The sequence below is a fragment of the Haloferax mediterranei ATCC 33500 genome (assembly GCF_000306765.2).
In the GTDB taxonomy this organism is placed as follows: Archaea; Halobacteriota; Halobacteria; order Halobacteriales; family Haloferacaceae; genus Haloferax; species Haloferax mediterranei.
The window spans coordinates 1335846-1391357 of record NC_017941.2; the positions used below are offsets into that span (position 1 = coordinate 1335846).

Annotated in this window: 60 protein-coding genes (2 of these 60 running past the window's edge); 21 read left to right on the forward strand and 39 right to left on the reverse strand. The window is 61.8% G+C overall.

The window, feature by feature from the left end:
- The 3 genes from HFX_RS06935 to HFX_RS06945 all read left to right on the forward strand — a co-directional run.
- Positions 1-118, forward strand: partial view of a 2,5-diamino-6-(ribosylamino)-4(3H)-pyrimidinone 5'-phosphate reductase gene (locus HFX_RS06935; protein WP_004057049.1) — the end only. The gene continues 542 nt to the left of window position 1, outside the view; only the last 118 of its 660 coding nucleotides appear in the window; the start codon falls outside the window, past its left edge; the stop codon is at positions 116-118.
- A 99-nt stretch (positions 119-217) separates the two neighbouring features.
- Positions 218-553 (forward strand): thioredoxin, encoded by a 336-nt coding sequence (gene trxA / locus HFX_RS06940; RefSeq protein WP_004057047.1) that lies wholly within the window; start codon positions 218-220, stop codon positions 551-553.
- 126 nt (positions 554-679) lie between these two features.
- Positions 680-1069 (forward strand): cupin domain-containing protein, encoded by a 390-nt coding sequence (locus tag HFX_RS06945; protein ID WP_004057045.1) that lies wholly within the window; start codon positions 680-682, stop codon positions 1067-1069.
- Between the two features lie 49 nt (positions 1070-1118).
- Here the strand turns inward: HFX_RS06945 and HFX_RS06950 are convergent, their stop codons facing one another.
- Positions 1119-1436 carry a NifU family protein gene (locus HFX_RS06950; RefSeq protein WP_169330951.1) on the reverse strand — a complete coding sequence of 106 codons (318 nt, stop codon included), beginning with the start codon at positions 1434-1436 and terminating at the stop codon, positions 1119-1121.
- A gap of 126 nt (positions 1437-1562) precedes the next feature.
- On the opposite strand from HFX_RS06950, the gene HFX_RS06955 reads away from it, so the two are divergent.
- Positions 1563-2279: a ribosome assembly factor SBDS gene (locus HFX_RS06955; protein WP_004057041.1), complete on the forward strand. Its 717-nt coding sequence runs from the start codon at positions 1563-1565 to the stop codon at positions 2277-2279.
- Positions 2280-2313: 34 nt separating this feature from the next.
- Here HFX_RS06955 and HFX_RS06960 read toward each other — a convergent pair whose 3' ends face one another.
- Both HFX_RS06960 and HFX_RS06965 read right to left on the reverse strand, forming a co-directional pair.
- Positions 2314-2703 carry a hypothetical protein gene (locus tag HFX_RS06960; RefSeq protein WP_137685667.1) on the reverse strand — a complete coding sequence of 130 codons (390 nt, stop codon included), beginning with the start codon at positions 2701-2703 and terminating at the stop codon, positions 2314-2316.
- Between the two features lie 216 nt (positions 2704-2919).
- Positions 2920-3249, reverse strand: a complete 330-nt coding sequence (locus HFX_RS06965) for an FUN14 domain-containing protein (protein ID WP_004057036.1) — start codon at positions 3247-3249, stop codon at positions 2920-2922.
- A 324-nt stretch (positions 3250-3573) separates the two neighbouring features.
- Between HFX_RS06965 and hflX the strand changes: the two genes are divergently transcribed.
- The gene (gene hflX / locus HFX_RS06970) at positions 3574-4869 is read left to right on the forward strand and encodes a GTPase HflX (protein WP_004057034.1); all 1296 of its coding nucleotides are present in this window, start codon (positions 3574-3576) and stop codon (positions 4867-4869) included.
- A 69-nt stretch (positions 4870-4938) separates the two neighbouring features.
- Here the strand turns inward: hflX and HFX_RS06975 are convergent, their stop codons facing one another.
- The 3 genes from HFX_RS06975 to HFX_RS06985 all read right to left on the reverse strand — a co-directional run bounded on the left by HFX_RS06975 (position 4939) and on the right by HFX_RS06985 (position 10162).
- The gene (locus HFX_RS06975) at positions 4939-7929 is read right to left on the reverse strand and encodes a PGF-pre-PGF domain-containing protein (protein ID WP_238547488.1); all 2991 of its coding nucleotides are present in this window, start codon (positions 7927-7929) and stop codon (positions 4939-4941) included.
- Between the two features lie 287 nt (positions 7930-8216).
- Entirely contained in the window at positions 8217-8747 is a 531-nt protein-coding gene (gene moaC, locus HFX_RS06980) for a cyclic pyranopterin monophosphate synthase MoaC (protein WP_004057030.1), read from the reverse strand.
- The gene (locus HFX_RS06985) at positions 8744-10162 is read right to left on the reverse strand and encodes a bifunctional ADP-dependent NAD(P)H-hydrate dehydratase/NAD(P)H-hydrate epimerase (RefSeq protein WP_004057028.1); all 1419 of its coding nucleotides are present in this window, start codon (positions 10160-10162) and stop codon (positions 8744-8746) included. Before HFX_RS06985 ends, moaC begins: the two co-directional genes overlap by 4 nt.
- A gap of 170 nt (positions 10163-10332) precedes the next feature.
- Between HFX_RS06985 and HFX_RS06990 the strand changes: the two genes are divergently transcribed.
- The 3 genes from HFX_RS06990 to HFX_RS07000 all read left to right on the forward strand — a co-directional run bounded on the left by HFX_RS06990 (position 10333) and on the right by HFX_RS07000 (position 14451).
- Positions 10333-11523, forward strand: a complete 1191-nt coding sequence (locus HFX_RS06990) for an MFS transporter (RefSeq protein ID WP_179955333.1) — start codon at positions 10333-10335, stop codon at positions 11521-11523.
- Positions 11524-11581: 58 nt separating this feature from the next.
- A complete protein-coding gene (locus HFX_RS06995) occupies positions 11582-11971 on the forward strand; it encodes an ArsR/SmtB family transcription factor (protein WP_004057025.1) in 390 nt (129 codons plus the stop codon).
- Between the two features lie 125 nt (positions 11972-12096).
- Positions 12097-14451, forward strand: coding sequence for an ATP-dependent DNA helicase (locus HFX_RS07000; protein WP_004057024.1), 2355 nt, complete (start codon positions 12097-12099; stop codon positions 14449-14451).
- 46 nt (positions 14452-14497) lie between these two features.
- Here the strand turns inward: HFX_RS07000 and HFX_RS07005 are convergent, their stop codons facing one another.
- A complete protein-coding gene (locus HFX_RS07005) occupies positions 14498-14686 on the reverse strand; it encodes a DUF7576 family protein (RefSeq protein WP_004057023.1) in 189 nt (62 codons plus the stop codon).
- Between the two features lie 218 nt (positions 14687-14904).
- On the opposite strand from HFX_RS07005, the gene HFX_RS19105 reads away from it, so the two are divergent.
- Positions 14905-15126 (forward strand): DUF7511 domain-containing protein, encoded by a 222-nt coding sequence (locus HFX_RS19105; RefSeq protein ID WP_014732295.1) that lies wholly within the window; start codon positions 14905-14907, stop codon positions 15124-15126.
- Positions 15127-15179: 53 nt separating this feature from the next.
- Here HFX_RS19105 and HFX_RS07010 read toward each other — a convergent pair whose 3' ends face one another.
- Both HFX_RS07010 and HFX_RS07015 read right to left on the reverse strand, forming a co-directional pair.
- Positions 15180-16922 carry a P-loop NTPase family protein gene (locus tag HFX_RS07010; RefSeq protein WP_004057022.1) on the reverse strand — a complete coding sequence of 581 codons (1743 nt, stop codon included), beginning with the start codon at positions 16920-16922 and terminating at the stop codon, positions 15180-15182.
- Between the two features lie 141 nt (positions 16923-17063).
- Entirely contained in the window at positions 17064-17363 is a 300-nt protein-coding gene (locus HFX_RS07015) for a UPF0058 family protein (RefSeq protein ID WP_004057021.1), read from the reverse strand.
- A 407-nt stretch (positions 17364-17770) separates the two neighbouring features.
- Here HFX_RS07015 and HFX_RS07020 point away from each other — a divergent pair, with 407 nt between their 5' ends.
- Positions 17771-19783: a sensor histidine kinase gene (locus HFX_RS07020; protein WP_004057020.1), complete on the forward strand. Its 2013-nt coding sequence runs from the start codon at positions 17771-17773 to the stop codon at positions 19781-19783.
- A gap of 104 nt (positions 19784-19887) precedes the next feature.
- The gene (locus HFX_RS07025; protein WP_004057019.1) at positions 19888-21636 is read left to right on the forward strand and encodes a bacterio-opsin activator domain-containing protein; all 1749 of its coding nucleotides are present in this window, start codon (positions 19888-19890) and stop codon (positions 21634-21636) included.
- On the opposite strand, the gene HFX_RS07030 is transcribed toward HFX_RS07025, so the two are convergent.
- The 8 genes from HFX_RS07030 to HFX_RS07060 all read right to left on the reverse strand — a co-directional run bounded on the left by HFX_RS07030 (position 21633) and on the right by HFX_RS07060 (position 26849).
- Positions 21633-22025 carry a response regulator transcription factor gene (locus HFX_RS07030; RefSeq protein ID WP_004057018.1) on the reverse strand — a complete coding sequence of 131 codons (393 nt, stop codon included), beginning with the start codon at positions 22023-22025 and terminating at the stop codon, positions 21633-21635. The genes HFX_RS07025 and HFX_RS07030 overlap by 4 nt on opposite strands.
- Positions 22026-22110: 85 nt before the next feature.
- Positions 22111-22317 (reverse strand): DUF7835 family putative zinc beta-ribbon protein, encoded by a 207-nt coding sequence (locus HFX_RS20285; RefSeq protein ID WP_004057017.1) that lies wholly within the window; start codon positions 22315-22317, stop codon positions 22111-22113.
- A 101-nt stretch (positions 22318-22418) separates the two neighbouring features.
- Positions 22419-22799: a helix-turn-helix domain-containing protein gene (locus HFX_RS07040; protein ID WP_014732297.1), complete on the reverse strand. Its 381-nt coding sequence runs from the start codon at positions 22797-22799 to the stop codon at positions 22419-22421.
- A 178-nt stretch (positions 22800-22977) separates the two neighbouring features.
- Complete coding sequence (locus HFX_RS07045) at positions 22978-24024, reverse strand: sulfite exporter TauE/SafE family protein (RefSeq protein ID WP_179955374.1); 1047 nt, start codon at positions 24022-24024, stop codon at positions 22978-22980.
- Entirely contained in the window at positions 24021-24170 is a 150-nt protein-coding gene (locus HFX_RS20005) for a DUF7512 family protein (RefSeq protein ID WP_004057014.1), read from the reverse strand. Before HFX_RS20005 ends, HFX_RS07045 begins: the two co-directional genes overlap by 4 nt.
- A gap of 538 nt (positions 24171-24708) precedes the next feature.
- Positions 24709-25173 carry a DUF6691 family protein gene (locus HFX_RS07050; RefSeq protein ID WP_004057013.1) on the reverse strand — a complete coding sequence of 155 codons (465 nt, stop codon included), beginning with the start codon at positions 25171-25173 and terminating at the stop codon, positions 24709-24711.
- Positions 25170-25661, reverse strand: coding sequence for a YeeE/YedE family protein (locus tag HFX_RS07055; protein ID WP_004057012.1), 492 nt, complete (start codon positions 25659-25661; stop codon positions 25170-25172). The genes HFX_RS07050 and HFX_RS07055 overlap by 4 nt, the downstream gene beginning before the upstream one ends.
- A complete protein-coding gene (locus tag HFX_RS07060; protein WP_004057011.1) occupies positions 25662-26849 on the reverse strand; it encodes an MBL fold metallo-hydrolase in 1188 nt (395 codons plus the stop codon).
- Between the two features lie 269 nt (positions 26850-27118).
- Here HFX_RS07060 and HFX_RS07065 point away from each other — a divergent pair, with 269 nt between their 5' ends.
- Together HFX_RS07065 and HFX_RS07070 are read left to right on the forward strand one after the other, a co-directional pair.
- Entirely contained in the window at positions 27119-27370 is a 252-nt protein-coding gene (locus HFX_RS07065; protein WP_004057010.1) for a sulfurtransferase TusA family protein, read from the forward strand.
- Positions 27367-27948, forward strand: a complete 582-nt coding sequence (locus HFX_RS07070; protein ID WP_004057009.1) for a DsrE/DsrF/DrsH-like family protein — start codon at positions 27367-27369, stop codon at positions 27946-27948. The genes HFX_RS07065 and HFX_RS07070 overlap by 4 nt, the downstream gene beginning before the upstream one ends.
- A gap of 149 nt (positions 27949-28097) precedes the next feature.
- Here HFX_RS07070 and HFX_RS07075 read toward each other — a convergent pair whose 3' ends face one another.
- The 6 genes from HFX_RS07075 to mce form a co-directional block, all read right to left on the reverse strand.
- Positions 28098-28760, reverse strand: coding sequence for an AIM24 family protein (locus tag HFX_RS07075; protein WP_004057008.1), 663 nt, complete (start codon positions 28758-28760; stop codon positions 28098-28100).
- Positions 28761-28973: 213 nt separating this feature from the next.
- Positions 28974-29465: a universal stress protein gene (locus tag HFX_RS07080; RefSeq protein WP_004057007.1), complete on the reverse strand. Its 492-nt coding sequence runs from the start codon at positions 29463-29465 to the stop codon at positions 28974-28976.
- A 77-nt stretch (positions 29466-29542) separates the two neighbouring features.
- A complete protein-coding gene (locus HFX_RS07085; protein WP_004057006.1) occupies positions 29543-30694 on the reverse strand; it encodes an acyl-CoA dehydrogenase family protein in 1152 nt (383 codons plus the stop codon).
- A gap of 90 nt (positions 30695-30784) precedes the next feature.
- The gene (locus tag HFX_RS07090; protein ID WP_004057005.1) at positions 30785-32443 is read right to left on the reverse strand and encodes a long-chain fatty acid--CoA ligase; all 1659 of its coding nucleotides are present in this window, start codon (positions 32441-32443) and stop codon (positions 30785-30787) included.
- Between the two features lie 87 nt (positions 32444-32530).
- Positions 32531-34561, reverse strand: coding sequence for an o-succinylbenzoate--CoA ligase (gene menE, locus HFX_RS07095; RefSeq protein WP_004057004.1), 2031 nt, complete (start codon positions 34559-34561; stop codon positions 32531-32533).
- A 76-nt stretch (positions 34562-34637) separates the two neighbouring features.
- Entirely contained in the window at positions 34638-35021 is a 384-nt protein-coding gene (gene mce / locus HFX_RS07100; RefSeq protein WP_004057003.1) for a methylmalonyl-CoA epimerase, read from the reverse strand.
- A gap of 54 nt (positions 35022-35075) precedes the next feature.
- Here mce and HFX_RS07105 point away from each other — a divergent pair, with 54 nt between their 5' ends.
- Entirely contained in the window at positions 35076-35402 is a 327-nt protein-coding gene (locus HFX_RS07105; RefSeq protein ID WP_004057002.1) for a YbjQ family protein, read from the forward strand.
- 114 nt (positions 35403-35516) lie between these two features.
- Here the strand turns inward: HFX_RS07105 and HFX_RS07110 are convergent, their stop codons facing one another.
- The 3 genes from HFX_RS07110 to HFX_RS07120 all read right to left on the reverse strand — a co-directional run bounded on the left by HFX_RS07110 (position 35517) and on the right by HFX_RS07120 (position 38942).
- Positions 35517-36479 carry a phosphotransferase family protein gene (locus HFX_RS07110; RefSeq protein WP_004057001.1) on the reverse strand — a complete coding sequence of 321 codons (963 nt, stop codon included), beginning with the start codon at positions 36477-36479 and terminating at the stop codon, positions 35517-35519.
- A gap of 222 nt (positions 36480-36701) precedes the next feature.
- Positions 36702-36905, reverse strand: coding sequence for a hypothetical protein (locus HFX_RS07115; protein ID WP_137685668.1), 204 nt, complete (start codon positions 36903-36905; stop codon positions 36702-36704).
- A 360-nt stretch (positions 36906-37265) separates the two neighbouring features.
- Entirely contained in the window at positions 37266-38942 is a 1677-nt protein-coding gene (locus HFX_RS07120) for an acyl-CoA mutase large subunit family protein (protein WP_004056999.1), read from the reverse strand.
- 141 nt (positions 38943-39083) lie between these two features.
- On the opposite strand from HFX_RS07120, the gene HFX_RS07125 reads away from it, so the two are divergent.
- From HFX_RS07125 to HFX_RS07135, 3 genes are all read left to right on the forward strand, one after another.
- Positions 39084-39752 carry an O-methyltransferase gene (locus HFX_RS07125; protein WP_004056998.1) on the forward strand — a complete coding sequence of 223 codons (669 nt, stop codon included), beginning with the start codon at positions 39084-39086 and terminating at the stop codon, positions 39750-39752.
- Between the two features lie 74 nt (positions 39753-39826).
- Positions 39827-40195 (forward strand): nascent polypeptide-associated complex protein, encoded by a 369-nt coding sequence (locus HFX_RS07130; protein WP_081603708.1) that lies wholly within the window; start codon positions 39827-39829, stop codon positions 40193-40195.
- Positions 40192-40917, forward strand: a complete 726-nt coding sequence (locus HFX_RS07135) for a tRNA (adenine-N1)-methyltransferase (RefSeq protein WP_004056996.1) — start codon at positions 40192-40194, stop codon at positions 40915-40917. The genes HFX_RS07130 and HFX_RS07135 overlap by 4 nt, the downstream gene beginning before the upstream one ends.
- Before the next feature lie 26 nt (positions 40918-40943).
- On the opposite strand, the gene HFX_RS07140 is transcribed toward HFX_RS07135, so the two are convergent.
- From HFX_RS07140 to HFX_RS07155, 4 genes are all read right to left on the reverse strand, one after another.
- On the reverse strand, positions 40944-41519 hold the full coding sequence (locus tag HFX_RS07140) for a DUF6517 family protein (protein ID WP_004056995.1): 576 nt from the start codon (positions 41517-41519) through the stop codon (positions 40944-40946).
- 40 nt (positions 41520-41559) lie between these two features.
- Complete coding sequence (locus HFX_RS07145) at positions 41560-41880, reverse strand: transcription factor S (RefSeq protein ID WP_014732302.1); 321 nt, start codon at positions 41878-41880, stop codon at positions 41560-41562.
- Between the two features lie 102 nt (positions 41881-41982).
- On the reverse strand, positions 41983-42240 hold the full coding sequence (locus HFX_RS07150; RefSeq protein WP_004056993.1) for a DUF5789 family protein: 258 nt from the start codon (positions 42238-42240) through the stop codon (positions 41983-41985).
- Between the two features lie 146 nt (positions 42241-42386).
- Positions 42387-43160, reverse strand: a complete 774-nt coding sequence (locus tag HFX_RS07155; RefSeq protein WP_004056992.1) for an enoyl-CoA hydratase/isomerase family protein — start codon at positions 43158-43160, stop codon at positions 42387-42389.
- A 100-nt stretch (positions 43161-43260) separates the two neighbouring features.
- On the opposite strand from HFX_RS07155, the gene HFX_RS07160 reads away from it, so the two are divergent.
- Positions 43261-43761, forward strand: coding sequence for a DUF5797 family protein (locus HFX_RS07160; RefSeq protein WP_004056991.1), 501 nt, complete (start codon positions 43261-43263; stop codon positions 43759-43761).
- A 52-nt stretch (positions 43762-43813) separates the two neighbouring features.
- Here the strand turns inward: HFX_RS07160 and HFX_RS07165 are convergent, their stop codons facing one another.
- From HFX_RS07165 to HFX_RS07175, 3 genes are all read right to left on the reverse strand, one after another.
- On the reverse strand, positions 43814-44407 hold the full coding sequence (locus HFX_RS07165) for a class I SAM-dependent methyltransferase (protein WP_004056990.1): 594 nt from the start codon (positions 44405-44407) through the stop codon (positions 43814-43816).
- A 57-nt stretch (positions 44408-44464) separates the two neighbouring features.
- Positions 44465-45448 (reverse strand): DUF5787 family protein, encoded by a 984-nt coding sequence (locus HFX_RS07170; protein ID WP_004056989.1) that lies wholly within the window; start codon positions 45446-45448, stop codon positions 44465-44467.
- 141 nt (positions 45449-45589) lie between these two features.
- Positions 45590-46045, reverse strand: a complete 456-nt coding sequence (locus HFX_RS07175) for a bis(5'-nucleosyl)-tetraphosphatase (RefSeq protein ID WP_004056988.1) — start codon at positions 46043-46045, stop codon at positions 45590-45592.
- Positions 46046-46224: 179 nt separating this feature from the next.
- Between HFX_RS07175 and HFX_RS07180 the strand changes: the two genes are divergently transcribed.
- Positions 46225-46554, forward strand: a complete 330-nt coding sequence (locus tag HFX_RS07180; protein WP_004056987.1) for an uS10/mL48 family ribosomal protein — start codon at positions 46225-46227, stop codon at positions 46552-46554.
- A 66-nt stretch (positions 46555-46620) separates the two neighbouring features.
- On the opposite strand, the gene HFX_RS07185 is transcribed toward HFX_RS07180, so the two are convergent.
- Together HFX_RS07185 and HFX_RS07190 are read right to left on the reverse strand one after the other, a co-directional pair.
- A complete protein-coding gene (locus HFX_RS07185) occupies positions 46621-46884 on the reverse strand; it encodes a DUF7513 family protein (RefSeq protein WP_004056986.1) in 264 nt (87 codons plus the stop codon).
- Positions 46881-48431: a Na+/H+ antiporter NhaC family protein gene (locus HFX_RS07190; RefSeq protein WP_004056985.1), complete on the reverse strand. Its 1551-nt coding sequence runs from the start codon at positions 48429-48431 to the stop codon at positions 46881-46883. The genes HFX_RS07185 and HFX_RS07190 overlap by 4 nt, the downstream gene beginning before the upstream one ends.
- Positions 48432-48600: 169 nt before the next feature.
- On the opposite strand from HFX_RS07190, the gene HFX_RS07195 reads away from it, so the two are divergent.
- Both HFX_RS07195 and HFX_RS07200 read left to right on the forward strand, forming a co-directional pair.
- Positions 48601-49884 (forward strand): amidohydrolase, encoded by a 1284-nt coding sequence (locus HFX_RS07195; RefSeq protein ID WP_004056984.1) that lies wholly within the window; start codon positions 48601-48603, stop codon positions 49882-49884.
- A gap of 98 nt (positions 49885-49982) precedes the next feature.
- Complete coding sequence (locus tag HFX_RS07200; RefSeq protein ID WP_004056983.1) at positions 49983-51041, forward strand: sensor histidine kinase; 1059 nt, start codon at positions 49983-49985, stop codon at positions 51039-51041.
- Here the strand turns inward: HFX_RS07200 and HFX_RS07205 are convergent.
- The 4 genes from HFX_RS07205 to HFX_RS07220 all read right to left on the reverse strand — a co-directional run.
- Positions 51016-52386 (reverse strand): geranylgeranyl reductase family protein, encoded by a 1371-nt coding sequence (locus HFX_RS07205; RefSeq protein WP_004056982.1) that lies wholly within the window; start codon positions 52384-52386, stop codon positions 51016-51018. The two genes, HFX_RS07200 and HFX_RS07205, sit on opposite strands and share 26 nt — an antisense overlap.
- A gap of 121 nt (positions 52387-52507) precedes the next feature.
- Positions 52508-53632: an ABC transporter permease gene (locus tag HFX_RS07210; RefSeq protein WP_004056981.1), complete on the reverse strand. Its 1125-nt coding sequence runs from the start codon at positions 53630-53632 to the stop codon at positions 52508-52510.
- Positions 53629-54894 (reverse strand): ABC transporter permease, encoded by a 1266-nt coding sequence (locus tag HFX_RS07215; RefSeq protein WP_004056980.1) that lies wholly within the window; start codon positions 54892-54894, stop codon positions 53629-53631. The genes HFX_RS07210 and HFX_RS07215 overlap by 4 nt, the downstream gene beginning before the upstream one ends.
- A protein-coding gene (locus HFX_RS07220) for an ABC transporter ATP-binding protein (protein ID WP_004056979.1) crosses the window boundary here: on the reverse strand, positions 54891-55512 show its final stretch. The gene runs 938 nt beyond the window's last position; 622 of the gene's 1560 nt are visible here — the last part of the coding sequence; the start codon falls outside the window, past its right edge; the stop codon is at positions 54891-54893. Before HFX_RS07220 ends, HFX_RS07215 begins: the two co-directional genes overlap by 4 nt.

The following is a 55512-nucleotide window of genomic DNA, read 5'->3' on the forward strand; positions in this document are numbered from 1 at the left end:
CGGCCGCGACGCCCCCACGCTTGCAGACGGAGAGGGCTTCGTCGCTGACTTCCCACGACTTTCGCTGCGCGATGTCGAACGAATCGACGACGGCGTGCTCCTGACCTACGACTGCTAAAACCGCGGTCCTGTAGCTATCGAGGATCGCGCTTCGCGGTCGTGCACCACCGTGCAAACAGGCGCAATGAGTAAGAGTATCGCGGGAATATGTGAGGGCATGAGTTCACCAGAAGCGACCAGTGCACCTATCCACGTCGAGAGTTCGGATCACCTCGACGAACTTATCACCGACCACGAGGTCGTCCTCGTCGACTACCACGCCGAATGGTGTGGGCCGTGTAAGATGCTCGAACCCACCGTCGAGGAAATCGCCGAAGAGACCGACGCCGTCGTGGCGAAAGTAGATATCGACGAACTTCAGGAACTCGCTCGCAGCCAGCAGATTCGGAGCGTTCCGACACTCCAGTTCTACGCCCACGGCGAGCAACTAAAGGAGGTTATCGGCGTCCAGAGCAAAGAAGACCTCGTGGACATCATCGACGCCGCCGCGTAAGGACGACTGGTCCGGTCTCCGCTTCGTCGCCCTCGAAACGCTATTTTGGCAGTGTTTAAGCGATACTGGCGCGTACAAATTTGTGGTGGTTGATAGCATATATCAGATCAATCACTGACACAACTCATGGAGCCAGATTCACCGCGAGTGGTCACACAGCAGGATCTCGAAGCGGCCGAAGGCACCCCCGGTATCACCCGGAAGGTGGCCTTCCAAACGGACAATAACACGCTCGTCCAGGCGCACGTGGACGGCGGGGTCTCGTCAGGATGGCACCATCACGGTGACCGGCACGTCTATGCCCATCTCGTCGAGGGTGAGGCAGTTATCGAATACGGCCCCGGGGGGAACGAACGACTCGAAGTCGAGGCTGGAGGGTTCTTCCACCTCCCGCCGAGGGTCGTACACCGCGACGTCAACCCCATCGACGAGCCGCAGCGGTGGATAATCAGCTTCGTCGGCACCGGGGTGCTCGTCGAGAACGTCGACGGTCCGAGCCCCGAGACTTCCGCGTGACGTTCTCCCGGAACGGTAGAGTCGGAGGGCGCTCAGAACGGGAGGGCGCTCAGAACGGCGCGTCGGACACGTCGGGTTCGAATCCAGAGCCCGGTTCGTCGTCGTCGTAAGAGCCGCCGGTCGAAGCGTGCACCGCGTCGATTTCGTCGAACTCGGCGACCAGCCGTGATTTGAGTGCTTGAATCGTCATCGGCGAGATACCGCAGCCGGAACACGCGCCGGTAAGCGAAATCCACACTTCTCCAGTTTCCTCGTCGAGCGCGTCGATACCCGCACTGCCGCCGTGCATCTGAATCTGCGGGAAGTTTCGGCGCATGAACAACTCGATGCGCTCTTCGAGGGACTTCTCCGGCGCTTGTGAAGTCATACCGAAAGGTGTGGGGTGGGCGAGCATAACGGTTTCTTCGCGGGGGAAGCTGGCTGGTTTCGTGGGACCCCGGTGCTGTCGGCGAGTCGGCGAGGGCTTTTTAGCACGGAGAGAGTATCGGAACCTATGATTTCACTCGACGAGGCAGTCACGGCCCGCCTGGAATCTCACGGCGCGCGCTTCGAGGTGCTCATCGACCCCGACGCGGCACTGGCACTGAAACGCGACGAGTTCGACGGCGACCTTGAAGATGTCATCGCCGCCGAGGACGTATTCGAGGATGCATCCCGCGGCGACCGCCCCGCCGAGAACGACCTCGAAAAGGTGTTCGGAACGACCGACCCGCTGGAGATTATCCCCCAAGTCGTAAAGAAAGGAGAAATCCAGATTACAGCGGAACAGCGCCGCGAGATGCAAGAACAAAAGCGTAAGTCGCTCATCAACCGTATCGCTCGCAACGCGGTGAACCCGCAGATGAACGACTCGCCGCACCCGCCGGAGCGAATCGAGCGAGCGCTCGAAGAAGCCGGATTCAAAATCGACCCGATGGAGCCAGTCGAATCGCAGGTCGACGACGCACTCGACGCGCTCCGACCCGTCTTGCCCATCAAGTTCGCCGAAGTCACTGTCGCCGTTCAACTCCCCGCCGAGTACGCCGGGAGCGGACAGGCGCAGATTCGAAGTTACGGCGAACTCGAACGTGAAGAGTGGCAAAGCGACGGCTCGTGGGTCGGTGTCATCACGTTCCCCGCGGGGATGCAGAACGACTTCTACGACAAAGTGAACAACATCACGAGCGGGACAGCCGAGACCCGCATCGTGAAAGACGAAGACGACCTGTAACGACCGATAGACGACTCGGTTTGTCTTTTTCCACCTAGTCGTTAGCTAGGCCCCGTATGATGGCGTAACTAACGAAGAACGGTGCGAGGGTCGGCACCGCCGTGGACGAGACCTCGATAGCGAGTGCCACCGAAACCGATAGTTCACTCGCATGCTGTACGGCAAGGAACGACGAGGTGAGAGCCAGAACTTGGATGAACGCGGCACCGATTAAGAACACTACACCAGTGTGGACAGTGGCCCGAACGGTACCCATCGATTCCGGCGTCGAAACGCGCGACGGCGGGACAATCGAGTCTACCGCGATTAGCAACCCACCAGCCAGCACGAGCAGAATACTGTGATACTCGTACGAATACGGGGACGGCAGGCCGTCGAGGACTTTTGTGACGCTTCCGACTGCCGCAAACAGGAAATAAGACATCGAAAACGCACGGATTCCAGTGGAGATGCCACGAGAGTACCCGAGAATAAACTCACTTCGTCTTCGACCGTTCAGATGAGCGTATATTTTCGGCGAGAAGCGGTCCGCAATGGCGTCTCTGTACTGGATGGTTCGATACCACATCGCCACGAGAAGAACGAAAATTAGGAGTCCAACAGCGGTTCTGTGAGACATTCGCGCAACACCAACCGGCGGTTATCCCTTTTTGAAGCCGGCGAGGAAGCCGCCAGAGAAGCCGGCGGAGACAGAAAGCGTCGAGAGGATAGTCGAAATCCAGTTCGGCGGCGCGCCCGTAGCCGCGCCCTGCGTCGCCTGCACGAGACCGCCGGTGAGGCGTTCCCAGTCAACGGAAAGAATGCCGCGCGATTCGAGGAATTTGAACACGGCGAGTTGAAGCCCGACGATGACGGCAATGAGCTTTGCCACTTTCTTGGCGGCAAAGCCGATAACACCGCCGACGACGGCCCCGCTGCCGAACTCTAACCCGAGTTGCTGCGGATCGAGGCTTAGTTGTAAGGGATCCATACGGGCAACATCCTGCGTATTCCTATAAGTGACTTGTGGGAAACTGTCGCGACTGCTGGTAAGTTCGCCCAGTTGGAGGAAGCGGCACCAAGAGGTCGTCGCCGAAGATATTCGAACGCAGGTAAGTACGTTCGAACGCAGGTGAGGCTACATTCGAACGCGGGTAATCTACAAGACTCCGGGCAACCAAGCGCGGGTATGGAACGGGAGGTGACGAGCCGCCATCTCGACGTGTAAGCCCGGCCGAACGGGGCTTAAGTGCCTCCGGCGGCTAGTACTAACTGACACAGTGCAGGAAACGTACCCCACATCCGAGGTGCGACGATGACGCGCGTCGTCGTCGCAAAGCGTGTCGACCGCGGAGACGCCGACCTCACCGAAATCTCCGACCTCGCCCGCGCGGCGGGCTACGACGTGGTCGCGACCCTCTCGCAGACCCGCGAAGAGGACGCCGCGTTCCACTTCGGCGAGGGGAAAGTCGGTGAATTAGCGTCGCTCGTCGCTCGCGAGGACGCCTCGGCCGTCATCTTCGATAACCGACTGGGCCCGTACCAGACGTACAATATCGCCCAGAAACTCCCCGACGACGTCGAGGTTATCGACCGCTTTACGCTCATCCTCGAAATATTCGGTCAGCGGGCGAACACCCGCAAGGCGCAGTTACAGGTCGAACTCGCCGAGTTACGCTACGAACTCCCGCGCGCCGAGGCGAAGGCGTCGCTGGCAAAGCGCGACGAGCGCCCCGGGTTCATGGGGCTTGGCGAGTACGACGAGAGTCGCGAGCGCGACATCAAAGCGCAGATTTCGCGCATCAAAAACGAACTCGACGCCATCGCGGAGAAAGAAGAAACGCGGCGCGAACAGCGCCGCGAGTCGGGCTTCGACCTCGTTGCCCTCGCGGGCTATACGAACGCCGGCAAGTCGACGCTGATGCAACGGCTCGCGGCGGACTTGGAGGTCGGACAGAACGAAGACCTCCATCCGGACCTCGACCCGACCGCTGAGTCCGAAGACAAACTGTTTACGACGCTCGGAACGACGACGCGGCGGGCTGAAACGGGCAAACGAGACGTTCTACTCACTGACACCGTTGGATTCGTCTCCGACCTCCCGCACTGGCTCGTCGAGTCGTTCAAATCCACGCTCGATTCCGTCTATCGCGCAGACCTCGTGTTGCTCGTGGTGGACGCGTCGGAACCGCTCGAAGAGATGCGTGAAAAGCTCATCACCAGCCACGACACGCTCTACGAGCGCAACGAGGCACCCATCGTCACCGTGTTCAACAAGATTGACAAGGTCGACGACGAGGAACTCGAAGAAAAGCGCGCGGCGCTCTCGGCGCTCGCACCGAACCCCGTCGCAGTGTCGGGACTCACCGGCGAGAACGTCGAGGCGTTGGCAGAGCGCGTCGAGCGCGAACTTCCCGCGTGGGAACACGAGCGACTGCTCCTCCCGATGGCTGACGAGGCGATGAGCCTTGTCTCGTGGCTCTACGACCACGCGCACGTCGAACGCGAGGACTACGAAGGCGAACAGGTCCACGTCGAGTTCGAAGCGCGCCCCGCAATCGTCGAAAAGGCGCGGGCGAAGGCGGCGTCGCTATCAGCTGCGCCAAAGTAGCGCTCTCGTCACACCGGACGGAGCGCTCTCGATTCGTTTTTCAAAAAAAGTTCCCGCACAAACGGTGACTTAGTCGCGCCAAACCCGCGCAGCGACCAGTGCGAGTGCGGTGAGGGCGACCGTGACACCGAATCCAGGGGCGTCGCTCTGGGTGGTCTGGGCCGCCGTCGTGGTCGTCTCGGAAGCGGTAGTCTCGCTCGCCGGTTCAGTCTGTGTAGCGTCCTCGGTCGTCGTCTCGTTGCCAGTATCTGCGTGCTGGGACGAAATTGCGAACACGGAGAACCCTGGCGTCACGGCGGCGTAGCGGTCACCACCGAGGTGGGTCGTCTCCAGCGTCTGCCACTCGCCGTCGTGATAGCGAGACAGCGTGACATTCGCCGGGTCCGTGCCGGTCTGTTCGAGTCGGTCAGACGGGACGGTGAACGTGATTGTCGCGTCCTCGATGTCCTCGTCGGTCGTCCCGGAGAGGTCAATTTGTAGGTAGTCAATCACGGCCACATCCGTCGAATCGTCCGAATCCGCGCCCGTGTATTCGGGCGTTCCGTCGGGTACCTCGTCTGCCGAACTGACCGAGACGCCGAGTTCGGGCGCCGTCGACGAGAGGTTGAGGTCGAGTTTCGAGACCGATGGCTGCGTGTCGTTCGACGCGGCTTCCGCTTGCGTCGCGTTCGCCGCAGTCTCGTTCGTTTCGGTCGTGTTCGTGGTGGTGTTCGATGCGGTACTCAGCTGTTCGAGGTCGATGCTCACCGTCTCCTCTGACGAGGCGTTCGTGACCGTCACCGTGGTCTCCTCGCCGTTCGACGTGACACTGGCGGCGTCCGCACCAGCGACCGAGACCGTCACGTCGGTACTGTCGTTCGAACTCGTGGTGGTCGTACTGTCGTCGTCTGTATCCACCGGTTCGGCATCGTCGTCATCGTCATCGCTCGTCGACGACGAGGGTTCAGACTCAGACGAAGTCGTCGAGTCGGACGAGGAGGACGAATCGCTCGACTCAGAGTCGGTTTCTTCCGCAGGTGCCAGATTGATCTGCCCGGCGGAGTAGTGGATGTCAAAGCCAATATCGATACTGCTGTCCGAGTTAGACTGGGCGTTGACCGTCTTGTTCTCGCCCTCGTAATCCGCGGACAGGTCAGATGGGGACGACACCCCCCACTGGTTCAACAGGGCCGACGGGAGTGTCGCCTCGAACCGCCCCGTGTTGTTGTCGCCATCGACGGTCCTGTGCGGGCCAGCGACTTCGACTTCGAGCTGCCCAGCAGTCTCGTTGTATCGCGGTGGCGTGAACGCCTGCGCGTCCGTACCGATGACGAGCCCCGACATGTTCGGGTTATACTGCTGGACGCTATCGTTCGAGACGAACGCGAGCGAGAACATCGGCTTGAACGCGGCGTTCGCCTGGTCCTCACTCTCGGAAAGCGTCTCCCAGTCACTCACTCCCGACGCGTTGCTGGTGTACTGCGACTCGATTGGGTTCCCCGTGACGTTCACCTCGTAATAGGTGGACTTGTTGGTCACGTTCATCGAGACGTTCTGTGCCGTCGCGATGAGGACGCCCGGTTCGTACGAGTGGTTGACGTGGAGCGTCACCCGAATCTCTGAGTCGTTCGCCAGACCGGTTCCAGAGAGGTTCTGCGGCCACGTCTTCTGGTAGTCGTTGAGGTCGAACTGAAGCAGTCCACCCTGTCCCGACGGTGGAGCGACAGACGACTCGACGACCGTCGTGTTCGTGGGGCCGGAGACGACGCTCCAGTCGGTGACAGTCGCGAGGTCGTCGACGGCGACCGAGACGGGCGTCTCGTTACCGACGGCGAGTTGGTAGGTCCCCGAAGTGTACGAACTCCCGTAGGACACGAGGACGCTCACGTTTCGTTCGCTGTTCGGTTGCACCTCGAAGGTACTGCTGTTGAGCGCCTCGTACGAGCCTGTCTTCGGGTAGACGTGGACCGTGTAGTTCTGTGCGGTGCTGCCAGTGTTGTTCAGCGTGACGTTCACTGGGTACGACTGGCCCTTGAACAGCGGGTCGTCTTCGACGACGTACGAATCGAGCGTGACGTTGTTCGTGACGTTCACGGAGAATACGTCCTCGGCGACGGGGTTGAGCGACGCCCACTGCATCGAGTCGTCGATGACCGCCGCACGAACGCGGTACTCGCCTGCTGCGGCCTTCGCGGGCAGCGTGAACGTCACGGACCCGTCGAGCGTGGACAGCGAGTCGTTGTAGTCGATGACCCCGTTGGGGCCGCGGAGCGTGAGGTTCGCGTCCGTGAGGGACACGGAGTTCGTCACGTTGTACTGCACGGTCACGTCGACTGTCGACCCGGTCGTCGTCGACTGGTCGGAGACAGTTACGTTCGACGCGGAGGAACTCGAACCGCCCCCATCGTTGGTATCGTTAATCTGCACGCTCGTCGCCGTCTCGTTGTTGACCGTGAGGTCCTGTGTCGTCCCTTCGACCGACGAACCGTAGGCGACAGAGAGGTTGACCGTGGTCGTCGCGCCGCCCGCGAGCGTCTGTGTCGTGTTGTTCATCGGCGTCGAGTTCCACGACTGCCCGTAGACGCGGGCCTCGAACGTCTCAGAGACGCCTCCGGTATTGTTCAGGGTTGCGTTAACCCAGAACGTCTCACCCGGGTCGACTGCTGTCTCAGAGACGGTGTAAGAATCGATGGTGACGTTCCCGCCGGAGTCGACGACGAACATCTGCGAGACGATTCCCTGTCCCGAGGAACTGTTGTACGTCGACGCGGCGAGTCGCTTCGCACCCGTGTCCAGAGCGCCGTCCGGGATGCTCATCGTCGTCGAATCGGCCAACGGTGGACTGCTCGAATTCGAGACCAGCGTCCCCTGTCCCGCCGGGTCGACGACGCTCACGGTGAGGTCCGACTGGTCGACTGCGCCCGTCACGTTGTATGCAACCCCGATATCTGTCGTCTGCCCCGGTGTAATCGTGGTCTGTGCCTGTGCCTGTACCTCGGGTGAAGAAGATGGAACTGTCAACCCGGCGGCGGCCGTCACCATCGCTCCGAGCGGAACGACCGAGGTGACGACGACGAACACCACCAGAAGTGTCAGAAATCTTTCTCTATGCCGTTTCATACGCGAAAATAGATAGAAGGGGTTCATAAACCTGCGCTGCACGTAGTCAGAATTGATATCTAGGTACGCCCGATAAGACGCCCATAGCAGTAGCTGGCCACACGGTTTCTTTATCACTATAGGAGAGGAGATATCAGGCGATCCCGTGAATGAAGAAGTCGTATTACTAACAATTGAGGGCTCAATTAAGAGACTAGAAATTCAGTCGAGATAATCTAGTCGAGGATTGTGACTCCATACGTAATTGATTAATTACCTTTCTCTTTCCGAACCACCTCGACATCCGTGATTTTCGTCCCCGGATATTGACCGTCGTCGTCCTTTTCGGCGGCCTTCACCATGTCCCAGATGACGTTGAGTCCCGTCGTCACGCCCTCCAGAGCCTCCATCTCACAGCCCGTTTTGCCGGTCGTACCGACGGTGACCGAAAGCGTGACCGACTCGTCGGCTACCTCGAACTCGGTGTCGACGTTCGTGATGGGAATCTGGTGGCACATCGGAATCGTCTCCCACGTGTGTTTGACCGCCTGAATCGCGCCGATTCGGGCGGTTGCGAGCACGTCGCCTTTCCCGATTTGATTGTCGCGGATGGCGCGAATCGTGGACGCGCTGAGATGGATGGTGCCGCGGGCGACGGCCCGGCGGCGTGTGTCGGGCTTTGCGCCCACGTCCACCATCTGGACGTTTCCGTCTTCGTCGACGTGGGTCAGTTCTCGGTCGTCGCTGCTGTTCGCCGCAGTGTCAGGGTCGGTGTCGGTGTTGGGTTTCGTATCGCTCATTCGTCCGCTCCTCGGAGGGCCGCAGGCAGTCGTTCGAGTAGGTCCGTTGCAACCAGTCCGCCGTCGAACTCGTCGGCCGCGAGGTCACCCGCGCGACCGTTCGCGTAGGCCGCGGCGGCGGCCGCGTCGAGTGGCGGAAGCACGGCCGCGAGCGCACCGGTCGTTCCCGCGAGCACGTCGCCGGTTCCGCCGACGGTCATGCCGGGGTTGCCGGTTCGGTTGACGCGAACTTCGTCGCCGTCGGCAACCACGTCGTACGCGCCCTTGACGAGGAGCACGTGTCCGAGGTCGGTCGCAAAGTCGGCGACGAGTTCGCGCCGCGTCTCCCAGTCCGCGTCCGTTTCGCCGCCCATCTGTTGTAACTCGCCTTGGTGCGGCGTGCAGATAAGGGTCGCCTCGGTGTCCACGTCGGGAACTATCTGGAGCGCGTCGGCGTCGACGACGGCGGTTCCGTCGTATGAGGTGAGGAACTCACGGACTGCATCGAGTGACTCGGCAGCATCGCCGAGACCCGGGCCGAAGACGACCACATCGCGGTCGGCGGCGAAGTCGAGCAGGTCGGAAACGTGGTCGGGCGTGAGGCGGTCGCCCGCAAAACCGCGGACGATGAGATTCTCGGAGAAGCCCTGTACCTCGCGTGCGACGTGCTCGGGGCACGCAACGCGCGCGAGGTCAGCACCGGCCCGGAGCGCGGCCTGTGCGGCCAACGCGGGTGCGCCGGTATACGGTCCGCCGCCGATGACGAGCACGTCGCCGTGGTCGCCTTTGTGGCTCTGCGAATCGCGGTGGAGTGCGAGTAGGTCGCCGGGACCAGTGAATAGCTCTGCCGCTTCCGGGATTCCGATGTCGGCGACGGTCACGTCGCAGTCGAGTGTACCGAGACCGGGTTTGTCGTCGTGGAACGTGACGACGTGGTCGGCCGCGACTGCTTCGCCCGCGGCGTCGCCGGTGTCGGCGTCGACGCCGGATGGCACGTCAACTGCGAGTACGGTGGCACCGGAGTCGTTGATGACTCGCGCGGCGGTCGCCTCTGGTTCGCGGAGCGCGCCGGTGACGCCGGTTCCGAGCATCGCGTCCACGACGAGGTCCGGGTCGCCGATGTCGAAGGTCACGGAGTCGGTGACGGTTCGAAGGTCGGCCTCGCTGGCGACGAGCGCGTCCCAGTTCTCGCGGGCGATGTCGGTCGAAATCGTCTCCGGACGACCGAGGAGGTGGACGGTCACGTCGTACTCCTTCAGGAACCGTGCGGCGACGAGGGCGTCGCCGCCGTTGTTGCCGCGCCCAGCGACGATAGCGACCGTCGAACCGGGGTCGGCGAGGTCGCGACAGACCCGAGCGACGGCGTTTCCGCTCGACTCCATGAGTTGCTTCCGCGGGACGCCGAGCGATTCGGCGTTGTGGTCGACCGCGGCCATGCGTCGACTCGTAATCATGGCTTGTCGTTCGCCCGGCCTCGCGTTAACATATGTGGTCGAAAGCGGATTCCGAGGTAACCTGTGTGGTCGGAATCGAGTCCCACGTTACCACGTGTTGTCGCTGTCCGCTTCCGCAACGTTTGACTCGGGGGCCGGTGAAAGCCGTCTCAGTGACCCGTCGTCTCTTCGGCACACTCTGCGGACTCGTCTTCCTCGTGAACTTCGGTCGCGTCGCGTTTCCGCCGCTCGTGGAGACGCTCCAGAGCGACTTCACCGTCGGTTCCGGAGCTATCGGTATCGTGATGACGCTCGTTTGGCTTGGAACCGCGATTCCGCGTATTCCGGTCGGCTACCTGCTGACACGGGTGTCGAGACGACGCGTCGTCCTCGGCGCGGGGTCACTCCTCGTCGTCGCCTCGGCGTTCACCGCGAGCGCGACGTCGCTTCTGACGCTCCAAATCGGCGCGTTCGGTATCGGTCTCGCGTCGGGCGCGTACTTCGTCTCCGCCGTTCCGCTCGTCGGCGAGTTGTTCCCCGAACGCGTCGGCCGGATGGTCGGTATCCACGGCTCTGCGAGCCAGATTGCCGCCGTCGTCGCCGCGCCAGCCATCGTCTTCATCCTCAGTTTGGAGGGGACAACGTGGCGCGAGACGTTCCAAGCACTCGCCGTCGCCGCGGCGGTCGTGACGCTCTTACTCTACGTCGTCTCCCGCGACGGCAGTGCCAGCGCCGGAACCGGCACCGACCGGAACTTTTCGGCCGCGCTCGGCCACTGGAAAATCATCCTCACGGGCGTTCTGTTCATCGCGCCCGCGGGCTTCGTCTGGCAAGGGCTGTTCAACTTCCTCGTCGTCTACATGGACCTCGGAAAGGGATTCACCGCAACCGAAGCAGGGACGATGCTGACTATCGTCTTCGCCGCGGGCGTCCCGGCGTTCTCGTTGTCGGGGCAACTCGCCGATAAACTCCCGCACGTGCCCTACATTCTCGGCCTGCTCCTCGCCTTTATCGGGTCGCTCGTCGCGCTCACGTTCGCACAGGGATTCGTCGCCGTTGCCGTCGTCGTCGCCGTGCTCGGCTACGTCGTCCACAGCCTGTTTCCCGCGCTGGACACGTTCATGCTCTCGTCGCTTCCGAACGACGCCCGCGGCAGTGCGTACGCCGTCTTCAGCGGGACCGCACTCCTCTTGGAGGCGAACGGAAGCGGCGCTGTGGGCCTTCTTAAGGAGGCTGGCTACGAGTTCGAGATGGTGTATCAAACGCTCGCTGGCGGATTGCTCGTCGTCGTCGTCGTACTCGCCGCCCTCTACGCGATGAACCTTCTTCCCGGAGTTCGACGGGGAGAAGAGACGACAGTATAGTGGTATCCTATCGGTACTGTCCGAAACGGTTTACTTTCTCCCCCTGATTGTCGATATCATGTCAGGGTTGCTACCGTCCGACGGGAACGTCGACACAGGTGGTGAGAGTGCTCCCCGTGTCCACTGGCTCGACGACGACGAGACGGAGCAACTCATTGGGAGCCTCTCGTGTGACACCGCCCGCGAGATACTGTCGTGTCTCCAGGAGTCGCCAGCGACGGCGACAGAACTCGCGGAGATGGTCGACACGTCCATTCAGAACGCCCGACACCACCTTGGCAACCTCCTCGATGCCGACTTAGTCCGCGTCGCCGGAACCCGCTATTCCGAGAAGGGCCGTGAGATGAAAGTGTACGCCTCTGTGAGCGCACCGCTCGTGGTCTGTGTCGGCGGCGACGAAGACAACCGGGAGGATTTCGCGGATGCCATCTCTTCGTTCCTCGAATAACCGTCGCACAGCATCGCTACCAACCTACGCGACGCCGTCGCGTTCGACCCACCACACGCGAACGCACCAACTTGTACTCACGCGAATCTTCAAATACGAAACCGCGACCAGTCACCGACATCCCTATGGCCGTCGCAACTGGACCTGAGAGCGTGACCTGGCAGGAGGTGTTCGGCCACCCGGAGGCGTACCCGGAGCAAGCCGACGGAATCGAGACTGCGATAGCGACCGCTCGCGACGACGGATTCGCCGTCGTCGAAGGCGCGTGCGGGACTGGCAAGACGATGCTGGCGCTCACCGCCGGTATCGAACTCGTCCGCGACCCCGACTCCGACTACGAACGCGTGTTCGTCCTCACGAGCGTCAAACAGCAACTCCGGCAGTTCGAAGCCGACCTCCGCACCATCAACGAGAACCTCCCCGACGAGTGGAACCCCGTCTCCGGACTCACTCTCGTCGGGAAGGCCGACGTGTGTCCCTACAGCAGACAGCGCTGCGGCGGCATCGACGAATCAACCGTCTACGACCGCTGTGAAGGTCTTCGCGACCGAACGCGCGGCCTCGTCGGCGACGGCGGCCGAACCAGCGCCGAAGCGCTCGCCAAGGACGCGAGAGAACAGCAGACCGGCCTACTCGACACCGGTTCGACCACGGCCGGACCCTCCTACCTCGAAACCGCGGGCGAACCGACGCCGTATCCGAAGTCGATGCCCGAGTACGAGGACGTGGAGTACTGCCCGTTTTACGCGAACTTCCTCGCCGACCTTCCAGACGACGGCGACCCGGTCGAAGCCGTCCCCTTCGGATTCGACGACAAAGGCCTGATTACGACCGACGACCTCGTCTCGCTCGCCGCCGGGGCGGGGTCGTGTCCACACTCCGTGATGGGTGCGCTGTTACCCCACGTCGAGGTCGTCGTCGGCAACTACTACCACGCGTTCGACCCGACGACGGTCGGAACGTTCACCGGCGCGCTCGTGGACGACTCGACGTTCGTCATCTGCGACGAGGCGCACATGCTCGAACCGCGAGTCCGCGACCTCGTCTCCGTCGGCGTCGGCGACCGAACCCTCCGCGACGCAGAAAGTGAGTTCACGCGCGTCATCCAACCCGTCGAATTCGACGACGCGGGCAAATCGACCGCCGATGCCGACCTCGTCCGCGGCGAGTTGCAGGAAGCGGACGTGACGCTCCGCGAACTAAAGGAGACGCGCGACTTCATCCGCGACCTTCGGGAGGAACTCGACCGGCGCGTGACGGCACACCTCGACAGCGAATACGTCGGTTGGCGCGCTGACTTGACCGAACTCACGGACGAGGAGATGCCGCTCCGCAACCCCGAAGAACCCGGCGTCGACGCGCTCACCGAGTGGGCCGAGGAGAACGGGTACGACGAAGGAACGTGGGTCCGCGCCGAGGCGACGGGGTCGGCAGTCGCCCACATCCTCGACTCGGTCGAAGAGGACGACAAGCGACGGGCCGCCCCTGCTGCGGGTCGCGCGCTCGCGACATGGGCCTACGCCGACCACGAAAAGCACTTCCGCGAAATCGACCTCGAACGGACGTGGGACGAGATGGAACCACCCGAATCGTGGCGACGGGCCTACAACGCCCGCCTCTCGGTTCATAACTGCGTGCCCGGCGAGGCCATCGCCGAGCGACTGGATGATTTCGGCGGTGGCATCCTGATGAGCGCGACGCTCGAACCGATAGACGTGTTCCAGCGAGTGACGGGACTCGACGCCCTCGCCGACGACGGACGGCCGATAGCCGAGCGAACCTTCGGTCTCGGCTTCCCCGAGTCGAATCGCGCGAGTTTCGCCGTCGACGTACCGAAGTTCACTCACAGCAACCGCGGTCCGCCGGGCGAGGAGAACGAAACGCGACTCGCCTACACCGATGCCGCCGCCGAAGTCTGTCAGCGGTCGCCCGGAAACGTCCTCGTCGGCATGCCGAACTACGCCGAAGCGGAGTGGATGGCGACCGTCCTCGAAGACCGCGTCGACAAGCCAGTCTTACTCGACGAAGCGTCCGACGACGGTGCGACGGAGGAACTCAAACGCGATTTCTTCGGCGGCAACGGGAAAGTGCTCGTCACGAGCCTTCGTGGCACGCTGACCGAAGGTGTCGATTACAGCGGCGACAAACTCTCCGCGGCCGTCGTCTGCGGCGTCCCGCTCATCAACACGTCGTCGCCGCGGACGCGTGCGGTGAAAACGGCGTACGACAAGGAGTTCGGCTCAGGGTTCGAGACTGCACTGACCGTCCCCGCCGTCAGAAAAGCGCGACAGGCAATCGGACGCGTCATCCGCGGTACCGACGAGGTCGGCGTCCGCGTCTTCGTGGATGCGCGCTACGCGCGCGACTCGTGGAATGGCGTCCGCGACTATCTCCCCGAACAGGAGCGAGACGAGTTCCGACCGGTCAGCCCCGACATGCTCGGGTTCGGACTCGACCAGTTCTGGTCGGCCATCGAATAGCGACTCGCTCAGGCGGGGCGAGACGGCCAGCGCAGAAAACAGCAGGCTATCGTTCGTCGTCCCACGCGTCCCGACACTCGTCATCACAGAAGTGCCGGTGTTGAACTGTTCCGTCGTCGACCCACGTGACGACGCGGTGCGTCGATTGGTTGACGATTGGCTCGCCGCACGTCGCACAGGTCGGGGCGTCTTCGGGGTCTACGTTCTCTTCTAAGTCGGACGTGGGATCAACCATCGACACGCAGATGGCGCGGCCGGGCACTTCAAGCCGTCTCCGCCGGCAGAAGTCGCCCGTCAGATTCCCGTTTCGAGCGCACACGGCGCTCGCCCCGACTATGTATTTCACCCAAGTACCTCTACGGGGAACGTGTTGTTACCTGTAGATATTGTCAATGCTTACCACACTTAGTGAAGGTTATGTAATCACGGTCGCATCTGTATATGTGACGGCGAATGTCCGAAGTACCCGGCCCTCAAGATTCGGTTGCAAGGACTGCTGACCGCTCCGGTGCGGATACCGCCGGTGACTGTCTCCTCCATAGCGTCGTCGTAACCTACCGAGGAGGTCCAGATCAGGTCACCCTCTATCCCCGGCGCGACAGTTGTTGCGACCAAATGGAGGCGTGGTTGACTGCCGACATCGGCGCGTTCGTCTCGCTCGACGAAATGTGCTGACGTCCACGTGGCAGTCGCCGTAGCGTCTCCCGAAACCTCCCGTCTCAGATAGCTCACCCGGCGAACTCAGCGTCGGACAGTGTCTTTTGTACCGCTTCTTCACCCACCGCCGCCGCCAACGCCTCGAATCCGGCACGTTCCGCTCGGTCACCGGCATTCGCCACTAACCGCGAAACGATGAACTCCGGCGTGGATTTGCCGACGGTGCCGAACCGCGGTTGGTAGTCGACGCGAAGGTCCAACTCGTCGGTCAGTCCCTCCGCGAAGATGCCGTCGATTCGAGCTTCGGGTGGGAGCGGGCTCAGTTCGTCTGCGAGGTGCGTCACGTAGACGCCGAAGGCGTCGCGCTCGACTGTGAGATTCACCAATCCGTTGAGAAGGTCCGCCGCACGGCCGGGTTCGGTGATGGCCTCGAACTCGTCGACGAGCATCAATGTTCGTCCCGCTCCGGACAGCGGCGGCACGATGGATTTCAGGGTCGATTCGAGGACGCCCGCGTTGAAACTCGCGTGGCGTCGGTGGAACACGAGCGAGTCGAACTGGCCCACGAGCGCCGAGTCGGCGGGGACGGGAAGCCCCATCGACGCGAGAATCGCCACCTGCGAGAGCGTCTCCAGAAGCGTCGTTTTCCCACCGCTGTTCGCCCCGGTGAGGACCGAGACTCGGTCGCCAGTCGGCGGAACCGGCCCGGACGAACACGAGAGGTCGTGGTCGCCGACGGCGTACGAGACGGGCTGTGGTTCGTCGATAAAGAGATTCCGCGCGCCACAAACCGCCAGTCCCGTCTCGGCAATCGTGGGTCGCGTGAGGTCGTATTCGAGGGCGAACCGCGCAAGTGACAGCGAGAGCGCGACTTCGTCCACCGCTTCGACGGCGAGGTCGACGTCGTCGCGGGCGGCCCAGATACGGTCGCGGAGTTCCTCGGCGACGGTCGCTTCGCGCTCGTCAACGTCGGCTTCGAGTTCGTCCACGAGAGCGTGAAGCGACGTGCTCACGAAGTCGGTCGCATCGCGGGCGTCCTCCGCCGCGGTCGACTCGACCTCGCCACGAGAGAGGTCGGTCTCCTGTGCGATGTACTCCACGAACGCGGACCGGAAATCGTCGAGCGACCGGACACCGCGCGACTGGATAGTTTCGAGCACGTCGAACGAGCCAGATTCGAGGTCTTTCGCCGTTTCGAGGCGGTCGCGCATGCGGTCGAGGCGGTCGTCCGCACCGGGGGCGACCGACCCGTCGTTGTCGACGTAGCCGAGCGCACCGAGCGCATCGCGGAGGGCGTCGGGGTCGGCCTCGTCGAGCGCGTCGAACGTCTCGCCTCGGAGACCGGCCTCCCGGAGTTCGAGTGCGGCGTGGACGGCAGCGCGCTCGGTCTCGCCCGCCTCGTCGTAGGCCCGGAAGGCTTCCTCGACGGACGCGCGAGCGTCATCGTCGAGGGCAGCCCACGCGTCCTTGGCGGCGAGGACGCGGTCGAGTCGCTCTCGGCGCTCCTCGACGGTCGGAAGCGGCGTCAGCACGCGGATGCGGTCTGCGGCGTGCTCCGTCAGTGCGCGGTCGCTCGCGAGCGACAGCAGGTCGTCGTACACGTCTCTCGCATCGCGAGTTGCGAGCGCATCGATACCGCTCTTGCCGTCGGCGCGTCTGAGAATGCGGACTGCCCGTCCGCGGGTGACGCCGGCGTCAACGAGCGCCCGCACGTCGGCTGACTCGATGGCGGCAACTGCGCCCTCCGTGCCGAGCGCCGATTCCAGCCGAGTCGACGTTTTCGGGCCAACCCCCCAGTAGTCTTCGAGTCGCATACCGGGGGCGTCTCACTGGGCCGTCTTAGGTCCTCTCGTCGGGCGACCACGTCGCTTTCATTCCCGGACGATTACGTCGCTATCACTCTCGGGTAGGCGTCGCTATCACTCTCGGGTAGGCGTCGTTGCGGAGAAGAGAGATTAGTGAGACGTAACGCGCTGGTCGGTGCTTCTGGTTGTTGCATCGTCGCGCAGGAGGTGCTGTCCGGGCACCTCGGTGGGGTCACGTCCGAGGTCGTGGGCGGCACAGACTGCGAGGGCAGTCATGAGTGTCCGTACCGCATATTCGTGGTCATCGCGAGAACACCGAAGCGCCACCGGCCCGATGTCGAGTTGGTAGTACGGTTGAAGGTCGTCGCGCGAGGCGACACCTGCTTCGAGGTACTCTCCCCCGATTTCGACGAGCAGTGTGTGTAGGTGGATTAGTTCGTTCTTTTTCATGTAATGCACATATGTGCTTATCCAGCGTAAATGGCGCGGTGAAGCGTCCTTTTCGTCTTATATCTGTGTCGGCTAGAAATGAGTGTACGACCAGCAGATACGAACAAGACACCGTCTGCTCGGCGGTCGATTGCGCGGAAAGGGAGTTGGGTTTGGGCAGGGACACGTCCCCTGGGCGGAAAGAGGGGGGGAAGGGTTGTCGATATCCGCCGGTGGGGGCGTGCGGGCACGACGAGTGACCCGGGCAGGTCACTGTGGCCACTTACGACGAGGAACCAGGCGCTACTAATTCACCGCCCTACGTGATTAGGCTGAACTGGCCATGCCGGGAAACGCCCAAGTCGGTGGGGAGTGGAGTCGCAGTATGAAACTACAACAGGACGCTGACCGGGGGTGGGTACCGACGGATGCCTGGTGATTCTCAGACGCAGGGTGGGACGTCGTCAACTACGGAGCGAGAGCTTCAAGAGCGCCTCGGCATCCTTGCAACGTTCAACGAGGTCATCGCAGACGTTAACGAGACCATCGTCGACGCCTCGGCGCGCGCGGACATCGAACAGCAAGTGTGTGAACGACTCGTCCAGACCGACGAACTCCGGTTCGCGTGGGTGGGTGTCGTCGACGACGCGACTGACGCTGTCGAACCGCGGACGTGGGCGGGCGTCGAAGACGGCTATCTGGACGAGATGAATGTCTCGGTGGCGGCGTCCCGTCCCGGCGGAAACGGTCCTGTCGGGCGAGCAATCCGCACGAACTCGGTCCAAACGACACACAGCATCCCCGACGACTCGGATTTCGGCCCGTTCCGTGAGATTGCGGTCGAACGGGGCTATCGCTCCGCGGCGTCAGTTCCGCTGGTCTACGACGACACACGGTACGGCGTACTCACGATGTACGCTGAACACGAAGGGGCATTCACGCCCGAGTTGGTCGAACCCGTCTCGAATCTCGGCCACGCCGTCGCCCACGGTATCGACACCCACGTCCGCCGGGAACGTGAGCGCGAACTCGAACGCCGCGAGGAAATATTCTCGCGTATCGTCGAAGACATCGAAGAGTACGCCATCTTCCGACTCGACGCGGATGGCTGCGTCGAGAGTTGGAACCGGGGAGCAACGGCCATCAAGGGCTATTCAATCGACGACATTCTCGGCGAGCACATTCGGACGTTCTACACCGACGAAAACCGCGAGGCCGGACGTCCGAGTCAACTCCTCGAACGGGCGCGCCGCGAGGGTCGCGTCGAAGACGAAGGCTGGCTCGTCCGCGCGGACGGCACGCGGTTCTGGGCTGCTATCGCTATCACCGCGTTAACCGACGACGACGGGAAGGTCAACGGATTCGCCAAAGTAACCCGCGATATGACCGAACGAAAGCGCCGTGAGCAACAGTTAGACGCGGTATTCAACAGTACGTTCCAGTACATCGGGCTTGTCGAACCGGACGGGACCGTTCTCAAAGTGAACGACGCGGCGCTCGACCTCGTCAACGCCGACCGCGACGACATCGTTGGATTGCTCGCGTGGGAGACGCCGTGGTGGAACGGCGACGAAGAACGCATGGCCGACCTACAGGAAGCACTCGACCGCGCGAAAGACGGCGAGTTCGTCCGCTACGAGGTCGAAGTCGACGGGTCCTGCGGGGACCGTGCGGCGGTGATTGACTTCTCCGTGACGCCCGTCTTCGAGGACGGTGCAGTCTCGCTTCTCGTGCTCGAAGGCCACGACATCACCACCCGAAAAGAACGAGAACGCGAACTTCGACGCGAGCAAGAACGGTTGGAGTTCGTGAATCGAATCATCCGGCACAATCTCCTCAACGGTCTCAACGTGGTCGGAGCGCGTGCAGACATCGTCGGGGACTTCGTCGAACCAGCGGGCCAGACCCATCTCGACACGATACAGAACCGGGTTCGCGAGATGACGGACCTCGTGGGTACGATGCGGACGTTCATGAAAGTCATCGTCGAGCGCGAATCCCACGAGACGCACCCGCGGCCGATTCACGAAGCCGTCGAACACGGGGTGAAGACGCTCAGAACCGAATCACACGATGTTTCGGTATCCGTCAGTGGACTCTCTCGAATCTCGGTGGTCGCCGACGACTTACTGGACGAGGTAATCGAACATCTCCTGAAAAACGCCGTCCAGCACAACGACAAGCTGAACCCGGAAGTGACCGTGGAGGTCGCGCCCGGCGACGAAGTCGTCGAGCTTCGTGTCTCCGACAACGGGCCCGGCATTCCGGACGAAGAGAAACACCGAATCGTCGACAAACGCATCGAAGACCTGTCGAATCCGGGTAACGGATTCGGACTGTTTCTCGTCCGCGAAATCGTCGAGAGCTACGGTGGCGAGATTCGAATCGAAGACAACGAACCGAGCGGTGCGACGTTCGTAGTGACGCTCCCACGGGCGTAGTCGGTTTCGGCGAGACCACGCCCTGAACGTGTGGCAACGGCTAAATTCAACCTTCCACGATGGGCAGATATATTACTATCCAACGAGACTGTGTGTTCGATACGATGGTCACTGAACGCTCGGCACACGAGAGCCCAAGCCAGCGGGCCGCCGAGCAAGTCGTCCTCGTCGTCGACGACGACGAGGACCTCGCAGATACCTGTCAATACTGGCTCGACGGCGAACGGTTCACTGTCGAGACGGCGTACGGCGGTGAAGCGGCGCTTTCCCGTATCGACGAGCATGTCGATGTGGTCCTGCTTGACCGCCGAATGCCCAACGTCACCGGCGACGACGTGCTCGACGAGATTCGAGACCGCGGGCTCGACTGCCGCGTTGCGATGATGACCGCGGTCGAACCCGACACCGACATCGTCGACATGGCGTTCGACGCCTACCTCGTCAAGCCAGTCTCGGAAGCCGAGGTCAAAGAGACGGTCGAAGAACTCCTCGTTCGGTCGGACTTCGAGTCTGAAGTCCGCGAGTATTTCGCCCTCGAATCGACCGAGGCGGCACTCGAAAGTCGTGAAGTCGAGAAGCTCCGTGAACCGGAAGCGCTCGACGACCTCCGTGGGCGACTCGAAGCGGTGCGCGCCGAACACGAGGCGGCGATTCAGAACCGGGAAGCACAACTCGACCGTCTCAGCCGCGTCAACGGTCTCATTCGCGACATCGACCGGGCACTCATCGACGCGCGGACGCGCGATAAAATCGAACAGACCGTCTGTGATTCGGTTGCGGCCGCACACGAAGCCGCGTACGTGCTCAGACGGACCGCTGCCGGAACACACCGATGTACTGCCAGCGCGGGCCTCAGTGTTGAACCGGAGGCAGTCGACCTCAGTTTCGTCGATGAGGCCTTCGACAGCGACGGAATCGTCGGCGACGGCTACATCTTCGACCGCATCTCCGACGAGCACCGAGCCGCGATGTTCGGAGCACGCGCGAGCGACCTCGGCGATATCTCAGCGCTCTGTGTCCCAATCGTCTACCGCGACACGGTGTATGGGGCACTCGTCGTCTACGACGAGGCGAGACAGTTCGACGACGAGTCGGCGGCGCTGTTCTCAGACCTCGGCGCAACGGTCGGAAACGGAATCAACGCGGTCCAGAGCAAACGCCTTCTCAACGGCGACAGCGTCGTCGAACTGGAATTCCAACTCGAACGAGATGCCAGTACCCTCGCGGCGGTCGCAGCCGACCTCGGATGCACTCTCTCGCTCGACGGTGTGACCCGCCTCGATGACGAATTAGCTTGCTTCGTCACTGTGGGCGGTGTATCGGGTACTGACGCGGTTGAGGTAGTGGCCAAATACACTGATGTCTTGCGAGCGCGCATCGTTTCCGATGGCGACGACGAGGCCGTCTTGGAGCTCCGAATCGACGAAGAGGCAGTTCTGGCGACCGCAATCGACCATGGCGCGAGCGTCGATCGACTGGAACTCACCGATGGAAACGGAACTCTAGTGCTCCACGTTGCAGCCGACGCAGACCACGGAGCCATCGTCGAAGCAGTCACGAAATCGGTACCCGGTGTGTCCGTCCTCGCAAAGCGGGAGGTCGAACGGGCGGTCCAATCTGCGGACTCCTTCCGGCGAGAACTCGATTCGAAGTTGACCGACCGACAGAAGACTGTCCTCGAAACCTCGCTCGTCTCGGGGTATTTCGAGTGGCCACGTGGGAGTACGGCCGAGGAAGTCGCGGACTCACTCGGTATTTCACCGCCGACGCTTCACGAGCACCTTCGAACAGCGGAGCGAAAGCTCATCGAGACGTATTTTGACGAGATAGCGCCGCGTTCGGCGGACGACTAATCGACTGTCGCTTCGGGAGTATTACCGACGAATCGAGCGACTGCGTCGAAAAGTTGCGTCTTCGTGACTGGTTTCGTGAGCGTGTCGTCAGCGGGGAGATCGGACAGTTCGGAGTCCGGCATTGCACTCAACATAATGACTGCGAACGCATCTGACTCGGCTTGTCGGTGGAGTTCGTTGAGGACCGACTCACCCGAGAGACCGGGGAGGTTTCGGTCGAGAAAGACGACATCAACGTCGCCGTCGAATGCTTGGAGGGCCTCGCGTCCGGAGTAGGCGACCCTGACGTTATATTGTCGTTCGAGCCACAGTGCGAGGCTGTCAGCGAGGGCTACCTCGTCGTCGACGAGGAGGACAGTCGGCGCGTCTTTGGGAGTAGCTTGTGTCATCTCTCGAACCGGTGGTGCGTCGAGGGCGCCTGTTTGCTGGCGGGGATTGGGTTGATTGGCTGCCAATCAACGGTAGGAGTTGCGTTCACGCGTCGTTCATGCGCTGAGACCGAGTGTCGCCGCACCGCGTACACTGTGCCACGCGGTACGGTTCACGGGAGAACTCACGGTTCTCACGTTTTCGGCTCTCGGTCTTGATTTCGATAGAGACGTCGTGAGGGGTCCGTGACTCACACGAGGGACACTCTTCGACGAACTCGTTGTTTCGGGGACTGCTTTTACTCTTCGACATAGAGCGGTCGTAACAAAGGCTATGAACTGGATGTGGTTGAATACGGAACCTAATCGATTTGGGCCGGGAGAATATCCGCCGTGTTGTCGGCCGATTCGAAGTTATTCTGCGGCGAGAATCTTCTCGTCGTACTTGTCGCGGAACTCCTGAATGAGCGTACCCATCTGCGCGTACCAGTCGTTGAGCATCCGCTGCATGTCATCTGCGACTTCGTTGGGGTCGGTGGGGTGGTAGACGTGGTAGTAGCCGCCGTGTTCGTAGTTCACCTGCTCTTTCTGAATGAGCCCCGCCTGAAGGAGTCGCTGGATTGAGCGGTACGCCGTCGACCGCTCGCGTTCTACGGCGTCGGCAACTTCGTCGACGGTCAGGTGATCCTCGCTTTCGACGAGAATCTCGAAGCACCGTCGGTCGAGCTGCTTGAGTCCGTGGAGACATTCGAGGAGCCCCTCACACTCCATGTCCGATTGCAGATATTCGACCATCGAACTAGCCATTATCAACTCGGGCTACGGGGTCAGCACTCAAAAGGGTTTGTATGCTTTGCACAACACCGGGAGAAAAGCGGACTCCTGGTACGGCTGATTCGAGTTCGATGCGAGTGCGGTCGTCGCCGAGGCGAGGAGCGTAGTCGAAGCGTGTGTTCGAAGCGGGGAGCGACGATTAGTCCGCCGTGGACGTACCGGCGCTCGACGGCGCACGAATAGACTTGACGGCGCTGTAGAGCACCGCACCGGAGACCATGAGCGCGGACCCGAGGATGAGCGCGAGGCTGACGTAGTCGAGTACGCCCATACCGAGGTAGTTTCCGGCCTGGCGGACAGCGACTGCGAGCGCGCCGAGCAGCAGCATCAGTCCGAAGTAAATCTTGATTTCGTCCTCGTCGACGATGGAGGTCGCAGCGGACCCGATACGGGCACCGAGCGCAGAGCCGGCCAAGAGGGGTGCGACGATAGAGAGGTCGACACCGCCGGATTGGGCGTAGAGGAACGAGCCGATACCGCCCGAGAACATAATCTCGAACAGGTCGGTCCCGACCGCGATTGGGACCGGGACGCCGATGAGGTAGAACAGCGCGGGCATGCGGATGAAACCGCCACCGACGCCGAGGAACCCCGAGAGCAGACCTGTTGCGAACGCGACGAGAAGAATCATCCACAGCGAGACCTGAATCCCGCCGCGGAGAGTAATCATCGGAGGCAACGAGTAGCTCTGAATCTTCTTTGCGATTTCGGGGATGTCGTCGGCGTCAATTTCGGCGTCCGCGTCGACATCGTGGCTGACGCCGCCGTCGTCATCGCCGCCTTTCAGCGCCTCGTACGTGACGAACAGGCCGATACCGCCGAGCAGCAGGACGTACGTGACGCTGATGATGTTACCGGCGAGTCCGAGTTCTTCGAGGTAGAGGACGATTTCTTTCCCGACTTCGAGACCGACGGTGGTCCCGATAATCATCGAAACGCCGAGTTTGTAGTCGACTTGCCCGAGGTCACGGTGTTTGAGCGTCGCGATGACGGAGGTCCCGAAGACGAAGGCAAGTCCAGACCCGACAGCCACGCGCGAGGGGTATCCCATCACGAGGAGTGCAGGCGTTACGAGAAACGACCCACCCATGCCGAAGAACCCGAACAGAACACCGATGAGGACCCCAAACGCGACGAAGAGGCCCAGCATTCCGGCCGAGATTCCGAATAGCTCAAACACGGTTATTCACCACCGATGAGCCTCTGGACGGACGGTCCGAGCGCACGAGTCAACGCACCATAGCCGACGTACAGCACCATCGCCTCGACGAGTACGACGCTGACGAGGACCGCTGCCTGTGCGTTACCGGCCAGACTCTCGATGCCGAACATCTTACCAGCACCCCGTGGGGCGTCCAGTGTATATTGTACGAATCATACTTTCTTGTACAGTGCTGGCTAACCGGAGTGAGAATATAACGCTTTTGGGAAAACTATGCAAGACCATATTGGAATTGGATTTGTATAAGTTATCTATTGGACACAGAAATACCGTCAGAGTAGGCAATAATTGTATTACAGAGTATTACAAACATATATGGCCGCTATCTATGACAGAATAATAAATTATTTCTTGTGCAATACTATTATGAGACATTACCACCCGAACACGAGGTGAGACAATTCTACGGTTACATCTGTTGCGGAAGCCACGACATGAGCCCGTGACGGGGGATTGCAATGGGCTTCGTGACGGAGATTTCAATGAACTTCGTGACAGAGATTACGACGAAAGCTCCCGACGCGTTCCGGCGTGACGGTAGCAAAGTGGCTCACCCGAGGGAGAGGTGACAGAGTCGGGTGAATCTACGACCGAAAGATTCCGAAAAACGAAGCGATAGTGAGCGAAACGGGTTCGCTGTGGGCCGTTTCAGTCGGCCGAGGTGCTGCGAGCAGCGCTGTCGGCGCGACGAGCGCGCCACAGCCCTTGCAGGTACGCACCGGCGAACATCCCGCCGATGGCGATGAGAATGGGATAGTTGCCGACGCCGAGGCTGGCGTACGCAGCCCCGGGGCAGATGCCGGAGATACCCCAGCCAGCGCCGAAGATGACGCCACCGACGACGACGTTCTTGTCGAACGATTTCAGTCGGCGACCGTAGTTACGGCCGGTAATCGGCGCGCGACTGTCGGACGCTTCGGCGAGCGCGAAGACGATTCCGGTGACGACTGCGGCTCCGCTCATGACGAAGAGGAGTCCGAAGTCGTCGAACTGGAGGAAGTCGAGGACGACCTCCGGTCGGGCCATGTTGCTCAGTCCGAGACCGAACCCGAATATCAGACCGCCGAGGATGACGACCAACAGGAACCCAAGTCCGCGTCCGTCGTTACTCATGGCGACACACCCAGTGCACTCAGGAGTTGTGCGACCCCGATGGCGACGAGCATGAAGGTGGCGACGTTGACGAGCGAGGTTCGCGAGCGCGAGCCGACACCACAGACACCGTGGCCGGACGTACACCCTTTCCCGATACGTGTGCCGATGCCGACGAGGACGCCGCCGAGGGCGAAGCGCCACGGTTGGACCTCCGAGACCCACCAGCCATCACCGAGTGTGACGGTGTAGAGGGCAGCCCCGGAAACGATGCTCAGGGTGAAGACGACGCGCCAGTTGCGCGATGCGACGTACTTCGCCTTGTTGAACCGTGGGAGGTCGGAGACGTACGACAGTGTCGATTCGAGGAAGGTGCTCGCACCTGCAGTGATGCCCGTCCCGAGGTAGATGATGGCCGTCCCCAGACCGATGAGGAAACCACCGAGCGCGTAGTTCGCAATACCGTTCGGGAAGAGGCTGTCGACGAGGAGCGGCGTCAGACCCGTCATTTAGTTCGTCAAGGCTTCGTTACTTGCCGCGCAGTTGTTCGGACCGAGTTCGAGTTCGAACGCACGGTCGTCGTCCGACTCCTGGACGCCGAGGTTGGTCTCGATGATGTCAATGTAGTTAGCCGGCCGTGGCGGCATGTCCGAGAGGATGAATTCGACGAACTCGTCGCGGTTCATGTGCAGTGCGTCCATCGTAGCCGTGAGTTCCCCGAGGGTCGCGGTGTAGCTACCGTCGGTGGCAGGGGTTGCCGCGTCGCTGAAGTGTGCGGACGCGACGAGGAAGTCGTCGTCGTGCGAAAGGATGCGTTCTTGGAGCGAATCGTAGAGCATGCCCGCGGCATCGGGCGCGCCTTCGTCGCCGTCTTCGAGGTCGGGGCGAGCAACGGACTCGATGAACAGGCCGTCACCGGTGAAGAGCACGTTGTCGACCTTGTAGGTCGTCATGCCGGTCGTGTGGCCGGGCGTGTAGATAGCTTCGATGTCCGTGTCGCCGACGGTCAGCGTCTCGCCGTCCGCGATGGTCTCGTAGTCGGTGTCGTAGTCGACGCCACGGGCTTCTGCGGCTTCGGGGATGACGCCCGTAACGCCCGCATCTTCGACCAGCGTGCGGACACCGCTGATGTGGTCCGCGTGGATGTGCGTGTCGATGGCGTACGTCAGTTCCGCGCCCAGCGCCTTCGCGTCGGCAACGTATTCGTCGGCGAAGTACCGAAGCGGGTCGACGACGGCGGCTTCGTCACCGTCGACGATGAGATAGGCGAGACACCCGCTGGATGGGCGCTGGTATTGCGCGACGACGGCGTCGCCGTCGGTCTCCAGTTCGGTGTACTCGTAGACACTTGCCCAGCCGTTCATCCCGCGTTCGAGGGCGACGGCATCGTATCCCTCCTCGATGAGTAACCCGGCGACGTACTCGGAAGAGTGGCCTTTCGCACAGAGGACGACGAATTCCTCGTCCTCCGGTAAGTCTTCAAACAGTGACTCGTCGAGGTCCTCGTCCATGAACTCGAAGTACGGAATGTTGACGTGCGAAACGTTCTCGCCATCGATGCGCCAGTCCTCGTGTTCGGAGGGAACCCGATTGTCTAGAATAGTAAGCGCCTCACCGTCGTCGATACGTGACTTGAGCGCTTCGGGTTCGATGACGGGCACTTCGACGTCGAGTTTCGGCAGATCTGGAACAGCCATGTATTCATCACCCACTATTGGATGTCCAGACTTAAGGATTTGGGTAGTCGTTCCAAATTATCACAAGACTATCTGCCTCGTGAGTATCCGTCTCAGATGTATAGCTGTGTATCGGTGGGCGTATAATCTAGCTTAGACGACGTTATTCCGGCCATTATGGGCAATATAATAGCGAGAGTTTGATATTGTATTGTCATCCCAAGAATCGACAAACTTTTACGAAGCACCATGATATTGTGGGATACACCCAACACAGGTGAAATCGAAATATGAGTGAATACGAACCTACCGATACCCTCGACGTGAAAGGACTGTCCTGCCCAATGCCCGTCGTCAAGACCCGCGGTGCGGTCGACGACCTCTCCGATGGAGAGGTTCTGGAAGTCATCGCGACGGACTCTGGAAGCGTTAGCGACCTAAAGGGATGGGCCGACACGACCGACGGCGTCTCGATGCTCGACCAAGAAGAAGCCGAGGAAGGAGGCGAAGCGGTCTTCCTCCACTACATCCAGAAGGAATGAGCTCCGACGCTGACGCGCCCGTCGACACGACGACCGCCTCCGTCGAAGACCTTCGGGCACAGATACAAGCCCTCGAAGCGGAGGTTTCGGACCTCCGCGAGGCGACCGACGACAGCGGGCAGCAGTCGATGACCATCATCGCAACGAAAGGGACCCTCGACATGGCGTATCCGCCGCTTATCCTCGCGAGCACGGCGGCCGCGTTCGGGTGGGATGTCGTGGTCTTCCACACGTTCTGGGGGCTCGAAATTCTCCACGAGGAGAAGTCGAAGAACCTCAAACTCAGTGCGGTCGGCAACCCGAGCATGCCGATGCCCAACGCCGTCGCCGCGTTGCCCTTCATGGACAACGTCGCCACGAGCATGATGGAAAAGAAAATCAAAGAAAACGGGACCGCAACCATCGAGGAACTCATCGAGACGTCCCTCGATATGGGCGTCGACCTGCAGGCGTGTCAGATGACTATCGAACTGATGGGCTACGACGAAGACGAGTTCTACGACGGCGTTACGACCGGCGTCGGCGCGGCGACGGCCCTCCAACACATGGCCGACGCCGACGTGCAACTCATGATTTAGCGAGGTTTCTTTCTCCCACCAACTTCCCATACCTCGGTACCCTATCTCACCATGCCATCGTTTTCGAACTCTCACAGTGGACTTCGAACCCTGAAAAAGAACGGTTACTAGGTCTGTTCGTGCTCGTTCGGCCCGACGAGCCCCGTCGGTTACTGGCCGGGTTGGACTTCTTCGTAGGGTTGGACGATGACGAACCCGCCGTCACCCGCGAACTGGAGTTGGTACGTCTCACCCGACGAGCGACCGAGCAGTCCCTTGAGGTTGATATCGCGCTTCGACGAGGGCGAGACGTTGCCGCTCCATGCGACTGTCGCGTTCGGATCCGTCGTGACCGGCGTTTCGAGCACGAGGGGCGACCCGTGCGTCGTGATGGCGACGTGGCCAGGCCCTTCGAGGAAGACGTTGAACAGGCCGCCGGAAGAGGCACCGGCGATGCTCTTCATCATCTTGATGTCCCAGTCGATGCTGTTCTCGAACGCTAGCACGTCGTTTCCGTTGACGCTAATTTCCTCTCCGGTGTCGAGTTCGAGAATCTGGACTTCTTTCCCTTGGTCAGCCAAATAGAGGTGCCCGGAGCCGGAGGCTTCCATCATGACCTCCCCTTCGCCGGTCGCCTTCTTTTTCAGCATTCCCTTCAGCCCCCCGGTCGATTTCCGCTCGAACGAGATATCACCGGTGTAGCTCACCATCGACCCGGCTTTGGCCATGATGCTCCCGTCGAGCGTTATGTCGAGGAGTTTCGAGTTTTCGAGTTCGAAGGCTTCGCCACCCTCGGCCGGTGCGTGCGTGTCGATGAATTCGTCTACATCCATTGGAGTCACCGAGTCGTAGCGGAGACGACTCTGTTTAGATGACTGTCTGTCCAAAGTATAGTTCTATCTGCCAGATGTTGTCTAGTTCACGACTTCTTTGACGGAAATTCGTCGCTCCGTCGGTTGGGGGGAGGTCGTTGAAACGTGTGGGAAAAGCCGACCTGGAGTGGCATTGACGAGCCGTCCCTGCCCGGGGTATCGGCTGTTGGTGCGTCAGGATTCCTCAGTAGTCGGATACTGCTCCAGTTGTGGCTCCAACCCGCTCACGGTAGTCTGAGACCAGTGCCGAACGATGTAGACATCGTATTCGACATTCGCGGCCACTTCACCCCCGACGCTACTAACTGGAGTCACGATTTCCCCGACGTTTTCACTGCCCAAAAACACCACAGTGGGCCGAATATCGGCTGCCGCGGCCCGAATCTCCCTCGCAATCGATTGGGGGCTCGAAGATGTCGTACGTTCGTAGCGAAAGGTCGCATCGGGAGACAGCTCCGTTACTTCCTCACGAAGCGACTCGACCACGGATTCGATGTCGAAGGTCTCCTCCGACTGAGTCCATCCCTGCTGGCGGAGGTACACCTCGTCATCCGGGATAACGCTGACCACAACTACCGATTCGTCGAGCGCTTCTGCGTATTCCGTGGCTCGAACGAGCGCAGCCCGCGCCAAGGACGAGCCATCGAACGGGACCATGAAGGTCATACCTCAACGTAGGCTGGCCGTCAACTAAGTCTCTGCTCAGCACATCGGTGAAACTGTTGTGTGAACAGACGACGTGCTTAGAGGCTGCCCTGCCGGTAGATGAGGTTGCGCTGAATCTCGTTGGCACCCTCGTAGATGACCGGGATACGAACGTCGCGGTAGACGCGGGAAATCTTGTACTCGTTGAGGACCGAGCGACCGCCGTGGAGTTGCATGCCGCGTTCGGCCACGTCGACGGCCATTTCGGTCGATTTCGTCTTTGCAGAGGCGGCCCAGAAGCCGGTGTCCTCGCCGTTTTGGACCTTCTCCGCGGCGCGCCAGTTCAGCGCGCGGGCCGATTCGAACTCCATGCGCATGTCCGCGAGGATGTGCTGGACGGCTTGGAACTCCGAGACGTTACGACCGAAGGCCTTCCGGCCGTGGACGAAGTCCCACGCCTCCTCGATGGCGGCCGCGGCGAGACCGAGACTGTGGCCGCCGACGATGACGCGACCGTGGTTGAAGAAGTCCGCGAGCATGTAGAAGCCGCCGCCTTCGGCTCCGATGAGGTTCTCCTCGGGAACCTCGCAGTCGTCGAAGACGATGTGGCCCTGTTTCGACGCGCGCATACCCATCTTCTCGGGGATGTGTTCGGCCTCGTAACCGGGCGTGTCCGTCGGAACGACGAACATCGAGTAGTTGGAGTAGCGGTCGTCGGAGTCGCCGGTCTTGGCGTAGACGGTGAGCCAGTCGGCTTCGACGGCGTTTCCGACCCAGTACTTCTCGCCGTTGAGGACGTACCCGTCGTCGGTCTTTTCGGCGGTCGTCTCCATGCCAGCCATGTCGGAACCGGTCTGTGGCTCGGAGACGGCGAGTCCCGAAATCTGTTCGTTTTCGGCGACCGGGCGGAGCCACTTTTCTTTCTGTTCTTCGCTGCCGTAGTGCTCCATAATCTCACAGCCGAACGAGGCGAGTTGGAGCGTCAGGGCGATACCGGCATCGGCGCGGTAGAACTCCTCGGAGATGGCGAGAATTTGCTGGAGGTCGAGACCCTTTCCACCGTATTCTTCGGAGATGTCCTGTGCAACAAGTCCCGCTTCCATCCCCGCTTCGAGGATTTCGCGTGGGTACTCGCCGGACTCGTAGTATTCCTCGGCGGCGGGCGCGATGTGTGCTTCGGCGAACTCGCGTGCCTCCTGCTTGAGGGCACGGGCGTGCTCGGGCACGATGGATTCGTCGAGAAGTTCCATACGTTGCCGTGGGTTTGTAAGGTAAAATAGTGTATGGAACCAGTATAAACTTCAAACTCGTTGTCTTTTGAAAGTGTGAGTGGCGTGAAATCAGTTCCCCGATGGAGCCTCCTTGTCAGGTGTCTTCCCCTCGACGAGCGACGAGTCATCGTACTGGTTTCGGAGCACCTTCTTGTCGAACTTCCCGGTCGCCGTCTTCGGAACCTCCTCGATGAAGACGACTTCGTCGGGCGTCCACCACTTCGGGAACTCCGATTTGACGAGTTCGACGATGTTCTGCTTGAGCGCATCTTCGTCCGTGCCGGATTTCGGGACGATGAACGCGACAGGGCGTTCCTGCCAGCGCTCGTGGGGGACGCCGATGACGGTCGCTTCGGCCACGTCGTCGTGGGCCATAATGGCGTTTTCCAGTTCGACCGACGAAATCCACTCGCCGCCGGACTTGATGACGTCCTTTGCTCGGTCGACGATTTTGACGTAGCCGTCTTCGTCGACGGTCACGACGTCGCCGGTCTTCAGCCAGTTCCCTTCGAAGTCCTCCTCGTTCGCCTCGGGACGTTCGAAGTACTCGGTCGTTACCCACGGCCCGCGAATCCATAGCTCGCCGAAGTCCTCACCGTTCCACGGGACTTCGTTGCCGTCGTCGTCGACGACGCGCATCTCCAATCCGGGAGCAAGAAGCCCCTGTTTCCCGCGTTTTTCGTACTGCTCTTCTGCGGGGAGGTCCTCCATCCCAGGTTTGAGATGGGCGACTGTCCCGACGGGCGACGTTTCGGTCATCCCCCACGCGTGGAGCACGTCCACGTCGTATTCCTCGTCGAAGCGGCGGATGACCGACTTCGGTGCAGCCGACCCGCCGATGATGATGCGGTCGAGAGAAGAGATGTCGGCGTCGTTCTCGTCGAGGTAGTCGAGGAGACCGAGCCAGACCGTCGGCACGCCCGCGGTCATGGTCACCCCTTCTTCTTCGATGAGCTTTGCGAGGTCTTCGGGTGTCGGTGATGGTCCCGGATAGACGTGTTTCGCACCCGCAGCGGTTGTCGAGAACGGGAGTCCCCACGCGTTGACGTGGAACATCGGGACGACCGGCATGACGACATCTTTCGCACCGATGTCGAGTCCCGACTTGGGGAGCGTCGCCATCGTGTGCGCCCAGAGCATCTGTTGGGAGTACTCGACGCCTTTCGGCTTCCCCGTCGTTCCGGAGGTGTAGCACATCCCCGCCGGCTGTTCTTCCGGAAGGTCCGGCCAGTCGTACTCGCCGGAGTAGTCGGCGATGAACGACTCGTAGTCGGTCACCGGGTCGAGGTCGGTGTCGGGAACCTCCGAGGCCATCACCACGAACTGTTCGACGGAATCGAAGGCGTCCTCGTCGACTGCGCCGGCGAGTTTCGGCGCTAACGACGGGTCGACGAAGACGAGACGGTCCTGTGCGTTTTCGACGATGTACTGGATGTGATGGTCCGGCAGAAGCGGATTGATGGTGTGTAGCTGCGCACCCATCGAGGGAACGCCGAAGTACGTCTCGAAATGTCGATTGTGGTTCCAACAGAACGTCGCGACCCGGTCACCGGTTTCGATACCGGCGTCGGCGAGTGCCCCCGCGAGTTGGGCGACTCGACCCTCGTACTCCGAGTACGTGTATCGTTCGAGTCCTTCGGCAGTCCGCGAGACGATTTCACGGTCCGGATAGAGTTTGCCTGCCCGCCACAAAAACGGCCGAAGCGTTTGATTGGTAGTGCCTACCATACGTTCCCCTTGTGGTAAAACACAATGATTGTTTGGGAAGATACAGCAGGGTGCGGGCTACGGATTCGAAACACACACCAACTGTGTTCACTCGTCGCGGCTGGGTTCGTTGTCGTCCCTGTCGCGGGCTGACTCGTCGTCGGTGTTGCGCTTGTCGTGGGTGGCTTCGTCGGTGGAACCCACTCCGTAGCCGGGTTCGTCGTCGATAGTGTTCCCGTCGTGGTCGAGTCCGTCGTCAGTATCGGACACCTCATTGTCTCCGAGTTCGACAGTGTCGTTTGCGTCCTGCTCGAAGTCGTCTCTATCGGAGATGTCGTTTCGGCTGGAACCACCCTCGCCGTCGGAGGTAGCAGGATTCTCGCCGTTGCTTCCCTTTTCTTCGCCGCCGACCGTGTCGTCTTCAGCGTCGTCGACGATGTCATCTTCAGCATCACCAACTATGTCATGTTCGGCGTCGTCGACGATGAGCGAGTCGGCACCCGGAGAAACGTCGGTATCGGAGTCAGCGTTTGCCTCGTCGCTGTCTGAAACGTCGCCGTCCCATTCCGGTTCCGCCTCGGTGACCGGGCGAGCGGCCTCCAGTTGCTCGCGAACAGCCTCACGGTCGACCGTCCCCGAGACCGTCCGCGGAAGTTCGTCCGCCGTCTCGACCAATCGCGGAACCTTGAACCCGGCGAGTTGTTCGCGGCAGAACGTATCGAGCGCGTCTCGATCCAGCGAGATGTCCGGGTCAGAGGGGACGACGAGTGCGGAGACGCGCTCACCCCACTCGCTGTCCGGGATACCCAGGACGACTGCGTCGTCGATGGCGGGATACTGTCGGAGGACTTCGACCACCTCACCGGGGTCGACGTTCTCACCGCCAGTGATGATACGGTCGTCCTTTCGGTTGAGAACGTACAACAGACCGTCTTCGTCTCGATAGCCGATGTCACCGGTTCGGAGTCCCTCGTCGGTGAATGCCTTCGCTGTCGCGTCTGGATTCCGGTAGTAGCCGGGCGAGACAGTCGGCCCGGAAACGACGATTTCACCGGGCGTACCGGGTTCGACGATGAATCCGCCCTCACCGATAACCGAGAGGTCGGTGAAAAAGAGCGGTCTACCGACGGTTCCGACGGCCGAAAACGCCTCGCGAGGAGTTGCCGTCGCGACTTGGGAGGCCGTCTCGGTCATCCCGTAGGTTGGGTACACCGGAACCGAGTAGTTCCGACAGCGCTCGATGAGTTCGTCGGAGGCGGGTGCACCCCCGAGTAGAACGACCCGCAAGGAGTCGGAAAGCGTGCCCCTGCTGTCGAGCATTCGGGTAAGCATCGTCGGGACGAGCGAGACGCCGGTCACGTCGTACTTGCCGATATCGTCTGCAGCACCACCGGCATCGAACCCCTCGCGAAGGACAATAGTCGTCCCGTACAGTGGACTGCGGAGAATCGGCCCGATACCGCCCATGTGGTGCAATGAGAGCGTGACGAGCCATCGGTCGTCCGGTGACAGGCCGAGTCTGAACGACCCGGCGACCGCGTTCGCCAGGAGGTTCCCCATCGTGAGTCGGACGGCCTTCGGCGTGCCGGTCGTCCCCGATGTGAACAAGAGAAGCATCGTCTCGGAGAGGGTCCACCCGGCGGGCGAGATTCGTTTCGGCGCGATAGCCGAGAGGTTGATGACGCCCTCCCAATGGGGTTCGTCGACAGAGACAACAGGGACGTCAGTCGTGGCTTCGACTGCTGTAGACTCCGTCGATTCACCGCAGACGAGCGTCGTTACGTCCGCAATTTCGATGTTGCGCCTGATTTCGTCCGGCGTCAAGCGTTCACTGAGTGGGACGAGGACCGCACCGAGACGGGTCGCGGCGTGAATGAGGCGGACGTAGTCGATACCGGGGTCGAGGACGACGCCGAGGTGGTCACCCGCTTCGATGCCGAGTGCAGCAAGTTGTCCCGCCGTTTCGGTGACGAGCCCGTCGAGTTCGCGGAACGTCCACGAATCACCCGTCGGGGCGTGAATGAGTGCCCGTCGGTCGGGAGTCGCTGCGACGCGATGCGAAAGCCAATCCCGCATCGGCCCGGCAAAGCCGTGTCTCGTCGGGTCGGTGTCGGCGGTGTCTGTCAAGTCGTCGGTCATCGTTCACCGTGTGTCGTCGGTGCGCTCACCGGCGTGGGTACGCCGGCCGAAGTATCGGAAATCGACATAGGAGGCGCTAGTGGGAGACGAACTCCACGAGAACGCCACCTGTCGATTTCGGATGGAGAAACGCAACGTCGTGTCCCCACGCGCCGGGGCGCGGCTCCTCGTCGATAAGGCCGACACCGGCGTCCCGCGCGGTCTGGAGCGCCCCTTCGATGTCGTCTGTTTCGAGCGCAACGTGATGGATACCGCCCCCGCGCTTGTCGAGGAACTTCGAGATAGCACCTTCCTCGTGGGGTTCGAGCAGTTCGAAGTAACCGTCTTCGAGTTCGAGGAAGACGACCGTCATCCCGTCGAACGTCTCCTCGTGAGCCACCGGCGCGTCGAATAACTCCTCGAACAACGCGGCCAATCCGGCGGCGTCCGGCGTGGCGATTCCGATGTGGTCGAAGTGCATGTCACCTGTTCGTCGGGCGTAACGGATAAACCCAAACGGTTCCACGTACCTGTCATGATTGTAACTACAACGGGGTCTATCACAGGACGCGAAATCACCGAAACCCTCGGAACCGTTCGCGGAAACACGATTCGCGCCCGGAACGTCGGGCGAGACATTACGCAGGGACTCCGAAACATCGTCGGCGGCGAACTCAAGTCCTACACCGGGCTGATGACCGACGCCCGTGACGAGGCGACAGAGCGAATGATAGAGGAGGCCGAGGCAATCGACGCAGACGCCATCGTCGGCGTTCGGTACGTGACATCCGAAGTGACGCAGGGCGCTGCGGAGATTCTCACTTACGGAACCGCCGTCAAACTCGCCGAGAAGCCCGAATAGAACGAAGACAGCGAACGAGCGGCAGTACCGACGCCAACGATGAGGTTCGCCGCCGTAAACATAGTCGCGACCGAGTTGGTGCCGACGAGTTAGAAGGACTTGTCCGGTCCGCCGCTACGACTCCAGTCTATCGAGTCGCCGAGTCATCTCCGAATCGACCCAGTCTGCGAAGAGTTCCATATCCTCGTCGCGGAACTCAGCATACTTGTCGAAGAACCCGGAAACACCGAGAAACCTGACGGCCGCGTAGATGGGACGGCGGGTTTCGTAACCGTCGGGGAGTCCGCCCGCAACCGACCGATACCCGTCGTAGAAGGCGTCGATAATCTCCGCAGGACCCTCAGAGCGAAGCGAGTCGAAGAGTTGGACTTTGGCTCGATAGAGGTCTCTGGCCGGGTCGCCAACGTGTGCGATTTCCCAGTCGAGAAATCCGAGTCCGGACGCGGTCCGGAAGCAATTCGGTTGGGCGAGGTCGCCGTGGAGTAACGCGGCGGGTGCGCCGTCCAGCGTCTTTCGGTTCTCGACGACCGCCTGAGTCACTTTGTCGAAGTGATGGTCGAAACGCTCGGAGGGGGCGAGTTCCCGCATGTGGGCAATCGTCTCGACCAGAACGTCGGTCCACGGCCCGGAGTCCAGTTCGAGGGAGGTCGCATCACCATCCGTAATGAGTCCGTGGGTCTCGAACCGGAGTTCGTGAACGCGAGCGAGGGACGCGCCAACTTCTCGGGCGAGTGCGACTCGTTCCGAGGATACAGCGTCCGTCCACAACTCGACGAGATTCGGTCCAGAGACGGGTGCAGTCGCAATATATGGGACTGGACCGTCCGCTTCACGTGTCAAGATTGTCGGGACAGGAACGTCAGTGTGGGAATCCACGTAGGGAATGACAGCGGTCTCGCGGGCAATTCGAGAACCATCATCGTCGCTTGCGACTTTGAGATATACGGTCTCTCTATCGGCGAACTCCACGCAGACTGTGTTGTTCTTCTCGTTCCAAGAGATACCGGCAGAACCGACAGTGTCGGCGTCGCGGTCGGGAAACGCCAGTTCGAGCGCCGACGCGATTCGGTCGTCCATCGGTGGAACGATCACGTAGTACACTATCAAAACTGACGGATAGCTGTCAGCAATCGAACGACAGGCCGAGTCTCGGAAGAAGAGCGCGGAGCGGTGGGAACTGCTCGAAAACCGTGGGTGGAAGCGCGGCGTCAGCGGGTGTAGAGCGGACGCGACGGCGGCGAAACCAAACCGGCGTCAGACGGCACCAAGTAGGCCGTCGAAGTCGGAGCGTGGTTGGATTTAATCACCGGCGGTTCGAGCGACAGTCACTTCGAGTTGCGAACCGGGAACGCGGACGTTCACCGGGTCGCGCTCGATGCGGGCGACGGCGACTCGGGCGGCCAGCACGACGCCGACGAACATGGTCGCCACGACCAGCGAAATCACGGGGTAGCTGGCAACGACGACCGCGCCGACGGTCAGTGCGACCATGATGGCCTGCACCGTAAACGTCGGGGCGGGTTTGTGCTGGGGTGTGGGATACTCAGATGCGGTACGAGTGTCTTGGGGATGTCTTCGTGACATTCGTTGAGGTGAATGAACAGTCGGATACGATACCGGGGGCTGAACGGGTAAAGAGCCCCACGACGTGACGGTCGCCTCCGAAGAGACGGCTAACTGGTGGTGCAACGTTCGCACCGACAAAGTGGCGACCGACCGTGTGACGAGTTTAGAATCCAATAAGAGGCATCGTAAATCCTCGTTAACAGCCACTCAAGAGTCTGTAATAAGTTTTCTCAGTCGGGTGAAAGTATAGAACCAGTGACTCGTTGGCGGAGACTGGATATGTGAAAGCGTCTCGACTCAGGCCATTCCGGGTTCGTACTCGCCGAACTCCTCGCGGAGAACGCCGCATATCTCGCCGATTGTCGCGTAGGCTTTGACGGCATCGACGATGAACGGCATGAGGTTGTCGTCCGAGTTCGCGGCCGTCCGAATCGCTTCGAGGGCGGCGTCGACGGCCTCGTCGTCGCGGGCTTCCTTCCGGGCTTCGAGCGCTTCGACCTGTTTTTGCTCTTCTTTCTCCGAGACTTCCTGCACTTCGACGGTCGGCTCTTCGTCCACCTGATACTTGTTGACGCCGACGATGGTTCGCTCACCCGTTTCAATCTCGCGCTGACGCTCGTACGCCACGTCTTGAATTTCGCCTTGGACCCACTGGTTTTTCACGGCCTTGAGCATCCCGCCGCGTTCGTCGACTTCGTCGAGCAGGTCGAACGCCTCGTCTTCGATGTCGTCGGTCAGGGCTTCGACGTAATAGCTCCCGGCGAGCGGGTCGATAGTGTCCGCCGCGCCGGATTCGTGGGCGAGAATCTGCTGGGTTCGAAGCGCCGTCCGAACCGACTTCTCGGTGGGGAGCGACAGCGCCTCGTCCTTTCCGTTGGTGTGCAGCGACTGCGTCCCTCCGAGGACCGCCGCGAGCGCCTGATAGGCGACGCGGACGACGTTGTTCTCGACCTGCTGGGCGGTGAGCGTCGACCCGCCGGTCTGGGTGTGGAACTTCAGTTGCATCGACTTCGGGTTCTCCGCGCCGAAGCGCTCTTCCATGATTTTCGCCCACATGCGCCGGGCGGCGCGGAACTTCGACACCTCTTCGAGGATGTTGTTGTGTGCGTTGAAGAAAAACGAGAGTTGCGGGGCGAAATCGTCCACGTCGAGACCGGCGTCAACCGCGGCCTGAACGTACTGGATGCCGTTGCCGAGGGTGAACGCGACTTCCTGCGCCGCGGTTGACCCGGCCTCGCGGATGTGGTACCCGGAGATAGAGATGGTGTTGAACTTGGGCGTCTCCTCCGCACAGAACTCGAAGATGTCCGTGATGAGTCGCATCGACGGTTCCGGCGGGAAGATGTAGAGATTCCGCGCGATGTACTCTTTCATGATGTCGTTCTGGATGGTCCCGCGGAGTTGCTCGCGGGGCACACCCTGCTTGTCGCCGAGTGCGACGTACATCGCCAAGAGCACTGCTGCGGGTGCGTTGATGGTCATCGACGTGGAGACTTCGCCGAGGTCGATGCCGTCGAAGACCGTTTCCATGTCGTGAAGGCTGTCGATGGCGACGCCGGACTTCCCGACTTCGCCGGCAGCCATCATCGCGTCGGAGTCGTAGCCCATCTGCGTCGGCAGGTCGAACGCGAGGGAGAGTCCCGACGACCCGTTGTCGATGAGATACCGGAAGCGTTCGTTCGTCTCGGCGGCCGTGCCGAACCCGGCGTACTGCCGCATCGTCCAGAGTCGCCCACGGTGCATCGTCGGGTAGACACCGCGCGTGTACGGCTTCTCGCCGGGGAAGCCGATGTCCTCGTCGTAATCGAGGTCCGTATCGGCCGGCGTGTAGAGTCGTTCGACGACGTTCCCACCCGTGTCCGTCGTGAACTCGTCTTTACGTTCCCCGAATCGGTCGAGTGTTGGAGACAGGGTCTCCTCCTCCCACTCGGCTTTCGCCTCCCGAATTTCCTCGAGTTCGTCGGGATCAAACATGGTCGAAGATGTGGTTTGTCCCTACTTAAGCGTAGGCGGGTCGCGGACGGCGGGGGTAACTACCGGAGTAGACGCGGATTCGCACCTCGGCAAGCACGTCACGGAGTCGAACTTTATCCCACAGGCGAACCCTCAATATATATGGACATTGTAAGCGACGAGACACAGCGGTTTCTCACGGCCACCGCGCCCGAACACGACGAAGTGCAAGCCGAGATGGCGGCGTACGCGTCCGAAAACGGATTCCCAATCATCGGTCCCGAAGCGGGTGGCGTCCTCCGGTTTCTTGCCCACCTCAGCGGCGCACGTCGACTGTTCGAGTTCGGTTCGGGGTTCGGCTACTCGGCGACCTGGTTCGCCGAGGGAATGGCCGACGACGCCGAGTTAATCTTGACCGAACACGACCCCGACGAACTCGACATGGCACGCGACTTCCTCGAACGTGCCGGCCTCGCCGACCGGAGTACCTTCCTCGAAGGCGATGCGCTCGAACTCGTCGAAACCGTCGACGGTGAGTTCGACCTCGTCCTGTTCGACCACCAGAAACATCGCTACGCCGAGGCGTTCGATATCGTCCGCGACCGTGTCGAAGTCGGCGGACTCGTCGTCGCCGACAACGTGATGCGTGGTCCGATTGACTTCGGTGCGTTGACCGACTGGAGCGAGGGGACGGCGAAAGCACTCGACGGAGCGAACGCCGACACCCGCGGTATCGCGGCCTACCTCGATGCGGTCCGCGCCGACCCGCGGTACGAGACCATCGTCCTCCCCATCGGGAACGGTCTCGCAGTCAGCACGCGAGTCGAATAAATCGCTCCGCGGGGGTCGGGCGCGCCGCACCGACGTTCGCCACGCTTTTGAGAGCCGCCCCCCACCCTTCAGGTATGTTTGGAGGCGGCGGGATGAACCCGCGAAAGATGAAGCAGATGATGAAGCAGATGGGTATCGACGTCACCGAGCTTGACGCCGAGGAAGTCGTCATCAAGACGGCCGACGAGGAACTCGTCTTCTCGGACGCGCAGGTCACGCGCATGGACGCACAAGGCCAGGAAACCTACCAAGTCGTCGGCGAACCCGAGACGCGCGAACTCGGCGCTGGTGACGACGCGGCCGACGAGGCTGCTGCCGGAGAAATTCCGGAATCCGACATCGAAATCGTCGCACAGCGTGCTGGCGTCTCGAAGGACGACGCTCGTGAAGCGCTGGAGGCCGAAGACGGCGACCTCGCCGCGGCCATCGCAAAATTCGAGTGATACTCCTCGTCCACGGCGACCGGGAGTATCTCCGTGCGCCCGGTGAAGAACTCCACACCGACCTTGGGATGCTGACGGTCCCCGAGGATGTGGAACCGGGCCAAACGCTGGAGACACACATCGGTGAGGACTTCCTCGTCCGCGAACCCCGCGGGCCGGACCTCTTCAACCATTTCGAGCGCACCGGTGCGCCGATGATGCCGCGCGACATCGGCCTTATCGTGGGCCACACCGGCATCGCGGCGGGCGAACGCGTCCTCGACGCAGGAACCGGGACGGGCGTCCTCTCGGCGTATCTCGGCCGACTCGACGTCGACGTGACGACCTTCGAGCGGAAGGCCGACTTCGCCGACGTTGCGCGCGAGAACATGCGACTCGCGGGCGTCGAAGACCACGTCGATGTCCGAACTGGCGACATCACCGACGAACTCGACGACCTCCGCGAGGCGGACTTCGACGTGCTCACGCTCGACACCGAAAACGCACCCGAAGTCGTCCGCGAAGCGCCGGACCTCCTCGTGACTGGCGGCTACGTCGCCGTTTACTCGCCGTTCGTCGAAGGGACGCGCGACACCGTCGAGGCTGCCCGCGAGGCTGGCCTCTCCGACGTAGAGACATTCGAAACAATCCAGCGCCACATGGACTTCGGCGAGCGCGGGTCGCGCCCGTCGACCGCTGGCGTCGGCCACACCGGCTATCTCGTCTTCGCTCGCAACGAGTAATTCGTCGGGCTTGCAGGGGTCACACCTCACTCGACGCGGCGAATTACTTCAAATAACTCTTCCCTGAATCGCTCTGGGTCGATGGCTTCGCGGAGCACTGCGGCCGTCTTCTCGTCACCGTCAACGACTTCCCGCGGATACGCACCGCCCGTGAGTAGAAATTCGCCGTCGACGGGCGTCACCGCGAGGTAGGCGTCGGCCGCGAGTTCGACGCCGTCGGTCTCGACAGCCGCGTCGTACCGGACGACCTCGGCCTCGCCGCCTTCGACGGCGAGCGTCCGCGACCCGGTTCGACGAATATTCGAAAACCCTCGCGTTCGGAGACGCGACTCCAACCCGGACGTCGCATTCGAGAGGACCAGTTGCGTGAGTGCCTTCGACATCGGGGTCCGAGGTCGAATCACGAGTCGACTGGCGAAAAGAAAGCGCCACGGGCCGTCATCGCTCGTTGCCACTCGCGTTCGAAGCGTCTCGTCCTCGTACACTACCGTTCTGGCGCGCACCGTGACGAGGCCGAATTGAAACAGTCGGTCGGTCGATTCATCGACGCGGACCCACCCCTCAAGCGGGGGAAGCGTCGGTACGGCTGGCGAATCAACCATGCCACCGTCTACGGATGGAGGGTGGAAAAAGGCGAGTTGCTCAGTGGTCGTCTTCGCGCCACTTGTGGTCGCACTCGACGCAGGTGAAGAAACGCGTCTCGGACTCGTCGGCCGAGCGAATCTGCTTCATCTCGTAGCGCGCCACGTCGTGCTCACACTTCGGACAGATGGCCGTCGTCGTCGGACCGATTTCGGCGTTGTCGACGTCGGACATGTCGACAACTTCGCTCGACTCCTGGCCCTCGGTGGTGACCATCGCTTTTTCTTTCTCGCTGTCGCGTGCTTTCTCGTGCCCGTTCGGGCAGACCCAGACACCGTCCTCCGGCGTCATCAGGGACCCGCATTCGTCGCAGAACTCCATGATAGTACGTCCTACCGCTTGGAAGACTTAAACGCCTGGGTTACGCCGCGGGAATTCGCAGGCTACTCGGACGCGAGTTACCAAAAACGGGCCGAGAGACGCTCAGGCGTCGCCATCGGACTGCCTCGGTTCGCCGACCGCCTCGATGGGCATCGCGTTGTTGAGTTCGTAATAGAGGTCGGTCGCGTCAGCGAACTCACTGGGCAAACAGTTCCGAACCATCTCACCGAGGTCGGCGTTCCCGTCGGCCATGAGGACCGTCACGCCGTCGAGCGCCGCCGCAGCATCGTGGCGTGTGAGTGGATACGAGAGGTCTTCGAGAACGGACTCGACGCGGCTCAATTTGATGGTTTTCTCCATGATTATTAATTGCCTTTAGAGCACTTAGCAGTAGCAGGACGCGTGCTAACACAGGAATTGCAGCTCTCGGTTCGGCTCGCCCGGCGCGAGAAACGACCGCGAAGAAGGAAGTCTAGACTGTATACTACGTGCAGTCTCGGACTGCGTTACTCGAAGTCTGGGTCGCGATCTTCGACGAAGGCGTTCATCCCCTCGCGCTGGTCATGCGTACCGAACAGACCGCTCCAAACCCGAGTCTCGTAGTCGAGTGCGGCGTCTCGCGGAGCCTCGTGGGACATGTTGAGAGCCGCTTTCGCCCCCGAAAGGGCGTGTCGCGGCTTCGACGCGAGGTCCGACGTGAGGTCATCGACGTGCGAGTCGAGTTGGTCGTGTGCGACGACTTCGCCGACGATTCCGTACTCGTGGGCGTCGCTCGCGTCGATGCGCTCGCCGAAGAAGATGAGTCGGCGCGCGACTTCGTCGCCGACGAGTGCGGGCAGACGGACGCTTCCACCCCAACCCGGCATGATTCCGAGGTCGATTTCGGTCTGTCCGAGGAGCGCGCGCTCGGAGGCGACTCGAAGGTCGCAGGCGAGTGCGAACTCCATGCCGCCGCCGAAGGCGTAGCCGTTGATGGCTGCGACAGTCGGTGCGGGGAACTCTTCGAGTCGCGAGGCGATACGGTGACCCTGCTCTGCGTACTTCTGTGCCGCGGGCGTCCCGATATCTTTCATGTAGCTGATGTCAGCACCCGCGATGAAGGCCTTGTCACCGGCTCCGGTGAGCACGAGCACCCGCGCCTCCTCCGATTCGGCCTCGTCGAGGGCCTCTTCGAGCGCGTCGAGCGTATCTTTGTTCAGCGCGTTCATGTGGTCCGGTCGGTCGATGGTAATCGTCGCTACGTCGCCGTCCCAATCGAGTCGGAGCGTGTCCCAGCTCATATCCGAGCCGACGCGAGGCACAGGGATAATAATTAACGTTCGCCGATTCCGCTGGAGAATCCAGAACAACGTTATACCACCTCCGTCGAATCGTCCGAGTATGACGCTCTCCGACGAGGCGAAAGAACGACTCGCCGACATCGTCCGCCTCCAACCCACGAAGAACAAAGCGCTACAGAACCGATGGGACCTCGAAAGCGGAAGCGAGGTCCACCAATACCTCGAATCAGAGCTGAAAGACTACTACTACCGCGACGACAACAGCCTCATCCGCGCGACGGCCGAAGCGGCGGAACTCGTCGGCGTCGACCCCGGTGTCGAGGGGGACGGGGAGGAAGAATCAGTTCCGAGCGTCATTCGCGTTCCGGCACTCGAAGCCCGCGTGTTCGAAGTCGTCGCCGGACCCGACGACCGCTCCGAGAGCGTCGTCAGCGTCCTCAACAAACTCCGTGAGGAGTTCGACATCGACCCCGACGTGGACGACGTTCGTCGTGCGCTCCAGAGCCTCCGTCGGAAGGGTGTTATCGAAGTCATCTACCGAACCGTCCCGACGTTCCACCTCGCAGTCGAACGCGACGAAGTTGACGTAGAGGTCGTCTAGCTTCGAAGATGGCGTTCGACTCGTCTAGCTTCGAAGACCACGTCCAGCACGTCTACCGTTCGAAGACCAGCCCGTAGTGGTACGGTGGGATATCGAACTGCTGGTTCACCGTACCGTCGATTGCGCCTTCGACTATCGCTTTTGTCTCCTCGAGGGTGAGTCGCAGGTCGGTCGGCGGGCCGCGGGGTTCGCCGTCGATTGTGGTCGTCTCCCGGGGCAGGTCTCGCCAGTTGACGACGACCAGTCGCCCGCCTTCCGCGAGGACGGAGGCGATTTCTCTCACGAACGCGTCGTGGTCTTCGATTCCGTGGAACGCGTTGGCAATCAGTGCGACATCGACCGGTTCGGGGACGTGCTCGGAGAGCGACCGGGCGTCGCCGTGTCTCGTGACGACGTTGTCGATTTCCTGCTGGTCGGCGAGATGGTCGAGTTCCACGAGAAGTGACGCATCGAGGTCGACCGCGTACACCGGAGCGGGTTCGACGATGCGCGCCGCGGGCAGCGCGAAATACCCGTTCCCGCTTCCGATTTCGACGAGGCGGTCACCCGCGGAGAGTCCGAGTCGGCGAAGCGTTTCACCAGGTGTCGGCCAGAGTTTCCCCCACCAGTCCCAGTCCGGGAGGCTCGTGTTCTGAAACCGTTCCATGGGAGAAATGAGGACAGAACGGTCTTAGCGGTTCTCACTTCACCGGCGGAATTGTGGCTACCGCGATTCGTGTGCGGACTCTCCGACTCGCTCTCTGACGCGCTCGCGGCGGTCGTCCAGTATCCGTCGCACCCTTTTCCCCGGCCCACCTTCGATGGGCCATCCCTTCATCCGCCACGCTGGCGGTTCCGGCTCGAACGACGGGCACGAATGAGCGCACTCGCGTTGGCTCTGGTAACAGTCCTTTGCGACACAGCGCGGGACGAGCGCCATGCCGCGGCGGTCGAGTTCGAAGTGCCGACAGTCGGGTCGCATCGTATCGACGTAGCTTCGCCAGCCGCGGTCGTACGCGCGCTCCGCGAGGACGAGTCGCCGCCGGGCGTCGTCCGAGTCCGGCGTGAGTTTGCTCGGATGCCACAGCACCTCCGTCGAGCCGTCGCCGACGGCGAGGATACCGACTTCGACCGGTAAATCCTCCAACAGCGCGGGTTCGACCCGACGGCCGGTGGCCTCGGTCGCGACCCAGACCTCGTCGGCAAGCGCCCGCGACACGTCGTGTTCCAACTGGTCGGCGAGGGCGCGCGCGGCGCTCACATCGAGGTTCGGCTTGTTCTCGATGGCGACGATTCGTTCGACCCAATCTGGGTACGGGGTGATGCGCCGGTACTCGACGCGGTTGCGCGACCCGCGACGCTTCTCGACCAACCCCCGGCCCGCCGCCCGGTGGACGACCGGGACGACGTGTCGCCACGGAAAGTCCGGTTCGGGGATGGCGTCGCGGTACCACGCCCACTCGGCGGGGGCGTGGCGCACGACGCGCAGGAGGTCGGAGTCGAATCCGTCCGTCGAGAGGGCGTGACGGACGGCGAACGCCTCGGGGTCGACCTCGACGACGACTGTATCCCACCGACGCTCGCGGGTTCCGAGTTGTCGGGCGATGATTGCGGGGCGCGGGCCGTCCGGGTGCCACGCGCGTTCTGCCCAGCGACAAACCCGTAGCTCGAAGGCGAACTCCGGGTCGCGGTCGGCGGTGTCGCTCACGGCGGGGAGTCGGCGTGGGTCACCGAAGGCGTTTCGGTCGGTGGCGCGGTAGCGGTTAGAGAAGTGTGTTGGCGACGAGAGGAACGAGTACTGTCGCTCTCGGTGGGGTAGAACACCGGCGTCGGTCGAAACCGACCGCCGCTACTTCAAGTACTTGTGTTCCCCTTCGTTCGTCTCGGCGACTTCGTCGAGGAACTGGTGTGCCTGCTCGAAAATCTCACGCGGACCGTCCTGCGTGATGGTGTTGATTGCCTGCTCGTAGTCGCGCCACTGGAGGTCGCGATGCTCGGTCGAAAGCTCTGCGGATGCCTCGAACGAGCGAGCGATAAACAGGTGAACCGTCTTGTGAATTGTCGTGCCATTCGCCTCGAAGACGTAGTCGTAGTCTTCGCGGAAGCCATCGATGAGGCGGAAATCGGAGATTCCGGCCTCCTCTTTGACTTCTCTGATTGCCGTTTGCTGAAGCTCCTCGTCCCCTTCGACCCCGCCTTTCGGGAACTCCCAGTCCCCGGGACGGCTCTTCAGGAGTAGATACTCCCTCCGGCCGCGGGTGTCGCGGAAGAGAATGGCTCCAGCACTGACCGCTTCGACTGCCATTACCCGAAATAAATGTGCCGCCCTTTAAGAGGGTATCGGAGGCTGTACCGTGTTGACACGGTTATTCGCTCGGGTTTACCCGTGACAAGGTGTAATTCCCGAGTTCGTGTAGATACATTCCCGAGCCCGTGTAGATGCGCTTTTACCGTCGGAGCAACCAACAAGGAGTAGTACCCAGCATGACCTTCGTCACGAAACTTACCTTCCAAAGTGGGGATAAGGCGGTCCTCGACAGGCTCGTCGGGGACCTCAAGGAGTTCGTCGAACGAAAAGGAGCCGAATGCCGCGGCCCGCACGCCGACCAGCCGAAACAAGTGAGCGTCCCGCAGTATCGGACGCTCCAACCCGGCAATCAGTTCTCATCGTGGTCGTACCCCGTCTTCACGCGCCGACTCGAAATCCACGGGGCCGACCATATCGCTCGCGAAGTCGGCCACAAAGAGTTCCCCGACAGCGTCCACGTCGAAATCGAAGTCGAACAGAAGAAACCGCTCGGTCACCGTCGCTAACGACTGGTAACCGGTCAAAAATAGACGCAGGTCTTCTTTCGTTTTCAGGACAGGCGACGAAGGCGCTCAGCCCTCAGGGCCGAGCACTTCGACGAGTTCGCCGGTCCCGACGTGCGAGTCCGTGTCGAACGACGTGACCTTTAGTCGGACTTTGTCTTCGACTGCGGCGTCCTTTCCATCCGCAACACGGATAGTGGAGTCGCCGACGCGAATCGAGAGTCCACTGCCGTTGCGTTCGCTAACGAAGGCAGTGATGACCTCGTCGGCTTCGAACTCGGGCGTCGCAGTACGGAACGTCCAGCCCGCGAGGAGTTTGTCGAGACGGCTCATACGCGACTCACCTCCTCACTGGTACGGTCAGAAACGTATTCGCGGCCGTAGCCGGTCCACGCAGCGACGAGGAACACACTGACGAGGAACCAGCCGTGGAACACGTAGGGGAAGACAGACGCGGGGTTCACGAGCATCTCCTGGGTGAACCACGGCGTCGCCTCGCCACCGACGAGACCCTGCATGGCCCCGAACCCGGCGAGGAGTCCGCCACCCCACGGGAAGATGTACCCGAGCGCCGAGGTGTTGGCGTCGAGGATGTTGGCACGGCGGTAGCCGTTGATGTTGAAGCGCTTGCCGAGCGTGGCGACGTAGGGCGCGATGGCAATCTCCGCTGCCGTGTTGATGGTGACCGTCGCGTTTACGAGCGCCGTTCCGAGGACCATCGTGGTCTCGGCGCGGCGGACCGTCGTCGCGATGGTGTCGATGATGAGTTCCTGAATCGCGTCGAACCCGCCACCGGCGCGCATGACCTCAGCACCTGCGACGAGGAGCAGCGTCAGCACGATAAGCGGGAAGAACCCGACCGCGCCGGAGTAGATGCTCCCGCCGACGCCGGCTTGTGCACCGGGGACAGTTTCGACCACTGCACCGATGATTGGCAGGGTATCGACCATCTGCGTGAACCCGTTTTGCGGCGCGCTGAACAGAATCATGCTGCCAGCGGATACGTCAACGAGTCCGGCTGCGCCGAGCATGATGTTGAACAGTGCAGCAGCGATGAGGCCCCACGAGACGGCCTCGATGATGTGCCGACCGCGGATGGCGAGAACGATAACCACCGCGATGTCGAGCAGGTGGACGAGACCCCACGGCGAGACGGACGCGGAAACCTGCCCGGTTACGTTCGCGTGTGGCATCCCGCTCCAGAGTCCGGGAATACCGAACCCTGCGATGAGATACGCTACGATTGCGAACGCCGCCGCGACGACGGCGTATTTCACACGGGACGCGACGACGCCGCCGATGTCGGCGTCTTGGGTCACCGCGGAGACGATAGTCGTGTCACTGACGGGTGCGAGATTGTCTCCGAAGACGGCTCCGGAGAGAATCGCACCGAACAGCAGTACTGGGTTTGCGCCGAGGAGCAGGCCCGCCGGGAAGACGAGGCTCGTGAAGGCAATTGCGGTGCCGTAGCCGGTACCAATACCCGTCGCCAGGAGTGCTGCGAGCAGGAACGTCGCCGCCGGGAACAACCCGGGACCGACGTTCAGTACCGTTGCAGCCCAGACGAGACCATCGACGAAGCCGCCGACCTGAATGGTCTCGGCGAACATGCCCGCCCAAAGCCACGCGACCACAGCGGTCGCCGCGACCCGACGGGTCATGCCGGCGAAGATGACATCCGCATAATCCTTCCAGTCTCCCCGAACAAACAGCATTCCCACGATGAGTCCTGTCAGCATCCCCGTGACGAGTCCGGTCGTATCGCCGATACCGAGGAAGCCACTTTGGAATATCGCCCATGCGATGAACAGAGCGATGGGGAGCGCGCTGACGAGGCGCCCACCACGGAAACTGAGCTCGATGTCCGGTTCTTCTGGCATCGTCTGTCACACTTTCGGTCTGGTATATAATAGGCACGAATTTCCTCCAATTAGTCATCCAAGATTTCGAGTTTACTGCCACATTAACACAAGAAAGTAACATGTCCCACGGAGATTATCGGCATATTATCGCAAGTGTTTATCATGAATCCCGGGAAATAGGCGGGTCATGAGTCAACAGGCGACGATAGCGGACCTCGTATCGTTCCGGCGGGACCTCCACCGCCACCCCGAACCCGCCTGGCGCGAGTTCTACACCACCGCGCGCATCGTGGACGAACTGGAAACACGCGACCTCGATGCGCTCTACGTCGGCCCCGAGATACTCGATGACGACGAGCGGATGGCCGTCCCCGACGATGACGAACTCGGGAAATGGTTCGAGCGGGCACGCGATGCAGGTGCGCGGGCGGATATCCTCGAACGTCTCGCTGGCGGCTACACGGGTGCTGTCGCCGTTCTCGAGCGCGGCGAAGGACCAACTGTCGGCCTCCGCGTGGACATCGACGCCCTCCCAATCACCGAATCCGACGACAGTGACCACCTCCCCGCGGCGGAGGGCTTCCGCTCGGAGAACGAGGGCTTCATGCACGCCTGCGGCCACGACGCCCACGCAACCGTCGGTCTCGGCGTCCTCGACGCCGTTTCCGACTCCGACTTTCAGGGAACATTCAAGGTCTTCTTCCAACCGAGTGAGGAACTCGTCGCCGGCGGAAAAGCCGTCGCAGAGGGCGGCCACCTCGACGATGTGGATTACCTACTCGCGCTTCACGTCGGTCTCGACCACCCGACGGGTGAGGTCGTCTGCGGCGTCGACGGGTTCCTCGCCGTCTCGCACTTCCGCGCGGAGTTCACCGGTGCGCCGGCCCACGCGGGGGCGAAACCTGAAGCGGGCCACAACACGAACCTCGCGGCCGCCGCGGCCATCCAGAATCTCTACGGAATTTCTCGGCACTCCGACGGCGCGACTCGGGTTAACGTCGGGTTAATGGGCGGCGGCACCGCCACGAACATCATCGCCGAAGAGTCGTTCATCGAAGGCGAGGTCCGCGGCGAGACGACTGAACTCATGGAGTACATGGAAGACCGGGCCCACACCGTCATCGAGTCGGCCGCCGAGATGCACGATTGCGACGTCGACATTGCGGTCGAGGGGAAGGCACCGAGCGCCCGGAGCGACGACGCGCTCGCGACCATCGTCGGGCGCGTGAGCGAGGGTGTCGACGGCGTCGAGTCAATCCTCGAAAGCGACGAACTCGGCGGAAGTGAGGACGCGACTTACCTCATGCAACACGTCCAAGACCAAGGCGGCCTCGCCGCCTACGTCGGCGTCGGCACCGACCACCCCGGCGGACACCACACCCGGACGTTTGATGTCGACGAAGAAACAATTCGTATCGCCGTCGACGTGCTCTCGGAGAGTATCGGCCGTATCGCCGCTGACCAGCCCTGAGTCGCGGGGTCTGGACATAATCGGTGGCGAAGTCCCGCACGAACGTCGGCGACGAATCGCCAGCGCTTATTTGTCCCCCCCGTGCATAGCCGCCAGCGATGGGGCCGTTACGAGGTAAATCGACCGAAGACACCGACTTTCGGCCGAGCCTGGCCGTTATCGGGGTCGTTGCCGGGGTTGCCGGCATTCAGGTCGCCCTCTTTTCTACCGCCCCGGGCATCTCGTTGGTGCGGTTCGTCGTCGAACTCCTCTTGGTCCCGGTTCCACTCCTCGGCTCGTTCGCCCTCGCCGGGCTTCGTGATGCACAGGCCGTCTGGCGGCCGCTCTACGCCGGGACGCTACTCGTCGGCATCTATGCTGTGACCGACGCACTCGACGAGGTTGTCGTCCAGCCAGACATCTTTGCCCTCGTCTTCGAAGACGGCATGCTGTTGGTTGGGTCGCTCGCGCTCGTGCTCGGAGCCGTCAGATGGACGGCCCGTCGGGACGCCCGCGAAGAAGACCTACGCCGACGAAACGAACGACTCGACCAGTTCGCGCAGGTCGTGACCCACGACCTACGGAATCCGCTGAACGTCGCGCAGATGCGCCTCGAACTGGCTCGCGAGGGCCACGGTAACGAACACCTTTCGACAGTCGCCGACGCGCACGACCGGATGGAGGCGCTTATTCAGGACGTGTTGCAGCTCGCACGAAGCGGCGAGACCGTCGGTGAGACCGAACCGATTGGTCTCGCGAGCGTCGCAGCGAGCGCGGTTGCGAACACGAGCCTCAACGCCGCTAGCCTGACCGTCGAAGCCGACGCCGAGTTGCAAGCGGACCCCGGACGACTCACTGCAGTGTTCGAGAACCTCTTCCGTAACTCGGTCGAGCACGCAGACTCTGGTGTTCACGTTCGTGTCGGCCCCCTCGAAGACGGCTTTTTCGTCGAAGACGACGGTCCGGGCATTCCACCGGAAGAACACGACCGAATTTTCGAGTCCGGCTACACGACCGACCCGGAAGGAACCGGGCTCGGCCTCGCTATCGTCTCTGGCGTCGCTGACGCGCACGGCTGGTCGGTTCGTGCGACGACAGGAGAATCCGGGGGTGCCCGATTCGAGTTCCGAGACGTAGTGTTCGCAGATGAGGTTAGTACTTCGGCGTCGCGCCAGTGACCTCGTAGATGTCGTCCATGATACGGTCGCGTTCGGCCTGCCAACCTTCGAGTGCGCTCGGTCGGCTTGGGTAGCGGCCGTAGTGGGCCATCAGGTCGTCGGCGAGTCGCTTCACCTTGAAGAAGTTCACAATCTGTCCCCAGTGGCCGTAACTCGATGCGGCAGTCTGTGCGAGGAGAACTGGGCCGAACGAGGTCGTTCCGGAGTAGAGCGCTTCGGCGAGCTTTTCTCCGGGGAGGGAGGCGATAAGCCCCATCAGGTCGTCCACGTCGACGGCCGTCGAAAGGATGTTGTACACGTCGAGGCTGGCGTAGCGCCCGCCGAAGTGGTCCATGACGCGCTGGTTGTAGCGCCAGAGGATTTCCTCGCTCACGTCACCCGTTTCGAGTGCGATGATGGCCTGTTCGCCAGCGTACGAGCCAGCGTAGGCGGCCCCGGCGATGCCGCCGCCGGTCGTCGGGTTGACGTGGGCCGCGGCGTCGCCGACGGCCATATAGCCGGGCGCAGTCGCCGAGTCGTACGGACGCCGGGTCGGGAGCGCGGCACCGAGTTTGTCGATGACTTCCGCGCCCTCGAACTCGGAACGGGCACGAAGGTCCTTTTTCAGGTCGTCGACGAGCTTCATCGGTTCTTCCGTCATCTGGAAGCCGAGTCCGGCGTTGATTTCGGTCTCGGTCCGCGGGAAGTACCAGACGTAGCCCGCGGCGACGTCGGCCGGTTTGAACACGAGCGCGTCGGACCACTCGACTGGCTCTGGTACTTCGACGACTTCGCGGTAGGCAGACGAGAAGTGCTGGTACGAAACGTTCGTGTCGAACGTCGCGTCGGAGAAGTCGACTTTGTCCTGTAGGAGCGAAAGCGAACCCGCACCGTCGATGACGATGTCGGCGTCGAACTCGACGACTTCGTCGTCGTACTTCGCCCGGATACCCGTGACGCGGCCGTCGTCGTCCTGTGTTACGTCCTGTACGACGGTGTCGTAGTGGAACTCAGCGCCCGCTTCGTCGGCACCCTCGATGATGAGCCGGCCGTACTCCCAGCGGTCGACGACTGCAAGTTCGCCGGGGACGGGAATGTCGAGAACAGTGTCCTCTTGTGGAATCTCGAACCGGCCGTGGTCGACATCCGTGTTCGTGAACGCGGGTTCGATTTTCGACTTCGGAATCACGTCGGGGAACGCATCTGCACCCTTCAGGGCGTCACCGCAGGCGATGTGTCCTGCTTCCTCTGCGGACTTTCGCTCGACGATTGCCACGTCGTAGCCCGCTCGTGCGATAGTCGCGGCGGCGTAGCAGCCAGAGGTTCCTGCGCCGACGACCACCACCTCGTACTCGTGTGTGGACATGGTATCACCTCCATATCGCGGGCTGAAAACTCTTTACTCCCGCACCGGTCGTTCGCACGACGATAGAGCGACCGCTGCGGAGTCAACACCAAAAAACGAGTGATTTCGAAAGTACAGACGCCTATCGGTTGTCTTCACCGCTGTCGTAGTGCTCGCCTGCCGCGGACGGGATATACGTGCGGCCGACGAATGCGAGGATGACGATGACCGTGATATACGGAATCGTCTGGATGAGCGAGTCGGGGAGCGTGTACCCCTGTACCTGCTGGAGACGAATCTGGACGGCGTCCAGCCCCGCAAAGAGGAACGACGCGCCGAACGCGCCGAGCGGGTTGTAGTTCCCGAAGAGGTACGCGACGATGGCGATGAACCCCTTGCCGTTGACCATCGTCTGGTTGGTGCCGATGAACTGGCCGAGACCGAGCGACAGCGCCGAGCCGCCGATACCGGAGAGGAACCCGGAGAGGAGCGCACCCGCGTAGCGGACGCGACTCACGTCGACACCGACGGTATCGAGCGCCTTCGGGTTCTCACCGGACGCGCGGATGTGGCGGCCGAACGCCGTCCGATTCAGGATGAACCACGACGCGGGAACCGCGACGAGCATCATGTACACCGCTGGTCCGGCGCTGAAGAGCGCGCCGAAGAACGGGATTTCGGAGAGCACGGGAATGGCCCACGTTCCGAGCGACGTGCCGAGGTTTTCGGTGTTGACGCCGCCGTAGTAGACGGTCGAAACGAACGGCGCGAGTCCGAGCGCGATGAGCCAGACGGCGAGACCGGCGATGATTTGGTCCGCCTTGTAGCGGATGCAGACCACGGCGAAAATCGCGGAGAACAGCACCGACACGAGAATGCCCGCGAAGAAGCCAATCCAGATGGCGGTGAGGCTGACGCCGACGACGGGGACGGTGAAGATGACGGTCCCCGGACCGATGACAGCCGTCGTGATAACCGCTGTAAACGCCGAGATGATGAGCAGCCCTTCCAGACCGATGTTGATGACGCCGGATTTCTCGGCGAAGATGCCGCCGAGCGCGGCAAACGTGATTGGAACCGAGAGTCGAAGCGCCGACGAGAGGGTACTGCGACTCGTGATGATGCCGAGGAGGCTCGCCCAGATACTGCTCGGGAAGAGCAGTCCGAGCAGGGCGATGAGCAAGAAGGCACCCACTGCACCGCCGACGAGCGTCGTTCTGTAGGACAGTTCCGCGTCGCGGAGTTGGTCGATTGTGGACGTACTCATTCGTCGTCACCTCCAGAAAGGTGTTCGCCGCCGTCCGTGGCCACGGCCTCGCGGTCCCGCTTGGGCGTGATGGAAGTGCCAATCATACGGAAGAACTCGGGCATGGCGACGAACAGGATGATGAGGCCGCGAAGGACGCCGACGAGTTGTTTCGGGACTCCCGTCTGGAACTGGACTGCGAGCGACCCGGACTTGAGCGTCCCGAACAGAAGCGCCGCCGGGATGACACCGAACGGGTTGTTCCCCGCGAGAATGGAGACGGTGATGCCGTCGAACCCAAGAGACGGAACGTCAGTGAGCCAGTTTCCGATGACCATGAGAACCCAGATAGCCCCGCCGATGCCGCCAAGCGCACCGGAAAGGAACATGCTGGTGACGGTCGTTCGCTTGGCGTCGACACCGCCGTATTCGGCGGCTTCTGGCTGTTCACCGCTCGTCCGCAGGTCGTAGCCGAACGACGTCCGTTCGAGCAGATACCAGACGGCGACAACCAGGGCGAGACCGAACACAAGCGCGAGAATCGAGAAGTCGCTGCCTTTCGGAAACGCCACCGGAAGGAGTGTCCCCCAGTCCGGAATCGGCGCTGTCTCGATGACCTGCGAGTCGGGGTTGCGGAAGAACTCGCTGACGAGCACCTTTGCGATGCCCGCCGCGATGAAGTTCAGCATGATGGTCGTGATGACCTCGTTCGCATCGGAGTAGGCCTTCAACGCACCCGGAATCGCGCCGTAGAGACCGCCGACTAACGCGCCCACGAGAACGGCGAGCGGAATCAGGATGATGCCACCAATGATGCCTGCCGGAAGGAACGGTGCAATGAAGACTGCGAACAGCGCCGTCGCGAGCCCACCGAGGACGAGTTGTCCTTGCGTCCCGATGTTAAACAGGCCTGCACGGAAGGCGACGGCCACCGAAAGCCCGGTGAAGATGAGAAGCGTCGTCTCCTTGAGCGTGAAGGCGAGACCGAAGTTAAGCGGGTTCCAGTTCGGGTTAAACAGCCCGGGACTGTCGAGAAGGAAGGGTTGGCCGAGCGCTCCGTTGAACAAGACGAGGTACACATCAACCGGGTCGTAACAGAAACCGACACCGAACAGTGTTGTCGCTGCCGTCTGACATGTGGCGACGCGTCCCGAAACGAGGACGATGGCCGCACCGATGAGCGTCGCCATGACGAGCGCGGCGAAACTAATGAGAATCCGTTCGGCCACCGAAGCGTCCGTGAGTCGCCGAAGGACGGTTTTTACCCCTCCTCTCGCACTCATTGAACGTCACCTACAGGAGTTTCCGTACTGGTTTCTACGGATTCGGGTCGTTCACCGGCCATAAGCAAGCCAATCTCTTCTTCGGTGGTGTTGCGTGGGTCTACGATATCCATGAGTTCGCCGTCGTGCATGACGCCGAGGCGGTCGGAGAGTCCCTGTACCTCGTCGAGTTTCGAGGAGACGAGGAGGACCGCCTTCCCCTGTCGTCGGAGGTCCAAGAGACGCTCGTGGATGAACTCCATCGCACCGATGTCCACACCGCGCGTCGGATGGGTGGCGACGACGAAGTCGGGTTCGCGCTCGAATTCGCGGCCGACGATGAACTTCTGCTGGTTGCCGCCCGAGAAGGACTCGGCGTCTGCGTCGGCGTGCGGTGGCCGCACGTCGTACTCGTCGATGATTCGCTCGGTGTGGCCGCGCGCGCCGGGCCAGTCAATCTGTCCGCCCGAGGAGAATTTCGGGTTGTGTTGACTACCGAGGATACTGTTCTGGACGAGGTCGAAGTCCATCACGAGTCCGCGCTCGTGGCGGTCTTCGGGGATATAGGCCATGCCGTCGTCGATTCGGGACCGGCGAGACGCACTGGTGATATCCCGTCCTTTGTAGGTGACTCGCCCG

Excerpts from the sequence above, each read along its gene's own strand:
- HFX_RS07085 (WP_004057006.1), bottom strand. The coding sequence starts at position 30,694 with ATGGAACTTCTCGACGAATCCATCGTGCCCGAGCACGCCCGTGCCCTC.
- HFX_RS07215 (WP_004056980.1), bottom strand. The coding sequence starts at position 54,894 with ATGAGTGCGAGAGGAGGGGTAAAAACCGTCCTTCGGCGACTCACGGAC.
- HFX_RS07180 (WP_004056987.1), top strand. The coding sequence starts at position 46,225 with ATGACCTTCGTCACGAAACTTACCTTCCAAAGTGGGGATAAGGCGGTC.
- HFX_RS07075 (WP_004057008.1), bottom strand. The coding sequence starts at position 28,760 with ATGGATGTAGACGAATTCATCGACACGCACGCACCGGCCGAGGGTGGC.
- HFX_RS06945 (WP_004057045.1), top strand. The coding sequence starts at position 680 with ATGGAGCCAGATTCACCGCGAGTGGTCACACAGCAGGATCTCGAAGCG.
- moaC (WP_004057030.1), bottom strand. The coding sequence starts at position 8,747 with ATGAGCGATACGAAACCCAACACCGACACCGACCCTGACACTGCGGCG.
- HFX_RS07110 (WP_004057001.1), bottom strand. The coding sequence starts at position 36,479 with ATGGACGACCGAATCGCGTCGGCGCTCGAACTGGCGTTTCCCGACCGC.
- HFX_RS07040 (WP_014732297.1), bottom strand. The coding sequence starts at position 22,799 with ATGGTCGAATATCTGCAATCGGACATGGAGTGTGAGGGGCTCCTCGAA.
- HFX_RS07005 (WP_004057023.1), bottom strand. The coding sequence starts at position 14,686 with ATGGTTGATCCCACGTCCGACTTAGAAGAGAACGTAGACCCCGAAGAC.
- HFX_RS07200 (WP_004056983.1), top strand. The coding sequence starts at position 49,983 with ATGGGGCCGTTACGAGGTAAATCGACCGAAGACACCGACTTTCGGCCG.
- HFX_RS07120 (WP_004056999.1), bottom strand. The coding sequence starts at position 38,942 with ATGTTTGATCCCGACGAACTCGAGGAAATTCGGGAGGCGAAAGCCGAG.
- HFX_RS07025 (WP_004057019.1), top strand. The coding sequence starts at position 19,888 with ATGGTCACTGAACGCTCGGCACACGAGAGCCCAAGCCAGCGGGCCGCC.
- HFX_RS07185 (WP_004056986.1), bottom strand. The coding sequence starts at position 46,884 with ATGAGCCGTCTCGACAAACTCCTCGCGGGCTGGACGTTCCGTACTGCG.
- HFX_RS07210 (WP_004056981.1), bottom strand. The coding sequence starts at position 53,632 with ATGAGTACGTCCACAATCGACCAACTCCGCGACGCGGAACTGTCCTAC.
- HFX_RS20285 (WP_004057017.1), bottom strand. The coding sequence starts at position 22,317 with ATGTCGAAGAGTAAAAGCAGTCCCCGAAACAACGAGTTCGTCGAAGAG.
- HFX_RS07060 (WP_004057011.1), bottom strand. The coding sequence starts at position 26,849 with ATGGCTGTTCCAGATCTGCCGAAACTCGACGTCGAAGTGCCCGTCATC.
- HFX_RS06960 (WP_137685667.1), bottom strand. The coding sequence starts at position 2,703 with ATGTCTTATTTCCTGTTTGCGGCAGTCGGAAGCGTCACAAAAGTCCTC.
- HFX_RS20005 (WP_004057014.1), bottom strand. The coding sequence starts at position 24,170 with ATGTTCGGCATCGAGAGTCTGGCCGGTAACGCACAGGCAGCGGTCCTC.
- HFX_RS07190 (WP_004056985.1), bottom strand. The coding sequence starts at position 48,431 with ATGCCAGAAGAACCGGACATCGAGCTCAGTTTCCGTGGTGGGCGCCTC.
- HFX_RS07030 (WP_004057018.1), bottom strand. The coding sequence starts at position 22,025 with ATGACACAAGCTACTCCCAAAGACGCGCCGACTGTCCTCCTCGTCGAC.
- HFX_RS07160 (WP_004056991.1), top strand. The coding sequence starts at position 43,261 with ATGACGCTCTCCGACGAGGCGAAAGAACGACTCGCCGACATCGTCCGC.
- HFX_RS07050 (WP_004057013.1), bottom strand. The coding sequence starts at position 25,173 with ATGAGTAACGACGGACGCGGACTTGGGTTCCTGTTGGTCGTCATCCTC.
- HFX_RS07065 (WP_004057010.1), top strand. The coding sequence starts at position 27,119 with ATGAGTGAATACGAACCTACCGATACCCTCGACGTGAAAGGACTGTCC.
- HFX_RS07155 (WP_004056992.1), bottom strand. The coding sequence starts at position 43,160 with ATGAGCTGGGACACGCTCCGACTCGATTGGGACGGCGACGTAGCGACG.
- HFX_RS07140 (WP_004056995.1), bottom strand. The coding sequence starts at position 41,519 with ATGGTTGATTCGCCAGCCGTACCGACGCTTCCCCCGCTTGAGGGGTGG.
- HFX_RS07145 (WP_014732302.1), bottom strand. The coding sequence starts at position 41,880 with ATGGAGTTCTGCGACGAATGCGGGTCCCTGATGACGCCGGAGGACGGT.
- mce (WP_004057003.1), bottom strand. The coding sequence starts at position 35,021 with ATGCACTTCGACCACATCGGAATCGCCACGCCGGACGCCGCCGGATTG.
- HFX_RS06955 (WP_004057041.1), top strand. The coding sequence starts at position 1,563 with ATGATTTCACTCGACGAGGCAGTCACGGCCCGCCTGGAATCTCACGGC.
- HFX_RS07020 (WP_004057020.1), top strand. The coding sequence starts at position 17,771 with ATGCCTGGTGATTCTCAGACGCAGGGTGGGACGTCGTCAACTACGGAG.
- HFX_RS07070 (WP_004057009.1), top strand. The coding sequence starts at position 27,367 with ATGAGCTCCGACGCTGACGCGCCCGTCGACACGACGACCGCCTCCGTC.
- HFX_RS07150 (WP_004056993.1), bottom strand. The coding sequence starts at position 42,240 with ATGGAGAAAACCATCAAATTGAGCCGCGTCGAGTCCGTTCTCGAAGAC.
- menE (WP_004057004.1), bottom strand. The coding sequence starts at position 34,561 with ATGACCGACGACTTGACAGACACCGCCGACACCGACCCGACGAGACAC.
- HFX_RS06985 (WP_004057028.1), bottom strand. The coding sequence starts at position 10,162 with ATGGCCGCGGTCGACCACAACGCCGAATCGCTCGGCGTCCCGCGGAAG.
- HFX_RS07080 (WP_004057007.1), bottom strand. The coding sequence starts at position 29,465 with ATGACCTTCATGGTCCCGTTCGATGGCTCGTCCTTGGCGCGGGCTGCG.
- hflX (WP_004057034.1), top strand. The coding sequence starts at position 3,574 with ATGACGCGCGTCGTCGTCGCAAAGCGTGTCGACCGCGGAGACGCCGAC.
- HFX_RS06995 (WP_004057025.1), top strand. The coding sequence starts at position 11,582 with ATGTCAGGGTTGCTACCGTCCGACGGGAACGTCGACACAGGTGGTGAG.
- HFX_RS07010 (WP_004057022.1), bottom strand. The coding sequence starts at position 16,922 with ATGCGACTCGAAGACTACTGGGGGGTTGGCCCGAAAACGTCGACTCGG.
- HFX_RS19105 (WP_014732295.1), top strand. The coding sequence starts at position 14,905 with ATGTCCGAAGTACCCGGCCCTCAAGATTCGGTTGCAAGGACTGCTGAC.
- HFX_RS07000 (WP_004057024.1), top strand. The coding sequence starts at position 12,097 with ATGGCCGTCGCAACTGGACCTGAGAGCGTGACCTGGCAGGAGGTGTTC.
- HFX_RS07130 (WP_081603708.1), top strand. The coding sequence starts at position 39,827 with ATGTTTGGAGGCGGCGGGATGAACCCGCGAAAGATGAAGCAGATGATG.
- trxA (WP_004057047.1), top strand. The coding sequence starts at position 218 with ATGAGTTCACCAGAAGCGACCAGTGCACCTATCCACGTCGAGAGTTCG.
- HFX_RS07165 (WP_004056990.1), bottom strand. The coding sequence starts at position 44,407 with ATGGAACGGTTTCAGAACACGAGCCTCCCGGACTGGGACTGGTGGGGG.
- HFX_RS07205 (WP_004056982.1), bottom strand. The coding sequence starts at position 52,386 with ATGTCCACACACGAGTACGAGGTGGTGGTCGTCGGCGCAGGAACCTCT.
- HFX_RS06965 (WP_004057036.1), bottom strand. The coding sequence starts at position 3,249 with ATGGATCCCTTACAACTAAGCCTCGATCCGCAGCAACTCGGGTTAGAG.
- HFX_RS07195 (WP_004056984.1), top strand. The coding sequence starts at position 48,601 with ATGAGTCAACAGGCGACGATAGCGGACCTCGTATCGTTCCGGCGGGAC.
- HFX_RS07055 (WP_004057012.1), bottom strand. The coding sequence starts at position 25,661 with ATGACGGGTCTGACGCCGCTCCTCGTCGACAGCCTCTTCCCGAACGGT.
- HFX_RS06950 (WP_169330951.1), bottom strand. The coding sequence starts at position 1,436 with ATGACTTCACAAGCGCCGGAGAAGTCCCTCGAAGAGCGCATCGAGTTG.
- HFX_RS07105 (WP_004057002.1), top strand. The coding sequence starts at position 35,076 with ATGATTGTAACTACAACGGGGTCTATCACAGGACGCGAAATCACCGAA.
- HFX_RS07015 (WP_004057021.1), bottom strand. The coding sequence starts at position 17,363 with ATGAAAAAGAACGAACTAATCCACCTACACACACTGCTCGTCGAAATC.
- HFX_RS07175 (WP_004056988.1), bottom strand. The coding sequence starts at position 46,045 with ATGGCAGTCGAAGCGGTCAGTGCTGGAGCCATTCTCTTCCGCGACACC.
- HFX_RS07125 (WP_004056998.1), top strand. The coding sequence starts at position 39,084 with ATGGACATTGTAAGCGACGAGACACAGCGGTTTCTCACGGCCACCGCG.
- HFX_RS07090 (WP_004057005.1), bottom strand. The coding sequence starts at position 32,443 with ATGGTAGGCACTACCAATCAAACGCTTCGGCCGTTTTTGTGGCGGGCA.